The sequence below is a fragment of the Vibrio sp. M260121 genome (assembly GCF_036533715.1).
Classification (GTDB): domain Bacteria; phylum Pseudomonadota; class Gammaproteobacteria; order Enterobacterales; family Vibrionaceae; genus Vibrio.
Map to the genome: position 1 here is coordinate 1 of NZ_JATABF010000032.1, position 57,671 is coordinate 57,671.

Annotated in this window: 51 protein-coding genes and 8 tRNA genes; 37 read left to right on the forward strand and 22 right to left on the reverse strand. The window is 46.6% G+C overall.

The genetic code is table 11. The features are described from left to right. The first annotated feature begins 16 nt into the window (after positions 1–16). The 8 genes from QTO06_RS16590 to QTO06_RS16625 all read left to right on the forward strand — a co-directional run bounded on the left by QTO06_RS16590 (position 17) and on the right by QTO06_RS16625 (position 991). Positions 17–93 (forward strand) — tRNA-Met (locus QTO06_RS16590). 51 nt (positions 94–144) lie between these two features. Next, positions 145–229: transfer RNA gene (locus tag QTO06_RS16595), tRNA-Leu, on the forward strand. A 39-nt stretch (positions 230–268) separates the two neighbouring features. After that, positions 269–343 (forward strand) — tRNA-Gln (locus tag QTO06_RS16600). A 65-nt stretch (positions 344–408) separates the two neighbouring features. Beyond that, a tRNA-Leu gene (locus QTO06_RS16605) sits at positions 409–493 on the forward strand. Positions 494–515: 22 nt separating this feature from the next. Beyond that, positions 516–592: transfer RNA gene (locus QTO06_RS16610), tRNA-Met, on the forward strand. A 53-nt stretch (positions 593–645) separates the two neighbouring features. Then, positions 646–730, forward strand: a tRNA-Leu gene (locus QTO06_RS16615). Between the two features lie 47 nt (positions 731–777). Continuing rightward, positions 778–852: transfer RNA gene (locus QTO06_RS16620), tRNA-Gln, on the forward strand. Between the two features lie 54 nt (positions 853–906). Next, positions 907–991 (forward strand) — tRNA-Leu (locus QTO06_RS16625). A gap of 154 nt (positions 992–1,145) precedes the next feature. Here the strand turns inward: QTO06_RS16625 and QTO06_RS16630 are convergent. Next, positions 1,146–2,321 carry a 2-octaprenyl-3-methyl-6-methoxy-1,4-benzoquinol hydroxylase gene (locus QTO06_RS16630; protein WP_331409001.1) on the reverse strand — a complete coding sequence of 392 codons (1,176 nt, stop codon included), beginning with the start codon at positions 2,319–2,321 and terminating at the stop codon, positions 1,146–1,148. Positions 2,322–2,579: 258 nt separating this feature from the next. Between QTO06_RS16630 and miaB the strand changes: the two genes are divergently transcribed. The 5 genes from miaB to lnt all read left to right on the forward strand — a co-directional run bounded on the left by miaB (position 2,580) and on the right by lnt (position 8,206). Then, positions 2,580–4,004: a tRNA (N6-isopentenyl adenosine(37)-C2)-methylthiotransferase MiaB gene (gene miaB, locus QTO06_RS16635; protein ID WP_005438595.1), complete on the forward strand. Its 1,425-nt coding sequence runs from the start codon at positions 2,580–2,582 to the stop codon at positions 4,002–4,004. A 73-nt stretch (positions 4,005–4,077) separates the two neighbouring features. Continuing rightward, the gene (locus QTO06_RS16640; RefSeq protein ID WP_005438593.1) at positions 4,078–5,175 is read left to right on the forward strand and encodes a PhoH family protein; all 1,098 of its coding nucleotides are present in this window, start codon (positions 4,078–4,080) and stop codon (positions 5,173–5,175) included. Between the two features lie 2 nt (positions 5,176–5,177). After that, positions 5,178–5,642, forward strand: coding sequence for an rRNA maturation RNase YbeY (ybeY, locus tag QTO06_RS16645; RefSeq protein WP_005425552.1), 465 nt, complete (start codon positions 5,178–5,180; stop codon positions 5,640–5,642). Positions 5,643–5,748: 106 nt separating this feature from the next. Continuing rightward, complete coding sequence (gene corC, locus QTO06_RS16650; RefSeq protein WP_005438590.1) at positions 5,749–6,648, forward strand: CNNM family magnesium/cobalt transport protein CorC; 900 nt, start codon at positions 5,749–5,751, stop codon at positions 6,646–6,648. Between the two features lie 37 nt (positions 6,649–6,685). Then, positions 6,686–8,206: an apolipoprotein N-acyltransferase gene (lnt, locus tag QTO06_RS16655; protein WP_331409003.1), complete on the forward strand. Its 1,521-nt coding sequence runs from the start codon at positions 6,686–6,688 to the stop codon at positions 8,204–8,206. Positions 8,207–8,264: 58 nt separating this feature from the next. Here lnt and QTO06_RS16660 read toward each other — a convergent pair whose 3' ends face one another. Then, positions 8,265–8,735, reverse strand: coding sequence for a zinc ribbon-containing protein (locus QTO06_RS16660; RefSeq protein ID WP_005438586.1), 471 nt, complete (start codon positions 8,733–8,735; stop codon positions 8,265–8,267). Between the two features lie 155 nt (positions 8,736–8,890). Between QTO06_RS16660 and leuS the strand changes: the two genes are divergently transcribed. From leuS to lipA, 12 genes are all read left to right on the forward strand, one after another. Then, a complete protein-coding gene (gene leuS / locus QTO06_RS16665; RefSeq protein WP_331409004.1) occupies positions 8,891–11,464 on the forward strand; it encodes a leucine--tRNA ligase in 2,574 nt (857 codons plus the stop codon). A 172-nt stretch (positions 11,465–11,636) separates the two neighbouring features. After that, positions 11,637–12,194 carry an LPS-assembly lipoprotein LptE gene (locus QTO06_RS16670; protein ID WP_054824351.1) on the forward strand — a complete coding sequence of 186 codons (558 nt, stop codon included), beginning with the start codon at positions 11,637–11,639 and terminating at the stop codon, positions 12,192–12,194. A gap of 5 nt (positions 12,195–12,199) precedes the next feature. Beyond that, entirely contained in the window at positions 12,200–13,219 is a 1,020-nt protein-coding gene (holA, locus tag QTO06_RS16675) for a DNA polymerase III subunit delta (RefSeq protein ID WP_009705649.1), read from the forward strand. A gap of 90 nt (positions 13,220–13,309) precedes the next feature. Next, positions 13,310–13,627, forward strand: coding sequence for a ribosome silencing factor (gene rsfS, locus QTO06_RS16680; protein WP_005425840.1), 318 nt, complete (start codon positions 13,310–13,312; stop codon positions 13,625–13,627). A 4-nt stretch (positions 13,628–13,631) separates the two neighbouring features. After that, the gene (gene rlmH / locus QTO06_RS16685) at positions 13,632–14,102 is read left to right on the forward strand and encodes a 23S rRNA (pseudouridine(1915)-N(3))-methyltransferase RlmH (RefSeq protein WP_005447517.1); all 471 of its coding nucleotides are present in this window, start codon (positions 13,632–13,634) and stop codon (positions 14,100–14,102) included. Between the two features lie 29 nt (positions 14,103–14,131). Continuing rightward, positions 14,132–16,057 carry a penicillin-binding protein 2 gene (mrdA, locus tag QTO06_RS16690; RefSeq protein ID WP_020196476.1) on the forward strand — a complete coding sequence of 642 codons (1,926 nt, stop codon included), beginning with the start codon at positions 14,132–14,134 and terminating at the stop codon, positions 16,055–16,057. Next, positions 16,057–17,178 carry a rod shape-determining protein RodA gene (gene rodA / locus QTO06_RS16695; protein ID WP_020196475.1) on the forward strand — a complete coding sequence of 374 codons (1,122 nt, stop codon included), beginning with the start codon at positions 16,057–16,059 and terminating at the stop codon, positions 17,176–17,178. The genes mrdA and rodA overlap by 1 nt, the downstream gene beginning before the upstream one ends. Positions 17,179–17,181: 3 nt before the next feature. Beyond that, a complete protein-coding gene (locus tag QTO06_RS16700) occupies positions 17,182–17,985 on the forward strand; it encodes a septal ring lytic transglycosylase RlpA family protein (protein WP_009705646.1) in 804 nt (267 codons plus the stop codon). Between the two features lie 92 nt (positions 17,986–18,077). Continuing rightward, positions 18,078–19,256: a serine hydrolase gene (locus QTO06_RS16705; protein WP_005438576.1), complete on the forward strand. Its 1,179-nt coding sequence runs from the start codon at positions 18,078–18,080 to the stop codon at positions 19,254–19,256. A 126-nt stretch (positions 19,257–19,382) separates the two neighbouring features. Next, on the forward strand, positions 19,383–19,661 hold the full coding sequence (ybeD, locus tag QTO06_RS16710) for a DUF493 family protein YbeD (RefSeq protein ID WP_005384135.1): 279 nt from the start codon (positions 19,383–19,385) through the stop codon (positions 19,659–19,661). A gap of 176 nt (positions 19,662–19,837) precedes the next feature. Further along, positions 19,838–20,500, forward strand: coding sequence for a lipoyl(octanoyl) transferase LipB (gene lipB, locus QTO06_RS16715; RefSeq protein WP_005438575.1), 663 nt, complete (start codon positions 19,838–19,840; stop codon positions 20,498–20,500). After that, complete coding sequence (gene lipA, locus QTO06_RS16720; RefSeq protein ID WP_005438574.1) at positions 20,497–21,462, forward strand: lipoyl synthase; 966 nt, start codon at positions 20,497–20,499, stop codon at positions 21,460–21,462. The genes lipB and lipA overlap by 4 nt, the downstream gene beginning before the upstream one ends. Before the next feature lie 328 nt (positions 21,463–21,790). On the opposite strand, the gene glyA is transcribed toward lipA, so the two are convergent. Next, on the reverse strand, positions 21,791–23,041 hold the full coding sequence (glyA, locus tag QTO06_RS16725) for a serine hydroxymethyltransferase (protein WP_005440106.1): 1,251 nt from the start codon (positions 23,039–23,041) through the stop codon (positions 21,791–21,793). A 347-nt stretch (positions 23,042–23,388) separates the two neighbouring features. Between glyA and QTO06_RS16730 the strand changes: the two genes are divergently transcribed. Then, positions 23,389–23,991, forward strand: coding sequence for a YitT family protein (locus QTO06_RS16730; RefSeq protein WP_005447540.1), 603 nt, complete (start codon positions 23,389–23,391; stop codon positions 23,989–23,991). Positions 23,992–24,069: 78 nt separating this feature from the next. On the opposite strand, the gene treC is transcribed toward QTO06_RS16730, so the two are convergent. The 4 genes from treC to gmhB form a co-directional block, all read right to left on the reverse strand. After that, entirely contained in the window at positions 24,070–25,755 is a 1,686-nt protein-coding gene (gene treC, locus QTO06_RS16735; RefSeq protein ID WP_331409006.1) for an alpha,alpha-phosphotrehalase, read from the reverse strand. Positions 25,756–25,848: 93 nt separating this feature from the next. After that, positions 25,849–27,273 (reverse strand): PTS trehalose transporter subunit IIBC, encoded by a 1,425-nt coding sequence (treB, locus tag QTO06_RS16740; protein WP_331409007.1) that lies wholly within the window; start codon positions 27,271–27,273, stop codon positions 25,849–25,851. Between the two features lie 175 nt (positions 27,274–27,448). After that, positions 27,449–28,396 (reverse strand): trehalose operon repressor TreR, encoded by a 948-nt coding sequence (gene treR, locus QTO06_RS16745; protein ID WP_331409008.1) that lies wholly within the window; start codon positions 28,394–28,396, stop codon positions 27,449–27,451. Between the two features lie 74 nt (positions 28,397–28,470). Then, a complete protein-coding gene (gene gmhB, locus QTO06_RS16750; protein ID WP_005381961.1) occupies positions 28,471–29,022 on the reverse strand; it encodes a D-glycero-beta-D-manno-heptose 1,7-bisphosphate 7-phosphatase in 552 nt (183 codons plus the stop codon). Positions 29,023–29,365: 343 nt separating this feature from the next. Here gmhB and metN point away from each other — a divergent pair, with 343 nt between their 5' ends. The 3 genes from metN to QTO06_RS16765 are packed head-to-tail and all read left to right on the forward strand — an operon-like array spanning position 29,366 to position 31,909. Beyond that, a complete protein-coding gene (metN, locus tag QTO06_RS16755; protein ID WP_331409009.1) occupies positions 29,366–30,400 on the forward strand; it encodes a methionine ABC transporter ATP-binding protein MetN in 1,035 nt (344 codons plus the stop codon). After that, positions 30,390–31,067 carry a methionine ABC transporter permease gene (locus QTO06_RS16760; protein WP_009705638.1) on the forward strand — a complete coding sequence of 226 codons (678 nt, stop codon included), beginning with the start codon at positions 30,390–30,392 and terminating at the stop codon, positions 31,065–31,067. Before metN ends, QTO06_RS16760 begins: the two co-directional genes overlap by 11 nt. Positions 31,068–31,099: 32 nt before the next feature. Then, positions 31,100–31,909, forward strand: coding sequence for a MetQ/NlpA family lipoprotein (locus tag QTO06_RS16765; protein ID WP_005440125.1), 810 nt, complete (start codon positions 31,100–31,102; stop codon positions 31,907–31,909). Positions 31,910–31,996: 87 nt separating this feature from the next. Here QTO06_RS16765 and QTO06_RS16770 read toward each other — a convergent pair whose 3' ends face one another. The 4 genes from QTO06_RS16770 to syd form a co-directional block, all read right to left on the reverse strand. Then, positions 31,997–33,187 (reverse strand): YibE/F family protein, encoded by a 1,191-nt coding sequence (locus QTO06_RS16770; RefSeq protein ID WP_331409010.1) that lies wholly within the window; start codon positions 33,185–33,187, stop codon positions 31,997–31,999. A 91-nt stretch (positions 33,188–33,278) separates the two neighbouring features. Then, positions 33,279–35,474 (reverse strand): bifunctional metallophosphatase/5'-nucleotidase, encoded by a 2,196-nt coding sequence (locus QTO06_RS16775; protein WP_331409011.1) that lies wholly within the window; start codon positions 35,472–35,474, stop codon positions 33,279–33,281. A 317-nt stretch (positions 35,475–35,791) separates the two neighbouring features. After that, on the reverse strand, positions 35,792–36,568 hold the full coding sequence (locus tag QTO06_RS16780) for a Zn-ribbon-containing protein (RefSeq protein WP_331409013.1): 777 nt from the start codon (positions 36,566–36,568) through the stop codon (positions 35,792–35,794). Positions 36,569–36,570: 2 nt separating this feature from the next. Further along, a complete protein-coding gene (gene syd, locus QTO06_RS16785; protein ID WP_331409014.1) occupies positions 36,571–37,116 on the reverse strand; it encodes a SecY-interacting protein in 546 nt (181 codons plus the stop codon). A 107-nt stretch (positions 37,117–37,223) separates the two neighbouring features. Between syd and queF the strand changes: the two genes are divergently transcribed. The 5 genes from queF to xni all read left to right on the forward strand — a co-directional run bounded on the left by queF (position 37,224) and on the right by xni (position 44,612). Continuing rightward, positions 37,224–38,069, forward strand: a complete 846-nt coding sequence (gene queF, locus QTO06_RS16790; RefSeq protein WP_331409015.1) for an NADPH-dependent 7-cyano-7-deazaguanine reductase QueF — start codon at positions 37,224–37,226, stop codon at positions 38,067–38,069. A gap of 160 nt (positions 38,070–38,229) precedes the next feature. Further along, positions 38,230–40,512, forward strand: coding sequence for a tetratricopeptide repeat protein (locus tag QTO06_RS16795; protein WP_331409016.1), 2,283 nt, complete (start codon positions 38,230–38,232; stop codon positions 40,510–40,512). A gap of 98 nt (positions 40,513–40,610) precedes the next feature. Continuing rightward, entirely contained in the window at positions 40,611–42,176 is a 1,566-nt protein-coding gene (locus QTO06_RS16800) for a GGDEF domain-containing protein (RefSeq protein WP_331409017.1), read from the forward strand. Between the two features lie 218 nt (positions 42,177–42,394). After that, the gene (gene ppnN, locus QTO06_RS16805; RefSeq protein ID WP_331409018.1) at positions 42,395–43,771 is read left to right on the forward strand and encodes a nucleotide 5'-monophosphate nucleosidase PpnN; all 1,377 of its coding nucleotides are present in this window, start codon (positions 42,395–42,397) and stop codon (positions 43,769–43,771) included. A 58-nt stretch (positions 43,772–43,829) separates the two neighbouring features. Further along, positions 43,830–44,612: a flap endonuclease Xni gene (gene xni / locus QTO06_RS16810; protein ID WP_020196462.1), complete on the forward strand. Its 783-nt coding sequence runs from the start codon at positions 43,830–43,832 to the stop codon at positions 44,610–44,612. A 78-nt stretch (positions 44,613–44,690) separates the two neighbouring features. Here xni and rlmM read toward each other — a convergent pair whose 3' ends face one another. From rlmM to pomA, 7 genes are all read right to left on the reverse strand, one after another. Then, complete coding sequence (rlmM, locus tag QTO06_RS16815) at positions 44,691–45,782, reverse strand: 23S rRNA (cytidine(2498)-2'-O)-methyltransferase RlmM (protein ID WP_010648228.1); 1,092 nt, start codon at positions 45,780–45,782, stop codon at positions 44,691–44,693. Next, the gene (locus tag QTO06_RS16820; RefSeq protein ID WP_331409021.1) at positions 45,779–46,177 is read right to left on the reverse strand and encodes a DUF423 domain-containing protein; all 399 of its coding nucleotides are present in this window, start codon (positions 46,175–46,177) and stop codon (positions 45,779–45,781) included. Before QTO06_RS16820 ends, rlmM begins: the two co-directional genes overlap by 4 nt. Then, positions 46,167–46,790 carry an alpha/beta fold hydrolase gene (locus QTO06_RS16825; protein ID WP_331409022.1) on the reverse strand — a complete coding sequence of 208 codons (624 nt, stop codon included), beginning with the start codon at positions 46,788–46,790 and terminating at the stop codon, positions 46,167–46,169. The genes QTO06_RS16820 and QTO06_RS16825 overlap by 11 nt, the downstream gene beginning before the upstream one ends. Beyond that, positions 46,771–47,691 carry a transcriptional regulator GcvA gene (locus tag QTO06_RS16830; RefSeq protein ID WP_005447583.1) on the reverse strand — a complete coding sequence of 307 codons (921 nt, stop codon included), beginning with the start codon at positions 47,689–47,691 and terminating at the stop codon, positions 46,771–46,773. Before QTO06_RS16830 ends, QTO06_RS16825 begins: the two co-directional genes overlap by 20 nt. Before the next feature lie 536 nt (positions 47,692–48,227). Beyond that, entirely contained in the window at positions 48,228–49,676 is a 1,449-nt protein-coding gene (gene thiI / locus QTO06_RS16835; RefSeq protein ID WP_045397280.1) for a tRNA uracil 4-sulfurtransferase ThiI, read from the reverse strand. A gap of 198 nt (positions 49,677–49,874) precedes the next feature. Next, a complete protein-coding gene (locus QTO06_RS16840) occupies positions 49,875–50,819 on the reverse strand; it encodes a flagellar motor protein MotB (protein ID WP_331409026.1) in 945 nt (314 codons plus the stop codon). Positions 50,820–50,834: 15 nt separating this feature from the next. Then, complete coding sequence (pomA, locus tag QTO06_RS16845; protein ID WP_005427558.1) at positions 50,835–51,596, reverse strand: flagellar motor protein PomA; 762 nt, start codon at positions 51,594–51,596, stop codon at positions 50,835–50,837. Between the two features lie 265 nt (positions 51,597–51,861). On the opposite strand from pomA, the gene xseB reads away from it, so the two are divergent. From xseB to dxs, 3 genes are read left to right on the forward strand one after another with little or no spacing between them, the layout of a single operon-like run. Continuing rightward, positions 51,862–52,104, forward strand: coding sequence for an exodeoxyribonuclease VII small subunit (gene xseB / locus QTO06_RS16850; RefSeq protein WP_005427560.1), 243 nt, complete (start codon positions 51,862–51,864; stop codon positions 52,102–52,104). Positions 52,105–52,125: 21 nt separating this feature from the next. Beyond that, positions 52,126–53,010 carry a (2E,6E)-farnesyl diphosphate synthase gene (ispA, locus tag QTO06_RS16855; protein WP_331409027.1) on the forward strand — a complete coding sequence of 295 codons (885 nt, stop codon included), beginning with the start codon at positions 52,126–52,128 and terminating at the stop codon, positions 53,008–53,010. Positions 53,011–53,029: 19 nt separating this feature from the next. After that, complete coding sequence (gene dxs / locus QTO06_RS16860; protein WP_331409028.1) at positions 53,030–54,895, forward strand: 1-deoxy-D-xylulose-5-phosphate synthase; 1,866 nt, start codon at positions 53,030–53,032, stop codon at positions 54,893–54,895. 104 nt (positions 54,896–54,999) lie between these two features. Here dxs and pgpA read toward each other — a convergent pair whose 3' ends face one another. From pgpA to ribH, 4 genes are all read right to left on the reverse strand, one after another. Continuing rightward, entirely contained in the window at positions 55,000–55,503 is a 504-nt protein-coding gene (gene pgpA / locus QTO06_RS16865) for a phosphatidylglycerophosphatase A (protein ID WP_010648210.1), read from the reverse strand. A 57-nt stretch (positions 55,504–55,560) separates the two neighbouring features. Beyond that, positions 55,561–56,526, reverse strand: coding sequence for a thiamine-phosphate kinase (thiL, locus tag QTO06_RS16870; RefSeq protein ID WP_005530642.1), 966 nt, complete (start codon positions 56,524–56,526; stop codon positions 55,561–55,563). 78 nt (positions 56,527–56,604) lie between these two features. Beyond that, on the reverse strand, positions 56,605–57,072 hold the full coding sequence (gene nusB / locus QTO06_RS16875; protein ID WP_005440182.1) for a transcription antitermination factor NusB: 468 nt from the start codon (positions 57,070–57,072) through the stop codon (positions 56,605–56,607). Further along, positions 57,072–57,542: a 6,7-dimethyl-8-ribityllumazine synthase gene (gene ribH, locus QTO06_RS16880; protein WP_005440184.1), complete on the reverse strand. Its 471-nt coding sequence runs from the start codon at positions 57,540–57,542 to the stop codon at positions 57,072–57,074. Before ribH ends, nusB begins: the two co-directional genes overlap by 1 nt. Positions 57,543–57,671 lie beyond the last annotated feature (129 nt).

The window sequence follows — 57,671 nt, forward strand, 5'->3', positions numbered from 1 at the left end:
GTTAAAACATATTGTTGGCTACGTAGCTCAGCTGGTTAGAGCACATCACTCATAATGATGGGGTCACAGGTTCGAATCCCGTCGTAGCCACCATTTATTTTATTGTCTAGGTTTTACCAATTTCCTAGATGATTCAGAAAAGTCGCGGTCGTGGCGGAATTGGTAGACGCACCAGATTTAGGTTCTGGCGCCGCAAGGTGTGAGAGTTCAAGTCTCTCCGACCGCACCATACTTTTCTAATTTGATATGTCTTTTGACTATCGCCCGTAGGTCTATCGCCAAGCGGTAAGGCAGCGGCTTTTGATGCCGCCATTCCCTGGTTCGAATCCAGGTAGACCTGCCATTACTCTCCCTTTAAAGGGACGTTATTGAGGTTTTACCAATTTTCTCGATAACAACAATTAAGATGCGGTCGTGGCGGAATTGGTAGACGCACCAGATTTAGGTTCTGGCGCCGCGAGGTGTGAGAGTTCAAGTCTCTCCGACCGCACCATCTTAATTAAAAACATATTGTTGGCTACGTAGCTCAGCTGGTTAGAGCACATCACTCATAATGATGGGGTCACAGGTTCGAATCCCGTCGTAGCCACCATTTATTCCGATAAATAGTTTATACTTAAGACTATTGATAAGAAGCGTTAAAGCGCGGTCGTGGCGGAATTGGTAGACGCACCAGATTTAGGTTCTGGCGCCGCAAGGTGTGAGAGTTCAAGTCTCTCCGACCGCACCATAACTTTCCTTAAATGGAAAGCACTTAGTTGAAAGACTAAGACCTGTAGGGCTATCGCCAAGCGGTAAGGCAGCGGCTTTTGATGCCGCCATTCCCTGGTTCGAATCCAGGTAGCCCTGCCATTACAAAACGTTGTTAAGGTTATACCAATTACCTTAGTAACTAAAAAACACGATGCGGTCGTGGCGGAATTGGTAGACGCACCAGATTTAGGTTCTGGCGCCGCAAGGTGTGAGAGTTCAAGTCTCTCCGACCGCACCATGATTGAAAAACCCAGCATTAATTTGCTGGGTTTTTTCTTTTTTCCGATTCTGGACTCGGTAGATCTCTGATTTATCGAATTAAAAAAGCGAGCTCATGGCTCGCTTTTTTTCTATCTATTACTTTTCTACCTGACGCTTAGCGGTATCCAGACTTACATACCCAATGCGTACTTCAATACTTGTGCTTTAATCGGCCCTGAATTTTCCGCCAATTTTAATGCTGCATTACGAGCGAACTTCAATGGACCTAAATCATTACTAAAGCCTTTATAGAACACATCCATGCCCGTTTGCATTAACAAGTTATCTGGTCGACGCGCGCGCTCATACTTGGCAAGTAATGCTTCATTAAGTTGCTCTTGCTGATCCGTCACTGAAAGCAGGACATCAACATCTTTGAAGCCAAGGTTCACGCCTTGCCCAGCAAGTGGGTTAATTGTATGTGCAGAATCGCCCACTAACACGCAATTCTTGTTTGAATAACTTTGAGCATGACGGCGAGTGAGTGGGAATGAGCCAAACTGTAAAACGTCGATATCACCCAACTCAGCAGGGAAATGACGTAGGATCTCTTCTTTTAGCTGAGGTTTCGTCATCGTGCATAATTGTTTAATGCGTTTTGGCGAGTCATACCACACCAGCGAGCCCTGCCCTACTTCTTTGCCATCTTCAGTTAATGAGCATAGTGGCAAGAACGAGCGTGGACCTGACGGAGTAAATTGCTGCCAAGTGATGTCTTGTTGAGGAAGTTCGGTTTTCACGTTGATCAGCATACAATGTTGACGGTAATCCCATGCGGTTACGCCAATACCCGCCAATTGACGAACTTTTGAGTTCGCGCCATCGGCACCAACCACCCAACTCGCTTCAAACTGCTCGCCACTTTCTAGCGTTACACGGTTTACCTCGGTAAATTCAATGTCTTTTAGTCGCTCTGGACACATCACCGTTAAGTTGTCGTATTGTGCGAAAGCTTGCCAAAGGCCTAGTTGGATTAGGCGGTTTTCAACAATGTATCCTAACTGCTCCAATGACAGTTCATCAGAGTGAAAGCGAGTACGGCACTCTGGGTGTTCCCACGTTTCCAAACGGCGATAAGGACACACTCGCATACTCTCAATTGCTGACCATGCACCTAATGAATCAAGTAACTTCACTGACTGATGAGAAATCGCAGAAACGCGAATGTCCAACGCTTGAGAAGCCTCAAACGCCTTTGGCTCTGCACCTTCTACCACTACAACGCTTCTGCCTTGCTTGGCAAAGCCAACAGCCACCGCTGCCCCGACCATGCCGCCACCGATTACGGCGATGTCATACTTGTTCATTTTTTGCTCTTCATCATATTGATTAATTGGCGTTTTTTAATTGTACGTTCCGTGGCTATTTTTACAAAATTGTTTAACAAAAAACCTTGCTGTATATAGGGCAAAAAACTAGATTTCATCAGGGTTTGCAGAGAATTTGTCAGATCACTAGTCAGGTGCTTTTTAAAGCAGTACAATACGCCGCTTACCGCCGAGATGGCGGCTATAATTTGAGCAATAGCTCTCCGATTTAAGAACAACTGAACGAGCGAAAGTGAGATGAGTAAGAAACTGCTAATTAAAACCTGGGGCTGCCAGATGAACGAATACGATTCATCAAAAATGGCCGACCTGCTTAATGCTGCAAACGGCTATGAGCTGACCGAAGAGCCAGAGGAAGCAGACGTACTTCTACTTAACACCTGTTCGATCCGTGAAAAAGCGCAAGAGAAAGTTTTCCACCAGCTTGGCCGTTGGAAGACACTAAAAGATAAAAAGCCTGGCGTAGTTATCGGCGTAGGTGGTTGTGTAGCAACTCAAGAAGGTGACCACATCCGTCAGCGTGCTCCATACGTTGATGTAATTTTTGGTCCACAAACTCTTCACCGTCTTCCTGAGATGATTAAACAATCTCAATCGGATGAAGCACCAGTAATGGACATTTCATTCCCAGAAATCGAAAAATTTGACCGTCTACCTGAGCCTCGTGCTGAAGGTGCAACGGCATTCGTTTCTATCATGGAAGGCTGTTCTAAGTACTGCACTTACTGTGTAGTACCGTACACTCGTGGTGAAGAAGTAAGCCGTCCAATGGATGACGTACTGTTTGAAATCGCACAGCTAGCAGATCAAGGCGTACGTGAAGTAAACCTACTAGGTCAAAACGTAAACGCGTACCGTGGTCCTATGCACGACGGTGAAATCTGTTCATTTGCAGAACTGCTTCGTTTGGTTGCGTCTATCGATGGTATTGATCGTATCCGCTTTACAACAAGCCACCCATTAGAGTTTACTGATGACATCATCGCAGTATACGAAGACACACCTGAGCTAGTAAGCTTCCTTCACCTACCAGTACAAAGTGGTAGTGATCGAGTGCTGACTATGATGAAACGTCCTCACACTGGGATTGAGTACAAGTCGATCATCCGTAAACTTCGTAAAGCACGTCCTGATATCCAAATCAGTTCTGACTTTATCGTTGGTTTCCCTGGTGAAACAGACAAAGATTTCCAAGACACCATGAAGCTAATCAAAGACGTAGACTTTGACATGAGCTTCAGCTTCATCTTCTCTCCACGTCCAGGTACGCCAGCGGCAGATTACCCTTGTGACCTATCAGAGCAAGTGAAGAAAGAGCGTCTATACGAGCTACAACAAACCGTAAACGCACAAGCAATGCGCTACTCTCGCCTAATGCTAGGCACTGAGCAACGCGTTCTGGTTGAAGGTCCTTCTAAGAAGAACCTAATGGAGCTTCGTGCTCGTACAGAAAACAACCGTGTAGTAAACTTTGAAGGTAGCGCAGACCTAATCGGTCAGTTCGTTGACGTGAAGATTACGGATGTATTTGCTAACTCACTACGTGGTGAGCTAGTGCGCACAGAAAAAGACATGGACCTTCGTAGTGTGATTTCACCAACGCAAATGATGGCGAAAACGCGTCGCGAAGATGAGCTAGGTGTAGCTACTTTTACGCCATAAGCTCGTACAAATAGCCATTGAGAGCCTGGTCGTTATCAGGCTCTCGTTAAATGGCATAAAATGAGAGGCAACATTGAGCAATAAAATCGTAACGCTAGAAATCAATCTAGAACCTTCAGACAACCGCCGACTAGCAAGCCTGTGCGGTCCATTCGATGACAACATCAAGCATTTAGAACGTCGTCTAGGCGTTGAAATTAACCACCGTAGCGACCTTTTCACCATTGTCGGTAAACCTCATACCGCAGCAGCTGCGCTGGATATTCTGAAAACCCTTTATGTAGACACCGCTCCTGTCCGCGGCGAAACGCCTGATATCGAACCAGAGCAGATCCATCTGGCGATCAAAGAATCAGGTGTGCTGGAGCAAAATACCGAGTCAAACATCGAACACGGTAAAGAAGTCTTCGTAAAAACTAAGAAAGGCGTGATCAAGCCTCGTACACCAAATCAGGGTCAATACCTGATGAACATGGTGACGCACGATATCACTTTCGGTATCGGTCCTGCAGGTACAGGTAAAACTTACCTAGCAGTTGCAGCAGCCGTTGACGCACTAGAACGCCAAGAGATCCGTCGTATTCTACTTACTCGTCCTGCGGTTGAAGCAGGTGAGAAACTGGGTTTCCTACCTGGTGATTTGAGCCAGAAAGTCGACCCTTACCTACGTCCTCTGTACGATGCCCTATTTGAAATGTTGGGCTTTGAGCGCGTAGAAAAGCTGATTGAACGTAACGTGATTGAGGTAGCACCTCTTGCTTACATGCGTGGTCGTACTCTAAACGACGCCTTCATCATTCTTGATGAGAGCCAAAACACCACCGTTGAGCAGATGAAGATGTTCCTAACGCGTATCGGCTTCAACTCTCGTGCAGTTATCACCGGTGACGTTACACAGATTGACTTGCCTCGTGGTGCGAAATCAGGTCTTCGTCATGCAATTGAAGTACTGAGCGAAGTTGATGACATCAGCTTTAACTTCTTCCAAGCTGACGACGTAGTGCGCCACCCAGTGGTTGCTCGTATCGTTAATGCTTATGAGAAGTGGGAAGCGCAAGACCAGAAAGAACGTAAAGAGTTTGAAAAACGCCGTCGTGAAGAACGTGATGCCAAACTGCTAGAAGCAGCAAAAGCAGAACTGAGTGCACAAGTCGCGGCGACTAAGGAATAACCATGGCAATTGAACTTGATTTGCAACTGGCAGTCGAAAATGAAGAAGGCTTACCTTCTGAACAAGATTTCCAATTGTGGCTAGATAAGACTATTCCTCTTTTCCAACCACAAGCGGAACTGACGATTCGTATTGTCGACGAGCAAGAAAGTCACGAGCTAAACCACGAATACCGTGGTAAAGACAAGCCGACCAACGTGCTATCTTTCCCATTCGAAGTACCACCAGGTATGGAGATGGATCTACTGGGCGATTTGATTATCTGTCGCCAAGTCGTTGAAAAAGAGGCAGTAGAGCAGAACAAGCCTCTACTAGCACATTGGGCGCATATGGTTGTACATGGCAGCTTGCATCTGCTAGGTTATGACCATATCGAGGATGATGAAGCTGAAGAGATGGAATCCCTCGAGACAGAAATCATGCAAGGTATGGGTTACGAAGACCCGTATATTGCTGAAAAAGAGTAACTTTGGTTGCTCGACAGGGAAAGGCGAACCACCCAGATAGCCATCTCGTGCTCGTCTTTCTATGTGAGCTATCACACATCTGATAGCGTTACTTAATTGAGAAACAATGAACGAAGATAATTCTCCCTCTTCTAATGAAGGCAAGAAAGAAAAGGCAGAAGGTCCGAGTAGAAAGTCCTTCTTTGAACGTCTAGGTCAACTATTTCAAGGCGAACCAAAAGACCGCCAAGAGCTTGTAGATGTAATCCGCGACTCTGAAATTAATGACCTGATTGACCACGACACCCGCGACATGCTTGAAGGTGTTATGGAAATCTCCGAAATGCGCGTGCGTGACATCATGATCCCGCGTTCGCAAATGGTTACCGTTGAGCGCACAGACGATCTTGATACTTTGATCGCGCTAATTACTGATGCTCAACACTCTCGCTACCCTGTGATCAGCGAAGATAAAGACCATGTGGAAGGCATTCTACTAGCGAAGGACTTACTCAAATACTTGGGCTCAGGCAGTAACCCATTTGATATCGAAGAAGTAATTCGACAAGCAGTGGTTGTACCGGAAAGTAAACGTGTCGACCGTCTGTTAAAAGAGTTCCGTGAAGAACGTTATCACATGGCGATTGTTGTCGATGAATTCGGTGGCGTTTCTGGTCTCGTGACTATCGAAGATATCCTTGAAGAAATCGTAGGGGATATTGAAGATGAATTCGATGACGATGAAGAAACCGATATCCGTAAGCTAAGCAAACACACGTTTGCTGTCAGAGCTCTGACAACCATTGAAGAGTTTAATGAGACATTCGGTACCAACTTCAGCGATGAAGAAGTGGATACCGTTGGCGGCATGGTAATGACTGCTTTTGGTCACCTACCATCGCGTGGCGAAGTCGTAGAAATTGATGCATACAGCTTCAAAGTAACGGCTGCCGACAACCGTCGTGTCATTCAACTACAAGTGACGATTCCAGACGAAGAAACGCTGGTTGAAGCCACTCAAGAGTAACGCGATACCCTAACAACGGGAATATCAGAAAAATATAATGATGAATGTACTCTTTCATCGCCTCAAGCGGCCCTTAGTGGCCGCTTTTGTTGGCGCCTCCACTACCCTAGCATTTGCCCCTTACCAGTTATGGCCAATCGCCATACTCAGCCCTGCTATCCTACTTATTCTTCTTGCAAACCAGTCACCTAAGCGCGCGCTTTGGATCGGTTATGCATGGGGTTTAGGACAATTCGCCACGGGTGTAAGTTGGGTTTACGTCAGCATTGCTGGCTTTGGCGGTATGCCGCTGATTGCAAACGTCTTCCTAATGGGCCTACTGATCGCTTACCTGTCGGTTTACACTGGCCTGTTTGCTTGGCTCAGCAATAAGTTCTTCCCTGAATTCACGATAAGCAAAGCCCTCCTAGCAGCTCCTGCGTTATGGCTAGTTACTGATTGGCTGCGTGGCTGGGTGATGACAGGATTCCCTTGGCTATGGCTTGGCTACAGCCAAATCGACGCGCCTTTCGCAAGCTTCGCCCCTATTGGTGGCGTAGAGCTTCTAACGCTATTCATTATGATCAGCGCTGGTGCGCTCGCTTACGCTTGGGTTCACAAACAGTGGTTGATGATCGTCATCCCTGCGGTGCTATTAAGTGCGGGCTTCGGTATTCGCCAATATGACTGGGTAACCCCTCGTGTTGAAGACACCACCAAAGTGGCGCTGATCCAAGGTAACGTTGACCAAAATCTAAAATGGTTACCGAGCCAACGTTGGCCAACCATCATGAAGTACGCAGATCTGACTCGTGAAAACTGGGATGCGGACATCATTGTATGGCCAGAGGCTGCCATTCCTGCGTTTGAAATCGAAGTACCATCTTTCCTAAGAAACATCGATGCTGCCGCGAAGATGAACAACAGCGCCATCATTACCGGTGTCGTGAACCAAGGTGAAGACGGCCAGTTCTACAACAGCATTCTATCGCTGGGTGTGAATCCATACGGCGACTACAGCTTTGATATGGATAAGCGCTACCACAAACACCACCTATTACCATTTGGTGAGTTTGTTCCGTTTGAAGATGTACTGCGTCCACTAGCACCATTCTTCAACTTACCGATGTCATCGTTCAGTCGTGGTGATTTTGTTCAGCCAAATATCGTGGCTAACGGTAAGCATATGGACCCAGCACTGTGCTACGAGATAATCTTCAGTGAACAAGTACGCCAAAACGTCACTGACGATACTGATTTCATCCTAACGCTGTCTAACGACGCGTGGTTTGGTCATTCGATTGGTCCATTGCAACACATGGAAATCGCGCGTATGCGTGCCCTTGAGCTTGGTAAGCCACTTATTCGCTCCACCAACAATGGCGTAACCGCAGTAACAGACCACAAAGGCAAGGTGATTGAACAGCTCCCTCAGTTTGAGACGGCCGTACTTCGTGCAGAACTTGTTCCAACTGATGGACAAACACCATACCGTATTGTCGGCACTTGGCCGCTGTACATTTGGTCGGCGCTGAGCTTGCTACTTGCTTGGTGGTTACCAAGAAAGAAAAAGTCATAAACGCAAAAAAGAGGCTCTAGGGCCTCTTTTTTATTCTTTGCTCTTTCGACTACAAATGTTATGGCTTGAGTGACTGACGACTAAAGCCAGTATGATTGCACTTGATACATGGAATGATCACGGTCGGATGATTATACGTCGTCTTATGACCACACTCGTCACAGACTAAAGTACCAAGGCCAATCACCTCTCCCGCTTCATAAAGCCCTTGATGCTCCAAATCATCAAATAGCTCGACCCATTCCACTTTGGTTCGATCGGTAATATCGAGCAGACCTTGCCAAATTGAATCAGCAATCGTGAGATAGAAAGGCCCACTCTTACCTTCTTCATAGTTGTCGGAGAACTCTTTTAAATCGGCTTTTACATAGGCGGATATCAGTGAGAGTTCGTCTTTGGTCATGTCGTTGGCAGCATCCACCACTTTGCCCGACGTTTCGAATACTTTGTTAACTTCATCCGGGCTGTGCTTCAAGGTTTCAATCACATCCTCGAGCATTTCCTCATAACCTGCTTTACGTTTAGGCATAACTGACCTCCATCTTTCCACTACCAAGCGTCACTTCAAGGCGCATGGTTATAGATTGGCTATTGTTGTGATCCCTAGCTTTAGGTATTCTATGACGATCTATTTAAGTCTGTTCTAACCGAACTCACAAATTCCAAGATAACCGGATACCATCGATGCAAGAACAATACAATCCACAAGACCTTGAACAGAAAGTTCAAAAGCACTGGGATGACAACAAGACCTTTGTTGTAAGTGAAGACCCAAACAAAGAAAAATTCTACTGTCTATCCATGTTCCCATACCCAAGTGGCCGACTGCACATGGGTCACGTGCGCAACTACACCATCGGTGACGTAGTATCTCGTTTCCAACGCCTACAAGGCAAAAACGTAATGCAACCAATCGGTTGGGATGCGTTTGGTCTACCTGCAGAAAACGCAGCGGTTAAAAACAACACCGCGCCTGCACCTTGGACTTACGAAAACATCGAATACATGAAGAACCAACTTAAGCTTCTTGGCTTTGGTTACGATTGGAACCGTGAATTCGCAACATGTACACCTGAGTACTACCGTTGGGAACAAGAGTTCTTCACTAAGCTTTACGAGAAAGGTCTGGTTTACAAAAAGACTTCTTCTGTTAACTGGTGTCCAAACGACCAAACTGTTCTTGCAAACGAGCAGGTTGAAGACGGCTGCTGCTGGCGTTGTGACACTCCAGTAGAGCAAAAAGAAATTCCTCAGTGGTTCATCAAGATCACAGAATACGCTCAAGAGCTGCTAGACGATCTAGACAAACTTGAAGGTTGGCCAGAAATGGTGAAAACCATGCAGCGCAACTGGATCGGTCGTTCTGAAGGTGTTGAGCTTAAGTTTGAAGTGAAAGGTCAACAAGACCTAGAAGTTTACACAACACGTCCAGACACACTAATGGGTGTGACTTACGTTGGTATCGCAGCAGGTCACCCTCTAGCGGCTATCGCAGCAGAGAACAACCCAGAACTAGCAGCGTTCATCGAAGAGTGTAAGAACACTAAAGTAGCAGAAGCTGAATTGGCGACAATGGAGAAGAAAGGCATGGCAACAGGCCTTACTGCTATTCACCCATTGAACGGCCGTGAAGTTCCTGTTTACGTAGCAAACTTCGTACTGATGGACTACGGTACAGGCGCTGTAATGGCAGTACCTGCACACGACCAACGTGACTTCGAATTCGCAACTAAGTACGGTCTAGATATCGTGCCTGTTATCAAGCCACTTGATGGCAGCGAGTTAGACGTTTCTGAAGCAGCATACACAGAGAAAGGTGTACTGTTCGATTCAGGTGAATTTGACGGTCTAGAATTCCAAGCGGCATTCGATGCGATCGCAGCGAAACTAGAAGCAGAAGGCAAAGGCACGAAGACAGTAAACTTCCGTCTACGTGACTGGGGTGTATCTCGTCAACGTTACTGGGGTGCGCCAATCCCAATGGTAACCACTGAAGACGGTGAAGTTCACCCAGTACCAGCTGACCAACTACCAGTCATTCTTCCAGAAGACGTGGTAATGGACGGCGTAACGAGCCCAATCAAAGCAGACAAAGAATGGGCGAAGACAACTTTCAACGGCGAACCTGCTCTACGTGAGACAGATACGTTCGACACGTTCATGGAGTCTTCTTGGTACTACGCGCGTTACTGTTCACCACAAGCTGACGACATCCTAGATCCAGAAAAAGCAAACTACTGGCTACCAGTAGACCAGTACATCGGTGGTATCGAGCACGCTTGTATGCACCTATTGTACTCTCGCTTCTTCCACAAACTGCTACGTGATGCGGGCTACGTTACTTCTGACGAACCGTTCAAGCAACTACTGTGTCAAGGCATGGTACTAGCAGATGCGTTCTACTTTGAGAACGAGAAAGGCGGTAAAGAGTGGGTTGCTCCAACTGACGTTAAAGTTGAGCGTGACGGTAAAGGTCGCATCACTTCTGCTACTGACAACGAAGGTCGCAACGTTGAACACTCAGGCATGATTAAGATGTCTAAGTCGAAGAACAACGGCATCGACCCACAAGAGATGGTAGACAAGTACGGTGCTGACACAGTACGTCTATTCATGATGTTTGCTTCACCAGCGGACATGACACTTGAGTGGCAAGAGTCTGGCGTAGAAGGTGCTAACCGCTTCCTGAAACGTGTTTGGAAACTGGTTCGCACTCACGCTTCAAAAGGCGCTGCTGAGTCTGTTGATACAGCTGCACTTTCTGGTGACCAAAAAGCGCTACGTCGCGACGTTCATAAGACTATCGCAAAAGTGACTGACGATATCGCTCGTCGTCAAACATTCAACACTGCGATTGCCGCTATCATGGAACTGATGAACAAGCTTGCGAAAGCGCCTCAAGAGTCAGCACAAGATCGTGCGATCCTTGATGAAGCACTTAAAGCCGTAGTTGCAATGCTTTACCCAATCACTCCGCACATCTCATACGAGCTATGGACTGCGCTAGGTGAATCAGACATCGATAACGCAGTTTGGCCAACGTTTGACGAGAAAGCACTGGTTGAAGACGAGAAGACTATCGTTGTAATGATCAACGGTAAGCTACGTGCGAAACTAATTGTTGCTGCTGACGCTTCAGAAGAGCAAGTTCGTGAGCTTGGTCTAAACGATGAGAACGCGAAGAAGTTCCTAGATGGCCTAACTATCCGTAAAGTCATTTACGTACCAGGTAAACTATTGAACATCGTTGCAAACTAGCCGATCGCTATTAACGAAACGCAGCTTGCAAAAACTCAACGCCGAACGAACTTATTCGTTCGGCATGAGTCTTTTTAACAGGGTGAGTCATCACCCTGTTTATTTACCTCAAACCATTCACGTCGAGTGGTTTAAGGTAAATAACCCCTTCAATTTAGGATGAATACAATCAATGCGCTTTTTCTCTTTGATTAAACTACCAGTGGTATTGGTATTAGCGGGGCTTCTTTCTGCCTGTGGTTTTCACCTTCGTGGTGAGTACTCCGTTCCGGAAGAACTGCACACAATGTCTTTCACGAGCTACGACGAATACAGCCCACTTACGCGCTACATCCGCGATCAACTTGAATTGAATAAAGTCGACTTGGTTCAACCATCTTCGAACACACCAAACCTGCATCTCATTGAAGCAACCATCGACGAGCGCACGCTATCTCTGTACCAAAACAGCCGTGCGGCAGAAAAAGAACTGACTTACGTAGTGAAATACCGCGTGACTATTCCAGGCTTCGGCGCAAAAGACTTTACGACAACGGTAAACCGTAACTACCTAGACAACCCGCTAACTGCACTAGCAAAATCGGTAGAACGTGACGTTATCGAAGACGAAATGCGTCAACAAGCGGCGAGCCAAATGATGCGCCAGCTTGGTCGTGTTCGAGCGGAATACGAACAAGGCCACATTACTCCAGAAGCGACAAACGCTAACTCTACGAACACAAACTCTTAATCAGAATGCGAATTTTTGCCGACAAGCTGGCTGACCATCTAGCGAAACACATTAAGCAGGTTTACCTGATCTTTGGTAATGAACCTCTGTTGATTCAAGAAAGCCGTCAAACGATCCAAAACATGGCTCGTCAACAAGGCTTTGAAGAAAGACACCGTTTTGCTGTCGATGCCAGCTTAGATTGGAATCAAGTGTACGACTGCTTCCAAGCGCTAAGTCTATTCTCTAGCCGTCAACTCATTGAGCTGGAGCTGCCAGAGGCAGGAGCTAACGCAGCGATCAGTAAAGAGCTGGTCAACCTATGCGAAATGCTGCATGACGACATCATGCTTGTGGTTGTGGGTAGCAAGCTGACCAAAGCGCAAGAGAACGCAAAGTGGTTTAAAGCTCTGAGCGGCAAAGGCGATTGGGTAAGCTGCTTAACGCCGGATTTACAGCGTCTACCAATGTTCGTGCAAGCACGTTGCCGAGCTTTAGGGCTAAAAGCTGATCAACAATCGCTGCAAATGTTGGCACAGTGGCACGAAGGTAATTTGTTCGCGCTATCGCAAAGTTTAGAGAAACTTGCTCTACTCTACCCTGATGGTGAACTGACCGTTGTACGCTTAGAAGAGGCTCTGAGTCGCCATAACCACTTTACAACGTTCCACTGGATTGATGCTCTGCTTGCTGGCAAAGGCAACCGTGCCCAACGCATTCTGCGCCAACTGGAAGCAGAAGGCGTAGAAACCGTTATTCTGATCCGTAGTGTCCAAAAAGAGTTCAACCAACTACTGAATATGCACCGCGACTTGACCCAAATGGGCATGAGTCAGGTGTTTGAAAAGCATCGAGTGTGGCAAAACAAGCGCCCACTCTACAATGCTGCGCTGACTCGTCTGTCAGCCTCACGAATTTGCGCGCTTTTATCTCTTTTGGCGCACGCCGAGATAAAAGCCAAAACCCAATATGATGAATCTGTGTGGCCAACGATCCACCAGTTGAGCTTAGAAACCTGCTCTCCTGATATTAAGCTGGCAATTTAAAATTCAAAGCGTGATATAGTGCGCGACCAGTTTTGATAACCATTATTCAAAACGCCCACAGACAGAAAAGAAAATACCGAGGAAAACCGAGTGCTTCGCGAAGAACTTAAAGACTTTTTAGCCGATAAAGCCGACGACATGAAAGCGGAAGAGATTGTTATTCTAGATGTAGAAGGCAAATCAAGCGTGACAGATTACATGATCATTTGTACTGGTACGTCTAAGCGTCACGTTTCATCTATCGCTGATCACGTCGCATCTGAAGTGAAGAAAGCAGGTCTAGAGCCGCTAGGTATGGAAGGCGAAAATGAAGGCGAATGGGTTGTCCTAGATATGGGTGACGCAATGCTTCACGTGATGCAAGAAGAGCACCGCGAGCTATACCAACTAGAAAAACTCTGGGGTTAATCGTTTGAAAATTCAACTAATTGCCGTCGGCACAAAAATGCCAAAATGGGTCGAAGAAGGTTTTCAAGAATATCGTCGTCGTTTCCCACACGATATGCCACTCGAGTTGGTTGAAATCCCTGCGGGCAAACGCGGCAAAAATGCAGACATCGCGCGTATCTTGCAAAAAGAAGGCGAAGCGATGTTGGCAGCCGTGCCGAAAGGTGCACGTATCGTCACCCTAGATATCCCGGGCAAAAAGTGGGACACCCCACAACTGGCAGAGCAACTGGAAGCGTGGAAACTCGATGGGCGTGACGTATCGATTCTGATCGGTGGCCCTGAAGGTTTAGCTCCAGCATGTAAAGCCGCAGCAGACCAAAGTTGGTCACTGTCAGCCCTGACGCTACCGCACCCACTTGTGCGTATCGTGATGGCGGAAAGTTTATACCGAGCGTGGAGCATTACTGCTAACCACCCTTACCACCGCGAATAATCGCTACTAAGCTGTAGAGACAAGCGTTAATGATTCGTAAACGCCGCAGTCAAATTCGAGATTACCAAGCAGAAGCGCGCCTATTTTCTAGTCGCGCTATTTTTGCTTTTCTGGGTATCGTCATTTTGATGGGCTTGCTGGTCGCCAACATGTACAACATTCAGGTGAACCAGTTCCAAGACTACCAAACCCGCTCTAACGACAACCGCATCAAAGTGGTGCCAATTGCACCTAACCGTGGTCTTATCTATGACCGCAACGGTATTTTGCTCGCTGAAAACCGCCCTGTGTTCAACCTGGAACTGACTCCAGAAAAAATCAAAGACATTGACGGTACGATCAAAGAGCTACAAACCATTCTTGAGATCACACCAGAACAGGTCGAGCGCTTTCATCGTGAACGCAAGCGTACTCGCCGCTTCAAATCGGTACCATTGCTGACTCAATTAGATGAAAGCCAAGTGGCTATCTTCTCGGTAAATCAATACCGATTCCCAGGTGTGGAAATCAGCGCAACACTGAAACGCTATTACCCATTCAGTGAAGTTCTCACCCACGTTATTGGCTACGTATCGCGCATTAACGATCGTGATATGCAACGTCTGATTCGTGAAGAGAAAGATGCCAACTACCAAGCGACTCGTGACATCGGTAAGTTAGGTATTGAAAAATACTACGAGGATTTATTGCACGGAACGGCGGGCTATCAAGAAGTTGAAGTCAACAGTCGTGGCCGCGTGATCCGCACCTTAAAGTACGTACCACCGATCCCGGGTAAAGACATCGTATTGAACCTTGATATCAACCTACAGCTCTACGTACACCAGCTGCTTGATGGTCGACGTGGCAGTGCTGTCGTACTTGATCCAAGAGACAACGGCGTACTTGCGATGGTATCTAGCCCAAGTTACGACCCGAACGCGTTCGTTCACGGTATTTCTGGCAAAGCATACCGCGCTCTACTGAACGATAAGAATCGTCCGTTGGTCAACCGAACTACGCTAGGTATCTATCCACCCGCCTCAACCATCAAGCCATTTATGGCGGTAGCCGCGCTGGAAGAAGGGGTTATCACACCAAAAACAACGCGTAATGATCCAGGTTACTGGCGCATTCCAAATTCAGACACTCGTCCATTCCGTGACTGGTTACGTTGGGGCCATGGACGCGTTGATATCATTAAATCGATTGAAGAGTCCGTAGATACCTTCTTCTACCAAGTGGCTTATGACATGGGCATCGACCGCATCTCGAATTGGATGATGATGTTTGGTTTTGGTGACTACACGGGCATCGATATTTACGAAGAAAGTAAGGCCAACATGCCGACTCGTGAATGGAAGATGGCTCGTCATAAAACGCCTTGGTACAAGGGTGACACGATTCCGGTTGGTATCGGTCAGGGTTACTGGACAGCAACGCCTATGCAGATTGCCAAAGCAACCTCAGTACTGGTCAACGAAGGTGCTGTGACCGCTCCTCACTTATTGAAAGCCACCATCGATAACGGCGGTGATTTCGAAGAGCAAGAAAATTCAGAATACGTCACCTATCCGCCAATTCAAAATGTGCCAGACAAGTACTGGAATATGGCGAAAGAAGGCATGCGTTTAGTAAACCATGGCACGAAAGGCACCGCTCGTCGCTCTTTCTACAACATGGATTATCAAACCGCAGGTAAGTCTGGTACGGCTCAGGTATTTGGCCTTGGCGAAGACGAAGAGTACAACGCAGATGAAGTCGCCGAACACTTACGCGACCACGCCTTGTTCACTGGCTTTGCCCCATTTGAAGACCCTGAAGTTGTGGTATCAGTCGTACTAGAAAACGCCGGTGGTGGCTCGAGTAACGGTGCACCAGTCGCGAGAAAGATCTTCGACCGAGTCATTATCGGCCCTGAAAAAATAGAACCTGATGAAGAGCAAAACAACGCGAAAGAAGAGGTAACGCAGTAATGAAAATGGATCCCTCTACAGGTAAAAACCGCGCCCTGTTTGAACGCTTCCATATCGACTTGCCGTTATTGCTCGGCATCTTCGCATTGATGGGCTTTGGCCTAGTTATTATGTACAGCGCAAGTGGTCAAAGCTTGGCGATGATGGATCGCCAAGCGATGCGTATGGTGCTGTCTTTGGTTGTGATGATCGTTCTGGCGCAAATCTCACCCAGAACCTATGAGAGCCTTGCCCCATTGATGTTTGTTGGTGGTGTGGTGCTGCTGTTTGGCGTATTGTTCTTTGGTGAAGCCTCCAAAGGTGCTCAGCGCTGGCTAAACCTTGGCTTCGTCCGATTCCAACCTTCCGAACTTCTCAAACTCGCGGTGCCATTAATGGTCGCGCGTTACATCGGCCGCCAACCACTTCCACCGACATTCAAAACACTCATCGTCGCGCTAATTATGGTCTGCTTACCGACCATTCTTATCGCAAAACAGCCTGATTTAGGTACGTCGATTCTGATTGCCGCTTCCGGTATTTTCGTTATTTTCTTGGCAGGTATCAGCTGGAAGATCATTGCGGGCGCTGCAATCGCACTCGGTGGTTTCATTCCTATTCTGTGGTTCTTCTTGATGCGCGAATACCAAAAAGTTCGCGTACGTACTTTGTTTAACCCAGAGTCAGATCCGCTTGGCGCAGGCTACCACATTATCCAAAGTAAGATCGCGATTGGCTCTGGTGGTATTTCAGGCAAAGGTTGGTTGCAAGGTACTCAATCACAACTGGAATTCCTTCCAGAGCGACACACTGACTTTATCTTTGCAGTAATTGCAGAAGAATGGGGTATGATTGGATTTCTTTGCCTACTAACCATCTATCTATTTATTATTGGCCGAGGTCTCTACCTCGCTAGCCAAGCGCAAACTGCGTTTGGTCGAATGATGGCAGGCAGTATTGTACTCAGCTTCTTTGTGTATATTTTTGTAAATATCGGCATGGTGAGTGGCATCCTACCTGTAGTAGGCGTACCTTTACCGTTGATCAGTTATGGTGGTACCTCGATGGTGACGCTTATGGCTGGTTTTGGCATTCTGATGTCGATCCATACGCATCGAAAAGCATTCTCTAAGGCAACCTAGACCATGCAAAAACGCGCTTTATATTCCTTAGTCTTCTCTGCTGTGATTTTGGCCGGCTGTTCTTCTACCGACCAAAAAAAGCAAGACGGCCGTTATGAGCTTGAATCCGATGTGGCTCCAGACAAACCACTTTCGGTCGAGCACATTGAGGATGCGCATCCTAAATATGAGCCGTACAGCTTAGGCGGTAACAGCGATTACAACCTACGCGGTTCGGATTACAAAATCGTTCGTGATGCGAAAGGCTTTACAGAAAAAGGCCGTGCCTCATGGTACGGCAAGAAATTCCAAGGCCACTTAACATCGAACGGTGAAATCTACGACATGTATTCGATGACAGCAGCGCACAAAACGCTGCCACTGCCAAGCTACGTGAAAGTAACTAATACCGACAATGGCAAATCAACCGTTGTACGTGTTAATGACCGTGGCCCTTTCCACGAAGGTCGCATCATTGATTTGAGCTACGCTGCGGCACATAAGCTAGATGTCGTAAAAACCGGTACTGCGAACGTAGAGATTGAAGTCATCACGGTAGATAAGCCGACCGATGAAAAGTCACTCGCTGCGCACCCGAGATATGTCATCCAAGTTGCTTCTTCAAAATATGAAGATCGAGCGCGAACTTTAGGCCAAGAGCTTGGTCAAAAGCTGGATACGGAAACTTTCTTGGAATCAACGAAAGATACGTATCGCTTGTTGTTGGGTCCATATACTGACTATTCCCTGACGCAAGCCACTCTGGATAAAGTAAAGTTGCTCGGCTATTCGTCCGCATTTATTAAAAAACATAAAACTGGCAAATGACCTTGGTGTCATGATTTTCTATGCAGAGCCCCTCTTACATAAGTGGGGATTCTGGTAAGATGTCGACAGTTAACCAAAAAATTTGAATTACCATGAATAAAAATAAGTTTGTGAAATCTATTCTCGTTTCTTCGGTTGCCCTATCTGCAACCATCGCTCAATCTGCTTTTGCTTCACCAGTTGTTGTCCCAGATGCGCCTCAGATCGCAGCTAAAGGCTATGTCCTTATGGATTACAACTCAGGTAAAGTTCTGGCTGAGAAAGAGATGAACACAAAATTGTCTCCTGCTAGTCTGACAAAAATGATGACCAGCTACGTAATTGGCCAAGAGCTAGCGCGTGGTAATATTTCAGAAGACGATGATGTGACCATCAGCAAGAATGCTTGGGCGAAAAACTTCCCTGATTCTTCAAAAATGTTCATCGAAGTAGGCACAACGGTTAAGGTTCACGACCTAAACCGCGGCATCATCATCCAATCGGGTAACGATGCTTGTGTAGCAATGGCAGAACACATTGCTGGCTCAGAAGACGCATTCGTTGATCTAATGAACGCATGGGCAAACACACTAGGCATGAAGAACACGCACTTCGCAAACGTTCACGGTCTAGACAACCCGAACCTATACTCAACGCCTTACGATATGGCGCTACTTGGTAAAGCACTGATCCGTGACGTGCCAGACGAGTACCGTATCTACTCTGATAAGAAATTCACTTACAACGGCATCACTCAGTACAACCGTAACGGTCTACTGTGGGATAAGAGCATGAACGTTGACGGTATCAAAACGGGTCACACGAGCAATGCAGGTTACAGCCTAGTAAGTTCTGCAACAGAAGGTCAGATGCGTCTGGTTGCTGTTGTAATGGGTACAAAAGATGCAAACGCACGTAAATCAGAAAGCAAAAAGCTACTGAGCTACGGTTTCCGCTTCTTCGAAACAGTGGCACCACACAAAGCGGGTGAAACCTTCGTAGAAGAAAAAGTATGGATGGGTAACAAAGACACAGTAGCACTGGGTCTTGACCAAGATACATACGTGACGCTGCCTCGCGGCGAAGCGAAGAACCTTAAAGCAAGCTTCGTACTTGAAAAAGAGCTAGAAGCCCCAATTAAGAAAGGTGATGTAGTTGGTAAGCTATACTATCAGATTGATGGTGAAGATATTGCTGAGTACCCACTAATGGCACTGGAAACAGTAGACCAAGGCAGCCTATTTAGCCGCATGTGGGACTACATCGTATTGTTGTTTAAGAGCTTCTTCTAACAGTCGCTTCTGACCAACAAACAAGTCTGCAAAGCCGCCAACTAGGGCGGCTTTGTTAATCTTGAGTTCACCCTAATTTGACTGTACTATTTCGCACCGCAACGAATACCAACTGGAGTTACCGATATGCTAACCATCAACTCTGATGCAAAATTGAAAGACCTGCTTGAGTTCCCTTGTTCATTTACATACAAGGTAATGGGTCATGCAAAGCCTGAGCTTCCAGAGCTAGTTCTAGAAGTTATCCAGCGCCATGCTCCAGGTGACTACAGCCCAACTGTAAAACCAAGTGCTAAGGGCAACTACCACTCGGTGTCTATCAACATCACTGCAACGTCTATCGAGCAGGTTGAAACCCTTTACAAAGAACTGGGTGAAATCGACATCGTACGCATGGTTCTATAATTTTTTGACAAATTAAATTTTTTTTGAAAGCAGCTTCGGCTGCTTTCTTTTTATTTATCATATAGATAATGCAAGCTAACATATCTTTCAGTTAAAAATCTGTTACTCAGCTGTAGAGCATCGGGTTCATCCGGTTTATAATCCAAAAACTTTATTTATTAGCGACAGGAATTCCCATGCAACACCAACTTGTTGTGAAACGACTTGGACGCCAAGATTATGAGCCTGTATGGAAGGCGATGCATGAGTTCACTGACCAGCGCACAGACGACACGCCTGATGAAGTTTGGTTGGTAGAACACAACCCAGTATTCACGCAAGGTCAGGCGGGTAAAGCCGAGCACCTGATTAATACGGGTGATATTCCTGTCGTTCAAAGCGATCGTGGTGGTCAGGTGACTTATCATGGCCCAGGTCAATTAGTCGCGTACTTCTTGATCAACCTACGTCGCAAGAAATTAGGAGTGCGAGATCTCGTTACGCACATCGAGAACCTCGTTATTAACACTCTTAAGGCATACAATATCGATTCTGCTGCGCGACCTGACGCCCCAGGCGTTTATGTCGACGGTAAAAAAATATGTTCTCTCGGACTTCGCATTCGAAAAGGGTGCTCATTCCATGGTCTAGCGTTGAACGTCAATATGGACTTAGGTCCGTTTTTACGTATAAACCCATGTGGCTATGAAGGAATGGAGATGGTTCAGGTTAGCCAAGTTGGTGGGCCAGAAGACATCGAAGCCGTGGAAAAACAACTAATACAAGAACTCGTTACTTTGCTTGATTACGAGCAAGTAGAATTCAGCACAGAAGCACCTTCTCAAGGTAACAAAGCATGAGCAAACCAATCCAGATGGAAAAAGGCGTTAAATACCGCGACGCCGACAAGATGGCATTGATTCCCGTAAAGAACATGCCTACAGAGCAGAAAGAAGTGCTACGTAAGCCTGATTGGATGAAAATCAAGCTACCAGCCGACAGCCAACGTATTCAAGACATCAAATCAGCAATGCGTAAGAACAACCTTCACTCAGTATGTGAAGAAGCGTCTTGCCCTAACCTAGCTGAATGTTTTAACCACGGTACGGCTACTTTCATGATCCTAGGCGCGATCTGTACCCGCCGCTGTCCATTCTGTGACGTTGCCCATGGCCGTCCGCTTGCTGTTGAAGCTGAAGAGCCGAAGAAACTAGCGAAAACCATCGCAGACATGAAGTTGAAGTACGTAGTAATCACTTCTGTTGACCGTGATGATTTGCGTGACGGCGGTGCGGAGCACTTTGCTAACTGTAACCGCGAAATCCGCGAACTGAACCCGCACATCAAGATTGAAACGCTGGTTCCTGACTTCCGTGGTCGTATGGATGTGGCACTTGATCTTATGAAAGACAACCCGCCAGATGTCTTCAACCACAACCTAGAAACGGCACCTCGTCTGTATCGTAAAGCTCGCCCAGGCGCGAACTACAAATGGTCACTACAATTGCTGCAAAAATTCAAAGAGCAGCATCCAAATGTACCGACGAAATCAGGTCTAATGATGGGCCTTGGTGAAACCAAAGAAGAGATCGTCGAAGTACTGAAAGACCTTCGTGCACATGGCGTAACTATGCTGACTCTTGGTCAGTACCTAGCGCCAAGCCGTCACCACTTGCCAGTAGAACGTTACGTTCCACCTTCAGAGTTTGACGAGCTAAAAGAAATCGCACTAGAACTCGGCTTCACCCACGCGGCGTGTGGTCCATTTGTTCGCTCTTCTTACCATGCCGATATGCAGGCTCAAGGTATTGAGATTAAATAAGCACTCGCTTGTTTTGAAAAGAAAGGTTGGCTCAATGCCAACCTTTCTTGTATCTGCTGAATCTAAACCACTGCCATTCGGATAACGAACCTATAACCTTAAACTAATAGCGCGTCATTCAGAGCCTAAGCGATATCAGGAATCTGCTTTCAACGTACTCTGAGCTGATACTTCCATACGCTAGAAAAACAAAAAGGCCCTCAAATGAGGACCTTTAAATTGGGTGAACTTTCGAAATAGATGGGTCGAGTTCTAGGAGAACACACGGAGTTTGCTTCTAGCAAATGAGTATGTTCGACAACGAAATCGGCTCAGTCTATGAAGAAGGTTACGCGTAAACTGGTAGACGCTTACAAATCTCTAGAACTTTCTGTTTTGTTGCTTCGATAACTTCTTCGTTGCCGATGTTATCTAGAACGTCACACATCCAGTTTGCTAGCTCTTTCGCGTCATCTTCAGTGAAGCCGCGACGAGTAATTGCTGGCGTACCAACACGGATACCAGACGTTACGAATGGGCTGCGTGGGTCGTTTGGAACAGAGTTCTTGTTTACTGTGATGTTTGCTGCACCTAGTGCTGCATCTGCATCTTTACCAGTGATGTCTTTGTCGATTAGGTCAACTAGGAATAGGTGGTTCTCAGTACCGTTAGATACGATCTTGTAGCCACGCTCTTGGAATTGACCAACCATTGCTTTCGCGTTTTTCACTACGTTAGCTTGGTAAGCTTTGAATTCAGGCTCCATCGCTTCTTTGAACGCCACAGCTTTACCAGCGATAACGTGCATTAGAGGACCACCTTGACCGCCCGGGAATACTGCTGAGTTCAGCTTCTTGTACAGCTCTTCACCTTCATTAGAAAGGATAAGACCGCCACGAGGACCCGCTAGCGTTTTGTGTGTAGTCGTTGTTACTACGTGAGCGTGTGGAACTGGTGTTGGGTACTCGCCTGCTGCGATTAGACCAGCAACGTGCGCCATGTCTACGAATAGGTAAGCATCAACTTTGTCTGCGATTTCACGCATGCGTTTCCAATCAACGATTTGCGAGTAAGCAGAAAAACCACCGATGATCATCTTAGGCTTGTGCTCAAGCGCTAGCTGTTCCATCTCGTCGTAGTTGATTTGACCTGCTTCGTCGATACCGTAAGGAATAACGTTGTAGTGCTTACCAGAGAAGTTTACTGGTGAACCGTGAGTTAGGTGACCACCGTGCGCTAGGCTCATACCAAGAACTGTGTCGCCTGGGTTTAGAAGCGCCATGTAAACTGCGCTGTTTGCTTGAGAACCTGAGTGAGGCTGTACGTTCGCGTACTCACAACCAAATAGTTGGCATGCACGATCGATTGCTAGTGCTTCAGCTTTATCTACGTACTCACAACCGCCGTAGTAACGCTTGCCTGGGTAGCCTTCAGCGTATTTGTTCGTTAGCTGAGAACCTTGAGCTTCCATTACACGTGGACTTGTGTAGTTTTCAGAAGCGATAAGTTCAATGTGTTCTTCCTGGCGAAGAGTCTCTTCCTGGATAGCTGCGAACAGTTCCGCATCGTAATCTGCGATGTTCATATCACGCTTAAGCATCTGTATCTCCTGACTCAGATTGGTACTGAAAGTTGCAAAAAAACTGAATAACGACCTAACGCAAACGTTTACGTCGAGCTAATGGCGCGCATTTTACATAATTTGATCTAGGTCATAAAGAGAAATTTGTAATTTTTCTCATGCAGTTTTTTCATGATGACAAGTAAGAACTATCATGACGATATCGCAATCGTTTGACCATGAACCACTGACTGTCAAATTTGTGCTTTACACCCTGTAAAACAACAATTACATAGGTTTACCGTAAATTTTACCCTCTAGCTACCGAAAAGATCATCTTTTTACTACTATGCATGCCCGATTTATCATCAACGACTGCATATTAGATGGAAAAACACTCAAGAAAAGAAGACTGGATGGCAATTCTTACGGGGACCTTTTTGGTCGCTCAAGGCGTTTTCTTTCTCCAATCCGCGAACCTCTTAACCGGAGGCACCACAGGATTGGCTCTGCTTATTAGCCAATTTACACCTTTTACGTTTGGTGTGCTGTACTTTTTAGCCAACTGCCCTTTTTACTTGCTAGCATGGAAACGCTTCGGCCGTCATTTTGCGATTAATAGTGCAATTTCTGGCGCTTTGGTCTCTATCTTTGCTGATCACCTGTATTTACTGATTTCATTGGAATCAATCAACGAAATTTACTGCGCGGTAGCGGGTGGCTTGCTGATGGGCTTGGGTATGTTGATCCTATTCCGTCATCGTTCAAGCTTGGGTGGCTTCAACGTGCTGTGCTTGTTCATTCAGGACAAATTCGGTATTTCGGTCGGGAAATCTCAGATGGCGATCGACGCGTGTATCTTGTTTGCGTCTTTCTTCTTCGTCACACCTTGGGTGATCGGCTTATCGATTCTTGGCGCCTTCGCACTGAACCTTGTACTTGCAATGAATCACAAACCACATCGTTATTCTGTAAGCTACGGGTCATAGGATGAAAAAATAAAAGGCTTTGGGGAGCACTCCAAAGCCTTTTGTTTAGGACCGAAATCCTTAGGGGAAGCTTAATTTTTACTCTTCAATCAGCAAGATGCGAGTTTCGTAAGGACGCAATACCTGATGACTAGAAGCAATCGCGCTGGTCGCATTTTGATAGTTGGAAAGCAGGTTCTTGGCTTTACTCATATCAAAACGATCTGGTAGTACGCACTCCACTTCTTCACCGTAGTAGTTGTTGATACATAGCAGCGTTTGCTTATCGTTCTGACGTGCGTAAGCAAAAATACGTTTGTGCTCTGGCAGAAAGTCCTCGTAACGACCATCAGTGATTACTTGAACCTGTTTACGCAGTTCAATCAGACGTTTGTAGAAGTAGAACACCGAGTTCAAATCAGCAATCGCGGCTTCCGCGTTGATTGCAGAATAGTTCTGAGCCACCTCTAGCCACGGCGTGCCTTCAGTAAAACCCGCATGTTTCGCGCTGTTCCATTGCATTGGGGTACGTGAATTATCACGCGACTTCTGCGCCAAAATCGCCATCATATCGTCGTGAGATACACCATCGCGATTAACCATGATTTCGTACATGTTCGTGCTTTCAACATCGCGATATTGGCTGATTTCGGTGTAGCCCGGGTTGGTCATGCCGATCTCTTCACCTTGATAAACATAAGGTGTGCCTTGCATCATGTGTACCGATGCCGCAAGCATTTTGGCAGATTCAACACGGTATTGTTCGTCGTTACCTAATCGGCTCACAACGCGTGGTTGGTCGTGGTTACACCAAAATAGCGCGCCCCACCCTTTGCCATTTAAGCCAGTTTGCCAATGGTTGAAGATCTGTTTTAGTTGGATGAAATCAAACGGCGCTTTCGTCCACTTATCACCATTCGGGTAATCGACTTTAAGATGGTGGAAATTGAACACCATTGACAGCTCTTTGCCATCTTGCGCTGAATACTGCTGACAATGCTCTAGCGTGGTGGACGACATTTCACCCACCGTCACGCTGCCATATTTTTGGAACACGGCTTCACTGATCTCTTGAAGGTATTCGTGCACACGTGGTCCATCCGTGTAGAAACGGCGACCATCACCAATATCGTCACTTGGGAAGTCTTGTTGCTTGGAAATCAGGTTGATAACGTCAAGACGGAAGCCATCGACACCTTTTTCTGCCCAAAAGCTGATGACTTCTTTCACTTCTTCACGCACTACCGGGTTTTCCCAGTTTAGGTCCGCTTGCTCTTTAGCAAAAAGGTGCAAATAGTACTGACCCGTTTTTTCATCCAGCGCCCAAGCGTTGCCACCAAACTTAGATTGCCAGTTGTTTGGCTCTGCACCATCTACCGGATCTTTCCAGATGTAGTAATCACGGTACGGGCTGTTTTTATCACCCAGTGCTGATTGGAACCACTTGTGTTCTGTCGAAGTATGATTCACCACGATATCCATGATGATTCGAATACCCAGCTGGTGAGCCTCAGCCAACAGGGTATCGAAATCTTGCATGGTGCCGAAATCTGGGTTGATCGCATAGTAATCGGAAATGTCATAACCGTTGTCGATCATTGGTGATTGATAAACCGGCGTCAGCCAAATCGCATCCACACCAAGGTGTTTTAGATAATCCAGCTTAGAAATGATCCCTTTGATATCGCCCGTGCCTTTACTTCCACTGTCACAAAAGCTTTTTGGGTAAATTTGGTAGATGGTTGCGGTTTTCCACCAGCTCTCATCATGCTTGGTCATTGCCATTTCTAACGCTCACTTACCATTAAACGGAAACTTAAAAATCTTAAAAAAATAGAGGAGATAAACGAGGCAGCCAAATCACTGCCTCAGTTTGAATTACGCGTTAGCGGTTTCTAACTCGCCTTTCATCTGTGCGCGCTTATACAACACAAGCGTCAGCGCGACTGGGACGACAATCGCCACCAACATCGCCAGAGCAAATACGCCCCAGAACTGCGGTTGGATAGACAAGATGCCCGGCAAACCGCCCACACCGATGCCGTTCGCCATCACACCTGCACTACCACAGATAGCAGCGGCAATCGCACTACCGATCATCGCGCTCAGCATTGGGAATTTGTATTTCAAGTTGATGCCGTACATCGCTGGCTCAGTCACACCAAGGTAAGCAGAGATAGCCGCAGGCACCGAGATATCACGCTCACCGTGTTTTTTACTGATGATAATGATGCCGACTACTGCAGACGCTTGAGCAATATTTGAAAGTGCAATCAAAGGCCAAATTGGCGTGCCACCTAGCTCTTGCATCAGTTGAAGATCAACCGCGTTGGTGGTGTGGTGAATACCGGTAATTACCAATGGCGCATATAGGAAACCGAAGATGGTTGAGCCAATCATTGCGAAGTCACCCGTCATGGCTGCTTTTGCTGCGAAAGCAACGCCGTCCCCCAACATACGACCAAATGGACCAATGATAGAGTGCGCAAGAATCACAGACACGATGATAGAGACAAACGGCACGACCACTAGGTAGAGGTAAGAAGGAATGATGCGTTTTAAGTTGGTTTCAATAAACGCCAGTGCTATACCAGCAAGCATTGCCGGAATCACTTGTGCTTGGTAGCCCACTTTCTCGATGGCAAATAAGCCAAAGTCCCATACTTCCGGCACTTGCTTACCAATTAGGTAGGCGTTCATTAACTGTGGCGAAACCAGCGTGACACCCAGTGTGATACCCAAAATCGGAGTACCACCGAGTTTTTTCACTGTCGACCAACACACGCCAACCGGTAGGAAGAAGAAGATTGCCTCACCAATCAGCCATAAGAAAGAGTGTACCGTTGCCCAAAACTGGCTGATTTCCGTTAGCGTTTGACCATCAAACATCTTGATGTCGCCAATCACGTTACGGAAACCAAGAATCAAACCACCGGTGATGATCGCTGGTAGCAGTGGTACAAAGATTTCAGCAAGGTGGGAAATACCACGCTCAACGATGTTCATATTTTGACGAGCAGCGTTCTTAGATTCATCTTTGCTCGATTCACTTTTGCCGCTAAGCTCGATCAGTACTTTGTAAACCTCATCAACTTCAGTGCCGATAACGACCTGAAATTGACCGGCATTGGTAAAGCAGCCCTTCACCATAGGCAGTGCATCTAACTGTTTTGTATCGGCTTTGTCAGTGTCATTCAACACGAAACGCAAGCGAGTTAAGCAGTGGCTTACACTGGCAATATTGTCCGATCCCCCGACCAGCTCAATAAGACGCTGTACATCTTGACGCGCAATCTTACTCATAACTTTGTCCACCCTGTATTGGATACATTCAATTCATCGTTTTATTTTTATAATGGGAACATTCCCATCTGATGATTTTAATAGTGCCATTTCGCATTCAAAAACAAAATGGGAACAGTCCCATTAATTGAGAATGATCACAGTATAATTTTAGAGCAGATCATCGAAGGGTGGATTAATGACGGATAGGCTGCTGGGTAAAATGCACCACAGACTCATCACCATTTAATTGATTAATCAGCATGTTAGCGGCTTTTTCACCAGCATGAGAGTAGCCTGGATCCACGCTGAAGACATTAGGAAAGAGAAAAGAAAGTAATTCGTTACCACCGACACCGGTAACCACCACGTCTTCACGTCCCACTTCTTGCAGACGTTTAATTACACCGAGAGCGATAGTGTCACTGGCACAAGCGATGGCTTGTGTATCGGATTGAAGGACTTGATCCACCAACTGATAAGCACTTTCGTGGTTGAGCTTGCCAGTTTGAAAGCAAGGCTCGATGCGCTTTTTCTCACACCAAGATTGGTAAGCATTAAGGCGTGCAAGACCTGTGGTGCGATCTTCTGGATCAACACCAATGTAGGCAATACGAGAAATAGATTGTTGTTCCAGGTGAGAGAGCGCCATATCGATAACGCCATGGTTGTCGTAATTGATCGAGGAAACCATTTGCGTGTCCATCGCGATCACGACAATGCGATTGCCCCACTCCGCCAAAGCTTGCTCATCACATCCAGTAAAGCCAAACACGATCACTCCATCGACATTACGACGTTTAAGCACATCCAAATGCTCATTGGTTTTATCGCGATCGAACTGGCTCTCCATGATCACGACATCGTACCCAGCTGAGTACAAAGCGTTGAGCATGGTCCCAACAGCGCGGTTTTCTGATGGTGAATCCAAACGAGAGATGATCACGCCGATCACCTTTTGACTGCCACCACGCATCGACTGCGCCGACTTTGATGGGACGTAGCCTGATTCACGAATGATTTGCTCTACCTTCTCACGCGTTTGCGGTTTTACCTTGGGATCATTGGTAAGCACACGGCTGACCGTCGACTTGCCCACGCCAGCCAATTTCGCGATATCAAGAATGGTGAGTTTTTTGCTCATAAGTGTTCAGACTAAAAGAAGGAATCAAACAAAAGGGAAGCAGCGGCTTCCCTTATCTCAGTCAGTAATGGCGATTACTTGTTTAGGTAAGCAGGCACATCTGCAATGCTATCCAATACTACTGTTGCAATGGCTTCGCCTTGTTCTGTTACTGGCTTACCAGTGCGAACCAAAATCTTAGTGCCAACGCCTGCTGCTTCTGCTGCCATCATGTCTTCGGCTTTGTCGCCGATCATCACAGATTTCTCCATGTCGATCTTCAAGAAGTCACGTGCAGAAATAAACATGCCTGGCTTTGGCTTACGGCACTCACAATCTTGCTTGTACTCACCAATGCCATGTTCTGGATGGTGTGGGCAGTAATAGATGCCGTCGAACTCAACGCCATTGTCAGCGAAATTCCAGTCCATCCACTGAGTCAGAGATAAGAAACGGTCTTCGCTGAATTTACCACGTGCAATGCCAGATTGATTGGTCACAAGCACCAACAGGTAGCCTTTATCTTTCAGCGCTTTTGTCGCTTCAAAGACACCGTCAATGTACTCAAAATCATGTTCGTCATGAACGTAGCCGTGGTCAACGTTGATCACGCCGTCACGATCGATAAAAACAGCAGGTTTTGCCAAAACGTATTTCTCTATTTACTCGGTTTCATCAGATTATTACATACCTTATAAGCACTCACACTATCTAATTGGCGTGAGTGAGCGACAAAACAGTTGATTTGTCGCCCGAGAATCGGTAAATCTTGAATATCCCTCTTTTATATTCCTTTCCGCCAAACATCCTCTGTTTTATTTTCCCAACAGAACATCCATACATTTAGACGTCTAGACGTAAAAATATCTATTGACTTACTACTGCTTAACCCATAGCATCAACTGAGAATTGAGATAGAGTTCAAAATTTACTCCTGTTAAAAGCCGTTTTTAACAGCGAAGTTCCCAGTATCTCTGTGCAGGTTGAAACATGATAGAAATAAAAGACGTCAATAAAGTGTTCTACCAAGGCAGTAAGGAAATTCTTGCCCTTAAGGACATTAATCTAGATATCGCGAAGGGCACCATCTTTGGTGTTATCGGCTCATCGGGCGCGGGTAAAAGTACCCTGATCCGTTGTGTGAACATGCTGGAAGCCCCGACATCGGGTTCCATCATCGTAGATGGCGTTGATCTAACCAAGTTAAGCAAAAAGCAATTGGGAGAAACTCGCCGTAACATCGGGATGATCTTCCAACACTTTAACCTGCTGTCGTCTCGCACCGTTTTCGACAATGTCGCACTCCCTCTTGAGCTAGCAGGCAAAGACAAAGCGCAAATAACAACAAAAGTGACTGAGCTACTTAAACTCGTTGGTCTTTCAGACAAGCATGAAAGCTACCCAGCAAACCTAAGTGGTGGTCAAAAGCAACGCGTAGCGATTGCACGTGCACTGGCATCAGACCCTAGCGTTTTGCTGTGTGACGAAGCAACCAGTGCACTGGATCCAGCAACGACTCAATCCATCTTAGAACTACTAAAAGAAATCAACCGCAAGCTAGAAATCACCATTCTACTGATCACTCACGAAATGGAAGTGGTTAAGAGCATCTGTCACGAAGTGGCGATCATCGGTGATGGTGAACTAGTGGAAAAAGGCACCGTTGGTGAAATCTTCGCGCATCCGAAGACTGCACTGGCGCACGAGTTCATTCGCTCTACTTTGGATCTTTCTATCCCAGAAGATTACCAAGCACGCTTACAAACTACGCGCGTAGAAAGCAGCTACCCATTGGTTCGCCTAGAGTTTACTGGCGCAACTGTGGATGCCCCTCTGATGACACAAATCGCTCGTAAGTACAACATCGACGTGAGCATCCTAAGTTCTGATCTCGATTACGCCGGCGGCGTGAAGTTCGGCATGATGGTCGCGGAACTGTTTGGTAGTGAAGAAGACGATAACGCAGCGATTGAATTCCTGCGTGAGCACAACGTGAAAGTAGAGGTACTTGGCTATGTCCTTTAATACGATTTCTGAATGGCTGAGCTTAAACAGCAACCTACTTTTGGGCGCAACGTGGGAAACCTTCTACATGGTGGCGGTTGCGGGCATCGTTGGTTTCGCGGTTGGCATTCCTCTTGGTGTGATTCTGCATACCACTAAAAAAGGTGGCCTACTGGAAAACACCAAACTCAACGGCATTCTTGGCGCGATCGTCAACGTGGGTCGTTCAGTTCCTTTCCTAGTATTGATGGTTGCAATTATCCCAGTAACCAAACTGTTGGTTGGTACTTTTATCGGTACAACAGCAGCAATCGTACCTTTGACCATAGGTGCAATCCCATTTGTGGCGCGTCTAATTGAAGGCGCACTACTGGAAGTTCCATCAGGTTTGGTTGAAGCTGCGCAATCTATGGGTGCGACACCAACACAAATCATCACAAAAGTTCTGCTTCCTGAAGCAATGCCGACTATTGTTAACTCAGTGACGATTACCCTAGTAACACTAGTAAGCTATTCAGCAATGGCAGGAACAGTAGGCGGCGGCGGTCTTGGTGACGTAGCCATCCGTTATGGCTTCCACCGTTATGATGTTGTCATCATGGCCGTAACTGTCGTGATGCTGATTGTTCTAGTACAAATTATTCAGTCTATCGGTGATGCAATCGTACGCCGCGTAGACCACAGATAAGAATTGAAAATATCAATTATAAGGAGATAAAGATGAAATTTAGCCTTAAGAGTCTTTTGACTGTTGCAACTGCCGCTTCTGCACTGGTTCTTGCTGGTTGTGGCGAAAAAGAAGTTGACGTGAACAAAGTAAAAGTTGGCGTGATGGCAGGTGCGGAGGCACAAGTTGCTGAAGTTGCAGCAAAAGTTGCTAAAGAGAAATACAACCTGGACGTTGAGCTTGTTACCTTTACTGATTACGTAACACCAAACGCAGCGCTAGATGATGGCTCAATCGACGCAAACGCGTTCCAACACAAGCCATACCTAGACCAGCAAGTAACTGACCGTGGCTACAAGCTAGTAACGGCTGGTAATTCTTTCGTATACCCAATTGCTGGTTACTCTAAGCAAGTAAAATCAGTGGATGAGATCGAAGATGGTGCTCGTATCGCAGTACCAAACGATCCAACCAACCTTGGTCGTTCTCTTCTACTGCTTGAGCAACAAGGTCTGATCGAACTGCGTGATGGCGTTGGTCTACAAGCAACAGTACGTGACATCGTTGGTAACCCGAAAAACATCACTATCGTGGAGCTAGATGCAGCACAACTTCCACGTTCTCTTGATGACGTAGCGGTTTCTATCATCAACACAACTTACGCAAGCTCAATCGACCTAACACCTGAGCGTGACGGTATCTTCGTAGAAGACAAAGAGTCTCCATACGTAAACCTAATCGTTGCTCGTGAAGACAACGTTCAAGCAGCTAACGTACAAAACTTCGTGAAAGCATACCAAACTGATGAAGTTTACGAAGCAGCGAAAGACATCTTCAAAGGTGGCGTAGTTAAAGGTTGGTAATCCCCTCTTTCTACAACACTTGAAACTTAAAAAGGGCGCTCATCAGAGCGCCCTTTTTGCATTTGTTTTCATTGTGACTTTATATTGCTAGAACAGCTGAACTTCGTCTTGCTCAACCTTCTTTTGCTCCTGCTCTGGCTGCGAATCCACTTGAGGATGTTTAAACACATAAGGCGCTAAAAACGCAGTAAAAGGGATAGTAAGCACAATGCCTACACTGCCCGCTAACGCATTCACCACGGCGAGTCCTACCAACGGCATGTTCATAAACTGGCTTGCTGGCATGTTAAGTCCCCACACCATCATGATGGTCGTCAATGAGCCACCAGCAAACGCCAAGATCAAGGTGTTAGTCATGGTACCCATGATGTCTCGACCAATGTTCATCGACGCTCTAACCAACTGCTTTGGTTTGAGTTTCGGGTCGGTTTGTTGCAGCTCCGCGTACGCAGATGCAATCGAAATCGCAACGTCCATAACAGCGCCAAGTGCCGCAACGACAATCGTCACGAACATCAACCAACGAATGCCCATCTGCACCGACGTTAGGTAAATCACGTCTTCGCCTTTGTCGAGGTAAATGCCCGACAAGTGTGCCATTTCACCAAACCACTGCGCCATGACACCCGCAGCAATCACACCCAATAGTGTGCCGCCCATGGCACATAAACTCTTACGGTTATAGCCAGAAACGAGAATAAAGCTGACCACGATGATCACCACCATCAATAAGATGCTGACCAACATCGGATTCCAACCCGCAAAAATACTCGGCACTAACACGCCAACGATCAAGGCCGCTGTAAAATAGAGCGCGACCATTGAGTTGATGCCCTCTTTCTTGCCAAAGCTCAACAACAGCGCGCAAAACAGTGCAAGCATCAGGTAAATAGCGTCTGATCGTTTGTGGTTATACGCCCAATAAACGGTGCCATTGGTGGTTTCGCGGATCATCATAATGAAAGTATCGCCCTCACTGACATACACGTTGTGCTGACGACTAAGAGGGTTGGTGACTTCCACCTCTAAGCCTTCGCTCTCTCCCTCAAGGATTTTTGCCATGAAGACTTGTTTGCCTGTCATCACATCTGGCACGAGCGGATCTGGCGCAACATGGTTTGAGATAGAACGCGTGACAGTCGCTTCAACAAACTCTTGTTGCTGACGAGATTTAGGACGGAAATCTTCACTCCACGAAGAAGAAAACTGAAAGATAAGCGTGGAGATAATGGTAATCAGTAGGGTGAAACCCCATCGGTTATAGATTCTTTTGATCATGAAGCACTCTTCTACATCACTCACTTAAACAGGCTTTGTCTCTGGTGAGTAAAATTAGGCGCGGTAAAGATTACCGCGCCCACATGCAGGATTAATGAGTTGGGTTACAACCTGCGACTTTCTCATCAAGGGTCGCCGCGTCTTTGTTAGGGTTAACAAAGTAGCTAGACGAATCATTGATGTTCACAGACTTAACAATCGCTGGGTATTTCGGGTTTTCCAAGTCAATCGAGACACAGATTTCCATGTTCTTCAATTGCTCCCAAAGCACTTTGCCTTCGCCCTCACGCAGTGTCGTAATGTCACCGCTTGGTAGGTATTGAGTGAATGACCAGTTACCCACGCTGCCACTGAAATCAGCCACGTTGATACCTTTGTTCTCTTCAACATACGCCGTCAGCATGTCGCGAATTGCGTAGACTTGTTCATTCACTGAGTCATAGAACACGTCGTCTTTGCTAGCCCAACCAAACTTCTGGATTTGCGAACCAAAGCGGTAGCTGTTCATCGCTACTTTGTAAGTTGCGTTTGGATCGAACTGCTCGCCACCAATGCTGGTGATGTTTACGCGGCTACCTTCATTTGTCACCATGTTGTTTTCATCCAACTCTAGAGACGGTTTACTTAAATCCACAGTGAACTCGATGTCACCATCGAATTGATCGTACAGGTAAGCTGGCGCGCCTTTCTTAAACGACACCGTAATGTCACCCGGTTGATACTGGTTGAAGTAAGAGTATGACCACTCAATGAAGCGTTTTAGGTTCGCACCTGTCATCTCAACGCCAAGCAAAGTGTTATCGTACTTGTACAAGTTGGTCGATTTACCTTTGGTGTACACTTCACCATCGATAAGGTTAGATTGATCAGAGAATAGCGACGCAGCAGACACTACCGCACCATTACCTTTACCGACAGCATCTTCGATTTTCTGCATTTGGATTTGGTTAATCACGTCCATTAATGGCGTATCAATCACTTTCGCAAGGTGAATCGTCGAGTACAAACGTTCTGCCGTGTAGTTGTAATCCGTCGCAGTCGCTTCATCAGGGAAACCCGTTGCGCTTGGTGTGAAGTCGCCCGTGACACGACCAAGCTCGCGAGTGGCGTCTTCAACCGAGATATCGTGCACGTATTGGAATTTCGCTTGCAGTGCTTGCTCTTGTTCCACTTTCTTCGTGCCAATGTTGGTCAATGTAGTGTCTTCCATCGTCCACTTACCATCGACTTTCTTCAATTGAATTTCAGCTTTCGCTAGGTAAGCACCCCACTTGCCTGGTTCAATGATTTTCACGCTTTGCGCGCGATTGTCTTGGTTGTATTCGCCAGACTTCGCTTTATCTTCAATCAGCGTATTTTCACCGCCAATCTCTGATGTGGATTTGCTGATTGGTGTAACAGTGCCGTCTGCGTTCACTTGTTCGATGTAGTTCGCGTGTTCGTGACCCGCTAAGATGACATCGAATTTATCCGCCATTGCTGACGCGATTTCGTAAACACCCACACCACCGTCTTCTTGGCGACCAAGGTGAAGCGCACCAACAATCACATCTGGATTGTATTCAGACACCAGTTGATCAACCGCTTCTTTGGTTGCATCCAATTCGTTCTCAAACTTCAAGCCTTTGAAGTGATCCGGTGCAGATGCCTCCCAGTTCGGCACGTTCGATGGCGTTAGACCAACGATCGCCACTTTCACGCCTTCCACTTCAAACATTTGGAACGCGCGAATGTAGTTCACATCGTTGCTTTCCCATTTGATGTTTGAAGACAGTACCGCACCATTAAAATGATCGAGGTTGCGATCGACAAACGAACGCTCAAAGTTGAATTCATGGTTGCCTGGTACCCAAACGTCAAAGCCAAGAGAGTTCATGCTCTCAACCACTGGGTGAGTTGGATCGTCGTTGAATAGCTGCGCGGAGTTGCCTTGAACCGTATCACCGATATCAATCAGGATCATGTTTGGATGTGCCGCTTTTTGGTCAGCAAGCAAAGTGGCCACACGAGTAATACCAGCATCATCGTCTTCTGCGTTCAACGCGTAGTCAAAACCAAACAAACGACCGTGTAAATCCGATGTTGCGGCGATAGCAATGGTTACTTCATCCGCTTGTGTTGCTTCACCTTTCACAACCACATCTGGCGTGTTGGTTAGTGTTTTACCTTCTGCGACTACAGGGCTGTAATCCGATGGTACCTCTACGTACTTGGTGTCATCGTCGTTACAACCAGCCATTAAGCCGACAACAGCAATGTAGACTAGGCTTCGTTTAAATAAAGTCATCTCAATTCCTTCCAGATTATTTTTTTATATATATTTTCGGAAGGGGCCCTCTTCCCAAAACCTCAAAAAGGATATGGATATTATTTGAAATTTTTGAGAAGCAAACGTTTCAATGCTTATAAACCATGCAACTGAGTTACATTTTTCTTTAAAAATGAACAAAGATCACAATCAAGGGGATGAGAGGAATGGTCAGTGAAAATGCTTTTTGAATCAATATATTGATAAAATCAATAATAGACAATTTGACTAAGCAGCTTCGATCCATTTATCGCGATAGAAAAAAGCTGGCATAGACGCCAGCTTTAAAAAATAGACTACTTGATGTGGTCCCAAGAGATGTTGGAAACGATTCGGCAATCGTCGCACTTAAAGTAGAAGATGTCGTGCAGCGGTTCATCGAGTAACCACTCACCACCACACTTTGGACACTTGCGCGCTTTTTCCGCTTCAAGTGACTCACCACCAACTCGGTATTGGTAGTAATACGTCGGGATCTTAGTGAGGTATTCAATACGGCCTCGCAAATCCCAACCTCGACGGAACAACACACTGTCAGCATCACAAATTTCGTGCAATGCCGCGTGTTCTGCACGACACCCGCCTGCCATTTGGATTTCATCACACGCTTGCCATTCGGTTTGCCATTTCACCACTGCCTTGTGGTCACCATTCAGTGTTGCCCCATTGCGGTAAAGTGGAATTGGCAACAGCGTCTCACCGCTGCGCAGTGGAGAACAAGTATGAACGTACGTGGTGTAGAGCACTTGCCAGCTTGGTATTTCTTCTTCCGCCGCTTCTTCTGAATTCAAATCACGACCTAGCATGCGCATTTTCGGCGCAAGCAACGACGCTTCCGACAAACGATTCATGCACACTTTGACGAAATCAGAATGGTAGCGAGGGTGTAAACTGTCTTGCTCTGGGCAAACGACGCGAACATAAAACTCGCCATCACCCATTACGATAGGAAATTCACGGCCAAGCACCTGACCGTTGTAACGCAGCGCGTCCATCAGACCATTAATCGCTTTATCTACGGCGCTTACGGTGGTGTTATCAAAACACTCAAACTGCAACTCAACAACGTACATGCTTACACTGCAGCCTCAAGTTTGCTTAGAAACTCGGTCAGTGTTTCAGCCAGTACGTCACGTTTATCAGAACCCAAGCGCTCAAGAATGACATTACCGGTTAAGTTACAGATTGAAATCACATCCAGCTCGGCATCAGTCGCTGCAATAAATACCGTCGGCTTTAGTTTTAGACGACGCTGAGTCACAAGGTGGCCAAGAATGTTCTCTTGCAGACGAGTAAAGTCATCGTCACTCCATACTTGCAGCAGTGTCAGTTCATTGCCTTGCCAAGTCGCGTCCATATCCGCGCTGTATTGCGAACCGTAGAAAAGCTTAATGTCTTCATGCAACGTCAGCTCAATTGCGTTCTCAACGTTGGTGAAATCTGCCATCTCTTCACGTGGAACCGATTTCCACAAAACGACCTCATCACGCTTCTCTTCTACGCATGGAGAAACAAGATCAGCAAGCTCTTCACTGCGTGGCAGTTCGTTGTGTTTGTCTTGCCAAGCTTGTTGGTAGCGCAGGCTAAAGTCATGTAGAGCCTGAGGAACGGTTTGGGTCATGAAGGTCTCCTGGTTTGTTTTTATCAGGTTGCGGTATCTGCCGGATGGCAATTAATCAGCGGATTCAGTAAAATTCTCGCCATTCTAATCGAAAATGACCACAAAGTATGAGCAAATATTCTGACGCTAAAGAGCTTGCTGGCCTGACTCTGGGTAAAAAGACCGAGTACGCAAACCAATACGACGCGAGCTTGCTGCAACCAGTACCTCGCAGCCTAAACCGTGATGACCTTGAACTTGGCGACAGCCTGCCGTTTATGGGCCACGACATTTGGACGCTGTACGAGCTATCTTGGCTAAACAAAAAAGGCTTGCCTCAAGTGGCGGTTGGCGAAGTGTACATCCCAGCAACCAGCGCAAACTTAATTGAGTCTAAGTCGTTCAAACTGTACTTAAACAGCTACAACCAAACGCGTTTCGCTACTTGGGAAGAAGTGACTGAACGTTTGACGCAAGACCTATCGGCATGCGCAGGTGAGCAAGTACTTGTGGAAGTAAACCCAGTAACGCATTACACCAACCAACCTATCGTGACGATGGAAGGTGAATGCATTGACGATCAAGACATCGAAATCACCAGCTACGATTTTGACGCTGCACTGCTTGAAGGTGCGGCTGGTGATGAGCAAGTAGAAGAAATTCTTCACAGCCATCTACTGAAATCTAACTGTCTGATCACCAACCAGCCAGACTGGGGCAGCGTAGAAATTCGCTACCAAGGCGCTAAACTTGATCGTGAGAAGTTACTTCGTTATCTCGTTTCATTCCGTGAGCACAACGAGTTCCACGAGCAATGTGTGGAGCGTATTTTCACTGATCTAGTGAAGTACTGCCAGCCAACGAAACTTACAGTATTTGCTCGTTACACACGTCGTGGTGGTTTGGATATCAACCCTTACCGCTCAACGGAACAAGACAAGCCCGCTCACAATAACCGCATGGCGCGCCAGTAATCTGAGTTGAGAATCAAAAGTGCTTGAGTTCCTCACTCAAAAACTAATTGCTTAAATACTCAAAAACGCTCAGCTATCTGTTGGATTGCTGGGCGTTTTTCTCTACTATTGTTTATTCAAAAACACGTAAATTACGACACAGTTCGAGGGAACGAAAAGGATGTTTTGGGACAGTTCGCGTCTATTTAGGCTGATTGGCTTTCTTTGCTTATTGTTAGCACAGCCACTTCACGCGACCATTTTATCTTCCGCTTTGCTTAATGAAGCTCAGCAACTGGCTGAGATCGACCCTGTACAGGCAAAGCAAGCGGCCAAAAACTACCTTTTGCAACGCGAACTGACAGAACGTCAAGACAACGGCAGCCCTTCTTCAATGTCTCGTGAAGAGACCGACCGAAGCATCCGCACGCCAAGCAGTACGATTGAAGCACACAAAATCATCGCGCAAGCCGACTACACAATGGGCAATATTCGCTCTGCCATCAACAACCTTGATGAAGCAGAACGCCTCACCAACGAATATCAATTGCCGTACATGAATCTTGATGTGCAACTGATGCGCAACCAAATGATTTGGATGTACGACAAAAACTATGCAGCCGCAGAAGAAAAGCTCGACCAAATCGAAAAGCAGATTGAAGAAGCCAATCCAGTATTACAACGCACCGATAGTGTTCGTTATCGTTTGGTCATGCAACGAGCACTATTAGCAGCCAACAGTGGTGACAGCGTTAATGCCGATCGCTTGTACACAAAAGCGAAGACCATGCTGGAAGACAACCGTTCTGATCTGACTCTGATTGATTACCACACCGCCGTTGGCGAGTTTTATCTGAACGACAAGAAATACAACCTTGCTCTTTCTGAGCTGCTCTACGGTTACTGGCAATCCATTGAGAGCGATAGCGGCGCACGCCTTGCGAAAGTAAATCGCTTGTTGGCTCGCTTGTTCCAAGAACGCCGAGTGTATGACAAAGCGATTGAATACCTCTCTCAGGCGGCAGATTATTACGACAGCTACCCAAGTTCACCGATTTTGGCCGACGTGCTAGAGCAGATGGGTGACATCTATTTCTACCAAGGCAAATTTAATCTGGCTTTGGTGCATTACTTCAACGTACTGGACCATGACAGCACCAGTAAAAACATCAACCGCATCATTAAGATTCGTCTGAGCCTAGCTGCTACTTACCTACAGCTCTACAACTATGCATTAGCAGAACAATACCTAGACCGCTCAACTGATCTGTTGGAGTACGCGGACCTACCTCAACTAGAAGCCAAAGCCGCCTTGTTGCAGTCTGGCTTGGCGTACCATCAAAACGACAGTAAAGACGTCATTGAAAACGCTAAACGAGCGCTCGATTTAATTGAAAAAGCCCCAGGTGATACTGGCTTTATCAAGCAACAATCTTACCGCTTATTGGGTCTAGGCTATGAGCAAGCCGGCGAGTACCAACTGTCATTACAAGCGTATAAGAAATACGCCAGCCTAGTGCGTCTAGAACAAAAGCAGCTTAACCAAATCAGTGAAGATGCGTTCCGCCAACAAAAAGAATTTGCCGAGCAAAGTATTCATCACGTTGGCCAAGCAGAGAAATTGGCACAAGTCGAAATAGAGCATCGCAAATTCCAAAAAATCTCGTTTGCGTTGTTCATTACTGTCTTGGTCATGTTCCTGTTCATCATGCGCCGTGGCGTCATCAATCAACGCCAAACCGCTGAGATTGAAAAACTGCGCAATGATCTGTTCACCCATTCCCGCTCTCGCTTGCGTAACCTACGCATGTTGAATGTGAAGTTGTCCCGCTCATTGAAGAAATCGAGCGACACCTTCGAGCTGTGGCAAATGGGTGAATTGATTCACGAGCCTTTGAACGACCGTTTGCGCTTCGTGATGATCGATCTGCCATTCCTACGCAGCATGTACGTTCAGCATGGTTACAAAGCCGGCTTAGAGCTAGAGCGTGCTTTTGGTGAGTTCCTAGCAGAACGTATTCAGAAGCCGACACGTTTGTACCATTTCTCCGATGCAAACTTACTATACATCGAGCCAAATGCCGATCGTGACGCATCAGCAGAAGCGACGTTCGAAAAATTCCAAAGCTGGGTAGATGAGTTCGCGGCCAAGCACAACGTCAACCGCATAATCCGAATGGGCATCAGTGACTACCCATTCTTACCACGTGCATACACGGCAATTAACGATGAAGAATTGCTCGATCTATTGCTGCTCGCCACACACATTGCGCGTGAAGTCAGCTTAAAAGATAAACACAGTCATTGGGTGTTCTTGAAAGCCATTGATAATGCCCCGGCAGCGAGCTTTGCAACCGGTGACATAAGGACTGCGTGCCAACACGCCATCAACCAAGGGCTAATTAAAATTCATTCTTCGTACAAGAATGAGGACGACATCAAAAAAATATTAAAAAACGGATAATTAACCAACGGTTGAGCGTGATCAGTGATGACGCTATAAAGTTTTTTGTTATTATCAAATAATCGTCAGTAGTACATGGACTTAACCGTAGTCACTTCATGGGAATCTTGGAATCCGATATTCAGTCGCAGCTTCATCAGCTGAGTTGTCAACTTGACCAACTCAGGCTGACTCATCGTGATACTTCGCTCAAATTTCAACGTGAGCAGCAAGTTCTTAAGCGAGTTGTGGCATCATTGTCTTCTGCTTGTCAGGGTTCAAACTCTCAAGTAACCAACTACCTGCGCGAAATTCAGCAAGAACTGGAACATCAAAAAGATGTCAGTACGCTAATCCCTCGCTTAGCAGTGCTAGAAAGAATGCTCAAACAGCAGTCCAAGGCGATGGAAAAACAAAACGGTTATCTCGACGAACAAATCAAACACAGTGGTGAAACGCTTCAACGTATCACCGGATTGCCTGCGCAGCTAAAACGTGAATTACGCAATCTGATGAGCTTTTCTGAAGTTCATGCAGGTAAGAAAGTTGACCAAGCCACCAAGCTACTGAGCATCTACGAGCGCGCGCTCAAGATCATCACTTCCAATTCTCGCCTTAACCTTGGTGAATTAGAACACGGCCCAGATAAATCCCAATTAGAGTGTCTCGCAAGCGACTTGCAGCACACCATCACCGAACTCGATTTCGAAGGTGAGTCTGGCGACCAACTGTTGGATATCCGAGCGAAGTTGCTGTTGGGGGTTAACGCAGAATATCTGATCGAACTGACTTTAAACACCCTCAAATTGGTCGTAGAAGCGACTAAGTACGAGCGCAAATCATCAGAGCAGTTCTTGGAGCAGTTGAATACCTCACTGTCTAGCAATCTAAAGACGGTTCATCAGAACGTCGACCAACACCAAACCTACTTCGAACATCGCCAAGAGTTAAACTCTGAGATGACCTCCTTGGTGGAACGCAGCCAGGAGTCGGTCGAACAAGCACAAGATTTAGAAGAATTGAAAGGGGAAGTGTCACCACTTCTGGCCAAAATGGCGTCACTGACCGAACGCTTAAGAATGACGGAAGAGCGTGAACAAGCCCTTCAGGAGCGTTTGAGTTACAGCAAGAATCAACTGGAAGCCGTATTCGAAAGCACACAAGACTATCGTCGACGTTTGGAAGACCAAGCTCAGCGAATGCTGCTTGATCCGCTCACCAAGGTATACAACCGTGCAGCATTCAACGACCGATTGGAACTGGAATACCGTCGCTGGATCCGTTCACAACAGAACCTACGCGTGGTGCTGTTTGATGTTGATAACTTCAAAGCAGTCAATGACAGCTATGGCTACACCGCTGGCGACAAAGCACTGAAGATCATCGCTCGTACCATGAATAAGCGTATCGCCGATACAGAAACCGTAGCTCGCTTTGGTGGTGAAGAGTTCATCTTACTGATCCCAGAACAATCAGAAGAGTACACGCTAGAACTGATGAAAAATATTCAGCGTGATATCAGCAAGCTGCCATTTAAATTCCGTGAACAGAACATCATGATCACGTTGACCGCCGTTTCGACTTCATTCAGAGAAGCAGACAACCCAGAATACGTCCTAGATCGCCTCGGTAATATGCTAAAAGATGCCAAACAGCGCGGTAACAACCAAGTCAACTGGACCTAAAAGCGTTTAAAAAACAACCAAACGAACCGCTTTCACCCTCTCTTTTGTCATATTGCCTCAAAATTTCAACGAGTTATCACATTTCTCCCCTTCCAACCTGCTAAGCTGTTTAAACGCTATAAAACAAAGTCTGCCAACCACTTGAGTAGAACGACACGTATAAGCTAAGTAGGTGAGTTGGTTTCTACCCAATAAAAATGCATTAGCAAGGAGGCCTTATGATTACCCATATAAGCCCCGCAGGTAGCATGGATCTGCTATCACAACTGGAAGTTGAACGTCTTAAAAAAACCGCATCAAGTGAGCTTTATCTGCTCTACCGTAACTGTACACTTGCGGTTCTCAACTCCGGCAGCCACACCGATAACTCAAAAGAGCTATTAGACAAATACCTTTCGTTCGACGTTAACGTCGTACGTCGTGAGCGCGGTATCAAACTTGAACTAGCGAACCCACCTGAGCACGCATTTGTCGATGGTGAGATCATCAAAGGCATTCAAGAGCACTTGTTCTCGGTTCTCCGTGACATCGTGTATGTCAACATGCACCTCGCGGATAACCAGCGTCTAAACCTCACCAATGCCACTCATATTACCAACCTCGTGTTCGGCATTTTACGCAATGCTGGTGCACTAACGCCGGGCATTGAACCGAACCTAGTGGTGTGTTGGGGTGGTCACTCAATCAACGCGACCGAATACCAATACACACGCGAGGTAGGTAACGAGCTTGGCCTGCGTGAACTGAACATCTGTACTGGCTGTGGTCCGGGTGCGATGGAAGGCCCAATGAAAGGGGCGGCGATTGGTCACGCTAAACAGCGTTACACAGAACAGCGCTACCTCGGCCTAACAGAGCCTTCAATCATTGCGGCTGAGCCACCAAACCCAATCGTGAACGAACTGGTGATCATGCCAGATATCGAGAAACGTCTCGAAGCCTTCGTTCGTATGGCGCACGGCATCGTTATCTTCCCGGGTGGCCCTGGTACTGCCGAAGAGCTGCTGTACATCTTGGGTATCATGATGCATCCAGAGAATGCTGATCAACCTATGCCGATCGTCTTAACCGGCCCGAAAGAGAGTGAAGCTTACTTCCGCTCAATCGATGCCTTTATTGCCGATACATTGGGTGAAGAAGGTCAGAAGCATTATCAAATCGTGATTGATGATCCTGCAGAAGTTGCCCGCATCATGAAACGCTCAATGGACGAAGTGCGTCAACACCGAAAAGAGAAAGGCGACGCATACAGCTTTAACTGGTCTTTAAAAATTGAACCAGAATTCCAGCTTCCGTTTGAGCCTACTCACGACGCAATGGCAAGCTTAAACTTGAACATCAATCAGCAACCTCAAGTGTTAGCCGCCAGCCTTCGACAAGCGTTTTCAGGCATTGTGGCAGGTAATGTCAAGGCTGAAGGAATTAGAGAAATCGAACGGAAAGGCCCGTTTACCATCAACGGTGACCCAGTATTGATGACTAAACTCGACAAGCTATTGAAAGACTTCGTAGAGCAACACCGCATGAAGCTACCCGGCGGTACCGCTTACGAGCCATGTTACCGTATTGCCCATAAGGAAAATGGTAGTCGATAGATAACTCAGCTTTGGTTACACTAGGGGCATTACGCCCCTTTTTTATTGCTAAGTCATTATGTCTATTCATCTTGTTATCATTGATGCCCTAAACCTGATTCGCCGCGTGCACTCAGCGCAACCTGATCCAACTGACATAGCAAGAACCATCACCACTACTGGTAGAACCCTGACTCGCATTCTGTCTGAAGCGCAGCCGACGCACATCATCGCGGTATTCGATCATCACGAACAAGACCGCGGTTGGCGTGCAGAGATTCTTCCAGATTACAAACAGAACCGTAAACCTATGCCAGAACCATTGATGCAAGGCTTAGACGCGATTCAACAAGCGTGGTGGGAACAAGGCATTGATTCACTGTTGTCTGAAGGTGATGAGGCAGATGATCTCGTTGCAACCCTCGCAACCAAAGTCGCGAGTCACGGCGAAAAAGTCACGATTGTCTCGACCGACAAAGGCTATTGCCAGCTGCTCTCCCCGACTCTGCAGATCCGAGATTACTTCCAGCACCGCTGGCTAGATGAACCGTTCATCGAAAAAGAGTTTGGCGTAAAACCATCTCAGCTTGCGGATTATTGGGGTTTGACGGGAATCAGCTCAAGCCAAGTTCCGGGCATTCCGGGTGTTGGCCCTAAAGCAGCCAAAGAAATCTTAACTCAATTCGAAGACATTGAAGCCGCTTACGCGAGCGAAGAACTGGTACCGAAATATCGTAAGAAGTTTGATGAACATATTGAGTCAGCCCGCTTATGTAAAAAAGTCGCGGCGTTGAAATGCGATATCGAACTCGGCTTTAACCTACAAGACATTCGCTTTACCGGACCAAACAAAGCGCAATAGCAGCCAACTTCAGACACTAAAAAAGCGCCTATTACAGGCGCTTTTTTGATTCCGCTCTATCGCATAGTAACGCGTAGATTAGTGTGGAGAGATGTTAGACAAACACTGAATGTGAATCGTGATCTCTTCGCGGTCATGGTACAAGTGCTTCGCTTGCAGCTTGAATTTCACCTTGTTCTCAATCAGGAACGTTTTTAGGTTTTCAAGATCTTGTAGCACTTCGTCGTAGCGACCTTTCATTGGTAGCTTAAGGTTGAAAATCGCTTCTTTCGCCCAACCTTTTAGCAGCCACTGACCCATAAGGTGTGCAACGCGTGCTGGCTTCTCAACCATGTCACACACAATCCAAGTCACGTTTTTACGGTCTGGTTCGAATTTAAAGCCATCCACCATGTGGTGTTTAATTTGACCCGTTTCCATTAGGCTATCCGCCATCATGCCGTTATCCACACAGTGAACAAACATCGAACGTTTCACCAATTGGTAAGTCCAACCGCCCGGACATGCACCTAGGTCAACACCCCACATACCAGGAGCCAAACGCTCATCCCACTCCTCACGAGGAATAAAGACGTGGAACGCTTCTTCCAATTTCAGCGTAGAACGGCTTGGCGCGTCTGCAGGGAACTTAAGGCGAGGAATGCCCATAAAGAACTGCGAGTTGTTGCCAGGGTAAGAGTACCCCACGTAACAATGACCTGGCGCCACAAAACAAATATGCAGCACAGGCTTCTTCGCGTTGTCTTTGTTCCACATCAGACCTTTACCACGCATCGCTTGACGCATTGGTACTGTGAACTTTCGGCAGAACTTCAGTAGTTCTTTCGCTTCGTTAGTGTCTGGGGTTTCAATACGCAGATCACCACAACGCGGGAATGCTTCAATTTCAGACAGTTCAGCCAAAATAGGGCTGATACGGTCATCGCTTGGTAGCGCTTCAAACTCAGCAGCCACAGCAAACATCTGACGTGCAAAAATCAGTGCGCTAAAGTCGATGCCTTTTGCTAGTTTGTCTGCGTCTCCATCTTGGTAACACTCGAAGACAACATAACCTGAGTTTTTCTTCACACGAGGGAAGCCATACACTTCCAGCTGTGTTGCTTTGTCCTGAATTTCACCAGCACACTCTTTCTCAAAGCCAGAACGGCAATAGAGCATTAGTTGTTTCACTTGGAGACCTCTTTGATATTAAACGCAGCAAAAAAGAACAGACACCAGCCGATCATGAACAACAATCCTCCCATTGGAGTAATTGGTCCAAACCACTTAATGCCCGTCAGCGCCAGCGCGTAAAGACTGCCGCTAAAACAAAAGATGCCGATGATAAAGCAAATCGCCGCGATGAAAAAATACTTTTGTGCTTTTTGTCCCAAATTCAACAGCAGTAAGATGGTACACAATGCGATAGCTAAAGTATGGATGAATTGGTACAAAACGCCGGTTTCGAACACGCCCAACAAATAAGGGGATAACTTAGCTTTCAAACCGTGCGCTGCAAATGCACCTAACGCCACCGAGGTTAAGCCAGAAAGACCAGTAAACGAGAGTAACCACTTACTTTTCACGGTACACCTCTTTAATAAATACCGCTAACTGCTCCACCGTCGAGGCAATGTTGCCTGCTTCTGTGTAACCCGAACTCTTACGAGGCTTAAAGCTGTGGTCACCATCTGGCAAAAAGCGCACTTGCACTTGATCTGACAGAGCAAAGCCGTCGAATTCTTCACGCTTGCCGAATGTATCGCGCTCACCTTGTAAAATTAAGGTTGGCTTTTCAATGTTGGCCAGATGCTCGCCTTTGAATTTCTCTGGCTTGCCCGGAGGGTGAAAAGGAAAACCTAAACAGGCGATACCCGCCACCAGCTCATTATCGGCAAGCAAGCTCGACATACGTCCGCCCATCGATTTGCCACCAATAACAATAGGTTGAGAAGTAAAGTGAGTGATCACTTCTTCATAAGCTTCCAGAAGCTTTGGCGCACGATCTGGCGGACGATTCTTGCCATCTTCCGCTCGCTTAACCATATAAGGGAAATTAAAACGCACCACGCGTATACCCTGCTCAACTAATCCTTTGGCAACAGCAGTCATGAAGTCGTGCTCCATACCTGCCCCTGCGCCGTGAGCAAAAATAAACAGCGGCCCGTTTTCAGGTCCCTCAGCTATCCAATGGCTCATCCAATACTTCCTCTTGTTCTTTTCTCGCAGTAGCTAGCATCCAGTCTCTAAACGTCGCGATACGGCCCATGTCCGCTTGCTGTTCGTGGCACACTACGTAGAAGGCATTCTTCGACACCAACACTTCATCAAATGGCGCGATTAAGCGTCCCGCTTCCATTTCAGGTTTGGCGAGCACGTTGTTTCCTAAGGCAACACCTTGTCCGTGCGCAGCAGCTTGTAACACCATGGTCGAGTGGCTAAAAATCGGTCCATGATTCACATTGATGCCTTCGATATTCTGCTGGCGAGCAAACTGCTTCCAATCTTTACGAGAAGTATCATGTAACAAGGTGTGTAATTTGAGGTCACTTAGAGATTCTAATGGTTTGTTACCCAAAAGTAACGAAGGTGAACAAAGTGGGATCAAAAACTCTTGGTAGAGTTTATCGGCACGCAAACCAGGCCAGTTACCTCGACCATAATAGATAGCCACATCAACATCATCAGTCAGTGAACCTTCATCCATATCAACCGCTTTGATACGCACGTCAATGTCTGGTTCTTGGGCATTAAAATCGGCCAAACGCGGCACCAACCACTGGATAGCAAAACTTGGTGGCAAACTGATGGTCAGCGCCCCTTTTTCGCTACGTTCCAATACCTTATCGGTCGCTTCGGCTATCGAAGTGAAGATATCTTTGATGTCCAGAAAGTAACTTTGCCCCTCTTCTGTCAGCAACAATGAACGATTGCGACGACGGAAGAGTTTCAACGATAGGAACTCTTCAAGAGCCTTAATCTGATGACTTACAGCCGCTTGAGTAACAAACAACTCTTCAGCGGCACGGGTAAAACTAAGATGGCGAGCAGCCGCTTCAAAAACGCGAAGTGAATTCAACGGAGGCAATCTGCGAGACATTATGGGACCTCAAGTAGGATTAGTTTTTTTTATCTGAAACATTATAAAATGTCCGTTGCCGAACAGCCAGATAAATTCTATATTTCACCCCGCAACACGAGCCTGAACGGCTTGATTCCATTTGTGAATCAATTGGCTTCGTTGTTGCGATGTTGTGTTTGCAAACTCGTATTTCGAGTTAGGTAGATTTCTACCATATGTTTTGTCCACACTCCCTGTGACAAAACAGATACTTCCTGTATTTATTTTGACCTGTCTGTCAAATTTCTTGCACCGCCTTATTAGGCGGTGTTTTTTTATCTGAAAAATCCCACCGTCCCTCTTCTCCAGGAATTGGTATCCACATCACCTTTTCAGCCGAATTTCGGATTAATTATCGTTATATCAATACCAATTACGAAGTGTGAGATTGAGTTCAATATTATCACTTTATAAAACAAAATTTTGCACGAGTTAAAACAAAAAAAAAGCGCAAACTGATTTCTCAGTCTGCGCTTTGTGATTCTCTGCTTTACTACGCGATTAAGGGCGCGCAATTAAGGGCGGTAAACCTTCACGTTGTTGAAGCCTTGCTCTTGCAAGTAAAGTGCTTGCAGACGGCTCATCACGCCACGGTCACAGTACAGTAGGTATGTCTTCGCTTGGTCTAGATCGCCAAACTGAGTACCCAGCTTGTAGAACGGGATGTGTTTTACTTCAACGCCATCGATTTCTAGTGGGTTATCGTCTTCCTCTTCAGGGCTACGAATATCCAGTACGATTGCGTGCTCTTCTACAGCTTGTACTTGCTCAACTTCTGGAGCCGCTTGCTCAGACTCTTTCGCGATATCACGGATGTCCATCATGCGAGCGTCTTGAACCACTTGCTCAAGGATGCTGAAGTCGAATTTCTGCTCTTCTGCTTCTAGCTTGCCTTTCACCGCTTTCACAGTTGGCTTCTTAGAGATAACACCACAGTATTCTGGCATTGTCTTCGCGAAGTCTTCAGTGCCGATTTCACGCGCTAGGTTGATGATGTCTTCTTTGTCCCAGTTGATTAGCGGGCGAAGAATCAGCGTGTCTGTCACGTTGTCGATATGGCGTAGGTTCGTTAACGTCTGGCTTGATACCTGACCTAGCGCTTCACCTGTCACCAATGCTTCGATCTTCATCTTCTGAGCAATCATGCCTGCTGCACGCATGAACATACGCTTGAGGATCACACCCATTTGGCCGTCATCAACTTTCTCTAGGATTTCAGCCACTACTGGTTCGAAATCAACTGAGATGAAACGTACTTTTGCTGAAGAACCGTATTTGTTCCATAGGTAGTGAGAAACCTGCTTAACGCCGATTTCGTGCGCTGGACCACCTAGGTTAAAGAAACAGTAATGTACTTTAGAGCCACGTTTGATGTGTAGGTAGCTTGAAACACCAGAGTCGAAACCACCTGAGATAAGGCTCAGTACGTCTTCTTGTGTACCTAATGGGAAACCACCTAGACCTTTATGACGCGCCAACACTTGGTTTAGCTTGTCGTTAGTCACTTCAACGTTGATCGTTACGTCTGGCTTGCTTAGCTTAACTCGAGCGCTTTCTACCGCTTGGTTAAGACCGCCACCTACGTAACGCTCCAGTTCAATAGAAGTAAAATCGTGCTTACCGCGACGTTTAGCGCGCACAACGAAGGTCTTGCCTTCGATCAGTGAACCGCTCAGTTCCAACACTTGCTCGTAGATGTCGTGCAAGTCTTTGAATTCGGTTTGCTTTACTTCAAGAACGTGGTGAATACCTGGCGTGTGTGTCAGGATTTCTAAAACTTCAGCGTGGAACTCGTCACTCTCAGAGGTCACTTCAATGTGATCACGACGGTTGAATACCGCGACAGATTCCGTACGGCTCTTAACGATGTTACGAATGTTGCACTCTAAAATCTTTGTGAAGCGCTTACGCACAGATTCACTTTTTACAAAAATTTCTGGATGGGGCTTTACAATAAATTTCATAGTCTAGTTCGCAGGTTAGTTTCGCAATCAACAATGAGTGATACTCCACCTCGATGCTTCATACGCAGGAAAAACGCGTCTTGGTCACAAAAGGTAGCCTGAGCTCACTTCAAAGGCGCAAGATTATACACCTAAGCGAAATGGAATGACAAAAAAAGCGAGCTAACGCTCGCTTTTAGTATAAGAACAAATATCCGCTTATTGAATTACGGGCACTTCTTCGCTGTAAAGTGGCTCACCTTGCATGATGCTGATTTCAACACGGCGGTTAAGTGCACGATTCGCATCAGAATCGTTTGGTGCTAGCGGTTCGGTATCTGCCATGCCTCTTACGCGCAAGCGTTGATGCGAGAAGCCTCGTACCTTCTCCATTTCTTGAGCAACCGACACCGCACGCTGCGACGACAGATCCCAATTAGAGCGGTACAGTTCAGAATCCAGCGGTTGGTTATCCGTATGACCGGATACTCGAACAATGCCCGGTACGTCTTTGACCAACTCCGCTATCTGACGCACTAAAGGTCTAAACTTCGGTTGTAAGAACGCTGAGCCCTCAGGGAAAGCGCCTTTCTCTCGCATTCGAATCACGATCTGCTGACCAAGATTTTCGACTTCTATGGCCCCTTGCTCAATCTCACGCTCCAACGCTTTCTTGATGCTTTCCATCAAGGTTTCCATCTCTTGCGATGTTTGTTCAGACTGCTGTTGCTGCATGTCTGACTCCGCCGATTGGTTGTTTTGCGTTGACGTTTCTGGTGATTGACCACCAGTTAACTTGCCTTGGTCTCGCTTAGTACCACCCGCTCGGTCAGATTCTCCTTCATGGAACTCCAACGTCTGCTGAGTGATGTCCATGGTTTGCTGCATGATGACATCAATCGGTGTTGGCTCTGGTCGGCCCGGTCGAAACTCTTGCGCAATGATGCTGGTGCCCTTTGGAATGTCCTTCACTTCAAGTTGGTTCTGAACACCAAAAGCAAACTTCATCGAACCCGCAATCTGTTTGAACTTCAGTACATCCATTTCCGAGAACGAAAGCAGCAGTACGAAGAAACACATCAGCAGTGACATTAAGTCAGCGAATGTCCCCATCCACAGCGGGAGGCCGGGTGGTGGACAATCACATTTGTTATCTTCATCCATCAGATGACCTCCGGATTACTCATCGATCTCGAGAGCGCGCTTACCCTCGTTGAGGTAGTTCTTCAGGTAACTGTCGATAACACGTGGGTTCTGACCATCTTGGATTGCCAAAACGCCATCCATAATCAAACGACGGTTTAAGGTTTCTTGATCGCGGCGCAGCGAAAGCTTGTCGGCAATTGGGAAAAACACCATGTTAGATAGCACCGCACCGTATAAGGTAGTCAAAAGCGCTACCGCCATCGCAGGACCGATCGCTTTTGGGTCATCCATGTTTGAAAGCATGGCTACCAGACCAACCAGTGTACCGATCATGCCCATCGCAGGAGCTACGTCACCAAACGCACGGAATACACCGGTACCTTGAGTATGACGCTCGTCGGTAAGTGCAATGTCTTTCTGTAGTGCCGCACGTACCACATCTGCATCGTGACCATCGACTAGTAAGTCGATGCCTTTCTGCATAAAGCTGTTGTTGATTTCCATCTCTTCAAGAGCAAGGAAGCCACCTTTACGTGCCGCGTCTGCCATTTCAACAATCTTAGCGATCAGGTCTTCTGGCTCATCCGCTTTAAACATGAACGCTTTACCAGCGATCTTAGTCGCGCCGAAGAACTGCCCCATGGTAAACTTCATCAGCACAACAAATGCCGAACCACCAACTACGATTAGGATTGAGGTGACGTCTACGAACATGCCAATGCTGCCACCTAGCACCATCGCCATAATGACGAATGCAAAACCACCGATCAAACCTATTAGGGTTGCTAAATCCACAAAGCACTCCTCTCGCTATACTTAAATATTGCCTAGTCAGGCGAATTATTACTTGTATCGACAACTAGAACAGTTTTTTTAGAAAAATCTTGGTCAATACGTCACAAAAAGATCGTTTAGCTCCGAAGTCTATGATCAATATCGTCTTATCAGACCTGTCTAACGCTAATTTTGTGACAATTATATAAGGTTAAATTTGACCAACTTAGTAGGCTAAGGTAACTTGCGTGCATTCTATTAGAGGCTCTATTAAGGCAGATAAAAGATGGCGGTCAAGAAACCAGAAAATATGACCTTCGAAGCAACCATTGAAGAGCTAGATAGCTTAGTTGATCAATTAGAGAATGGCGATCTTGCCCTTGATGATGCCCTACGTAAATTTGAACGTGGCATTGCACTGGCTCGTGCTGGTCAAACAAAACTGAGCGACGCCGAACAGCGCGTAAGCATTCTTCTTAGCGAAGATGATGAAGCACCACTGAGTGACTTCAACCCTGAGTCAGAATAATAATCAGTAGTGAGCAATGTGATGCAAGAGACATTGACGTCTTATCAACAACGAAACAACCAACAACTCAATCTGTGGCTTGAGCAATTGCCTCACCAAGAACAGCCGCTGATTCAAGCGATGAAATATGGTCTGCTGCTTGGCGGAAAACGTGTTCGTCCTTTCCTTGTTTACATCACTGGTCAAATGCTGGGTTGTAAGCCAGAAGATCTCGACACGCCAGCGTCTGCTATTGAGTGTATTCACGCCTACTCTCTGATTCACGATGATCTACCTGCAATGGACGACGATGCGCTGCGTCGCGGTCAACCGACTTGCCACATTAAGTTTGATGAAGCCACAGCAATCTTGACTGGTGATGCTCTACAAACATTGGCATTCACGATTCTTGCTGAAGGTAAACTGAATCCGAACGCGGAAAGCCAGCGTATAAAGATGGTACAAGCACTAGCGCAAGCCTCTGGTGCTGGCGGTATGTGTCTTGGCCAAGCGTTGGATTTAGGTGCAGAAAATCGTCGTGTATCCCTCGCAGATTTGGAAGAAATTCATCGCAATAAAACCGGAGCGCTGATTAACTGTGCGGTAAAATTAGGTGCTTTAGCCGCTGGTGATAAAGGCCTAGAAGTTTTGCCACACTTAGAACGTTATTCAAAAGCGATCGGTCTGGCGTTTCAGGTTCAAGACGATATTCTTGATATCATCAGTGACACTGAAACACTGGGTAAGCCTCAAGGTTCAGACCAAGAGCTGAACAAGAGTACTTATCCATCTCTACTGGGTTTGGAGGGAGCAATGGAGAAAGCTCACACTCTGCTACAGGAAGCTCTTCAAGCATTGGAAGCAATCCCATACAATACTCAGTTACTCGAAGAGTTCGCCCGATATGTCATCGAGCGCAAGAACTAAACTATAAGCGCGCATTTATATGACTCTTGATATTTCAAAGTACCCAACACTGGCGTTAGCAAATACACCGGAGGAGTTGCGTCTTCTTCCGAAAGAAACATTGCCAACATTGTGCGATGAACTACGCACGTATCTGCTAAATTCAGTGAGTCAGTCTAGCGGACACTTAGCGTCTGGCTTAGGCACGGTAGAGCTAACCGTAGCTCTGCATTATGTATACAACACCCCCGTAGATCAGTTGATCTGGGACGTAGGCCATCAGGCTTACCCACACAAGATTCTCACTGGTCGTCGTGATCAGATGCCAACTATCCGTCAAAAAGACGGGCTTCACCCATTCCCTTGGCGCGAAGAGAGCGAGTACGACACCTTATCTGTTGGCCACTCATCGACTTCTATCAGTGCTGGTCTCGGTATGGCCATTAGCGCAGAAAAAGAAGGTCAAGGTCGTAAAGTGGTCAGCGTAATCGGTGATGGTGCCATTACGGCTGGTATGGCTTTTGAAGCAATGAACCACGCTGGTGACGTTCACCCTGACATGCTAGTGATTCTAAACGACAACGAAATGTCGATTTCAGAGAACGTAGGCGCGCTGAACAATCACCTTGCGAAAGTCCTTTCTGGCAGCCTATACACCTCTATCCGTGAAGGCGGTAAGAAAGTGTTGTCTGGCGTTCCACCAATTAAAGAGCTGGTTCGTCGTACAGAAGAACACCTAAAAGGCATGGTTGTTCCTGGCACGTTATTCGAAGAGCTAGGCTTCAACTACATCGGCCCTATTGATGGACACGATGTGAATGAGCTAGTCAAAACGCTGAAAAACATGCGTGAGCTGAAAGGCCCTCAATTCCTGCACATCATGACCAAGAAAGGCAAAGGTTATGAGCCAGCAGAAAAAGATCCGATTGGTTACCACGGTGTACCAAAGTTCGACCCATCACATAATAGTTTGCCGAAGAGTAGCGGTGGCAAGCCGACCTTCTCAAAGATCTTTGGTGACTTCCTATGTGACATGGCAGCGCAAGATCCTAAGCTGATGGCGATTACGCCAGCGATGCGTGAAGGCTCTGGTATGGTTCGCTTCTCGAAAGAGTACCCAGATCAGTACTTTGACGTCGCGATTGCAGAACAGCACGCTGTGACTCTCGCGACGGGTATGGCAATTGCGGGCGATCATCCGATTGTAGCAATCTACTCTACCTTCCTACAGCGTGGTTACGATCAGTTGATTCACGACGTTGCGATCATGGACTTGCCGGTGATGTTCGCTATCGACCGTGCTGGTCTGGTTGGTGCAGATGGTCAAACTCACCAAGGTGCGTTCGACTTAAGCTTCATGCGTTGTATCCCGAACATGGTGATCATGGCTCCAAGTGACGAAAACGAATGTCGTCAAATGCTGTACACGGGTCATAAGCACACAGGTCCAAGCGCGGTTCGTTACCCACGCGGTAGCGGTATGGGCACTGAAATCGAAAAAGACTTCACTGCACTTGAAATCGGTAAAGGTCGTATCGTGCGTAAAGGCGAGAAAGTGGCAATTCTTAGCTTCGGTACCTTCTTAGGTAACGCACTGGAGGCGGCTGAAAACCTCAACGCAACAGTTGCTGATATGCGCTTTGTTAAGCCTCTTGATGAAGCCTTGATCCATCAGCTCGCCGCTGAGCATGATGTTCTGGTTACACTAGAAGAGAATGCGATTGCAGGTGGCGCTGGTGCAGGTGTAATTGAGTTTATGATGCAAGATAAGATCATCAAGCCAGTACTAAATCTTGGCTTGCCAGATCGCTTCGTTCCTCAAGGCACACAAGACGAGCTACACGAAGATCTTGGCTTAGATGCTAAAGGCATCGAGAAGTCGATCAACGATTACTTAGCTAAGTAAGCGTACGTAATACAACGAAGTAAACACAGAAAAGGGATGCCGTAGCATCCCTTTTGTTTATTTGTCGATTGTCAGTACGATGCCATAAGTACTACGCGAAAGTACTACATCCAGCCTGCGTATTTCGCCACTAAAAACAGTGCGATACCCGCCATAATGCCTGCCACGATATCATCAATCATGATACCTAAGCCGCCGTGAACACGTTTATCCAACCAACCGATTGGCCATGGTTTTACCATGTCAAAGAAGCGGAACAAGATAAAGCCAGTTAATAGCCACTTCCATTCCGTCACTGGAATATTCAATGCTGGCACAAGGCTCATGGTGATCCAAAAGCCCGCAAACTCATCCCACACGATAGAGCCATGATCGTGAACGCCCATGTCATCTGATGTCACTTGGCAAATCTTAATGCCAATCACACAAGAGAAAAGCACGACAACCACATAAAGTGGAAAAGGCAGTTGTGCTAACAAGAGGAACAAAGGCACCGCCGCAAGCGTCCCCATTGTCCCAGGCACCACTGGTGATAAGCCGCTACCAAAACCTGTCGCCAAAAGATGCCACGGGTTCTTTAATGAAATCAGAGAGAGAGGGTTGGTCATTTCCTTAAACCTATACTGCAAGTTTGGTATCAATCTTAGGCTAACGCCTAGCTCAGATTATTTAAAGTGGTCAAAGCCGCTGAGATCCCAATCAAGAGGTTGATTGTTATCGTGCAGCTCAAACGTGCCTCTTGGTCGAATCTGGCCAATACACGTGACTTTACATCCCGTGTGCGACAGTGCACTTTGCAATGAGCCGTGGTTCTGCTCTGGCACAGTAAAACACAGCTCGTACTCTTCACCACTTGATAAAGCATACTGCTGAGCGCTGACCTTATCATCTAAAAACTGAACTAATTCTGAAGATATTGGGAGCTGGGAGACATCTAGGCTAACACCCACATCAGAACGTTTGAGAATGTGCTTGATATCAGAGATCAAACCATCAGAGATATCAATCGCCGACGAAGCCAACCCAATGAGTGCTTGTCCGGCTAATACGCGAGGTGTACTGAGATAATGTGCTTTTTCAAGCTCTGGCGCTGCAATACGTGAGCGCAGTGAATCATCCAAAATCACATCCAGACCAGCTTTGGCATCACCAAGGTTACCTGTCACATACACCCAGTCACCGACTTTTGCTCCAGAGCGAGTCAAAGCTTTGCCCTCTGGTACAAAGCCTTGCACCGTAAGCGTCAGGCTTAGTGGACCTTTGGTGGTATCACCGCCAATGAGTTGAATACCAAAGTAGTCTGCCAGCTCAAAAAATGCATCACAGAAAGGCGCAAGCCAAGCTTCATCTGGCTCAGGCATGGTCAATGCAAAGCTCACCCAAGCTGGGGTTGCACCCATTGCAGCGAGATCGCTAATATTCGATGCCAGCGCCTTATGTGCTACCCATGCAGGATTAGCATCGGCAAGGAAGTGGGTACCAGCCACCAGCGTATCGGTGCTAATGGCAATTTGTACGTTGTCTGGCGCTTTCACTAACGCACAATCGTCACCTGCCGCTAGGTGTACGTCTTTGCGCTGGTTTTGGCGTCCAACAAAGTACTTGTCGATCAGATTAAATTCACCAGACATTGTTCACTTACTGTTTGATGTAAAAGCTTTTGATACAAAAAAGGTCAGCATCTGCTGACCTTTTTAATGAAGAAATCGTTATTTCTTACGTACGTGTGGCGCCGCTTTATCTAGCACACCATTCACAAATTTGTGGCTGTCTTCTGCCGCGAATACTTTTGCAAGTTCAATCGCTTCGTTGATTACCACTTTGTAAGGAACATCTTCGCGACGAGTCATCTCGTACATAGCAAGGCGAAGAAGAGCAAGTTCCATCATGTCTAGGTCCTGCATTGGACGTGACACGTATGGACGGATTTTGCTATCTAGCTCAGAGTGGCTAAGTACAACACCGCTTAGTAGTTCACGGAAGTAAGCTACGTCTGTTTCTGGAGCAGCTAGTGCAGGCTCAGATGCGTGAAGTTCTTCTTCATCGTATTTGTCGCCAGACAAAAACTGTTCTTCGATCGTGGCAACATTGTCTTTAGTAATTTGCCATGAGTAGATCGCTTGTAGCGCGAATTGACGTGCGTTACGACGTGCGGCTGGTTTCACACTGGCCCCCATTAGGAATCAATTTCAGATAGTACGTTAATCATTTCAAGTGCGCTTAGTGCAGCCTCTGCACCTTTATTACCAGCCTTGGTTCCTGCGCGTTCAATCGCTTGATCGATAGTATCAACAGTCAGTACGCCAAACGCCACTGGAAGACTGTATTCCAGAGAAACTTGTGCAAGACCCTTGTTACACTCACTACAAACATAGTCAAAGTGTGGTGTACCGCCACGGATTACTGTACCTAGAGATACGATTGCATCGTACTTACCAGTCTTAGCAACACGTTGAGCTACTAGAGGTAGTTCTACGGCACCTGGACAACGAACAACAGTGATGTTGTCTTCGCTTACTTGTCCGTGACGCTTTAGTGTATCGATCGCACCAGATAGTAGGCTTTCGTTAATAAAACTGTTGAAACGAGAAATAACGATAGCAATTTTTGCATTTGGCGCTGGGAAGCCACCCTCGATCACTTTCATAAGCTTTCCTTTAACTCTATTTATAAGTGAAAATTGTTCATCAAGTGAGAATCGCCGGATTCTATCACAAATTTGTGAGCAATATCTAATGGAAATTGGAGACGAATCACGAGTTCCTAGCCTTAACGA

Bases quoted from the DNA above. Each gene is read 5' to 3' on its own strand.
- corC (WP_005438590.1), top strand. From the start codon at position 5,749: ATGAACGAAGATAATTCTCCCTCTTCTAATGAAGGCAAGAAAGAAAAG.
- lipB (WP_005438575.1), top strand. From the start codon at position 19,838: ATGCAACACCAACTTGTTGTGAAACGACTTGGACGCCAAGATTATGAG.
- lipA (WP_005438574.1), top strand. From the start codon at position 20,497: ATGAGCAAACCAATCCAGATGGAAAAAGGCGTTAAATACCGCGACGCC.
- queF (WP_331409015.1), top strand. From the start codon at position 37,224: ATGAGCAAATATTCTGACGCTAAAGAGCTTGCTGGCCTGACTCTGGGT.
- thiI (WP_045397280.1), bottom strand. From the start codon at position 49,676: ATGAAATTTATTGTAAAGCCCCATCCAGAAATTTTTGTAAAAAGTGAA.
- QTO06_RS16730 (WP_005447540.1), top strand. From the start codon at position 23,389: ATGGAAAAACACTCAAGAAAAGAAGACTGGATGGCAATTCTTACGGGG.
- pgpA (WP_010648210.1), bottom strand. From the start codon at position 55,503: ATGACCAACCCTCTCTCTCTGATTTCATTAAAGAACCCGTGGCATCTT.
- QTO06_RS16630 (WP_331409001.1), bottom strand. From the start codon at position 2,321: ATGAACAAGTATGACATCGCCGTAATCGGTGGCGGCATGGTCGGGGCA.
- xni (WP_020196462.1), top strand. From the start codon at position 43,830: ATGTCTATTCATCTTGTTATCATTGATGCCCTAAACCTGATTCGCCGC.
- QTO06_RS16670 (WP_054824351.1), top strand. From the start codon at position 11,637: ATGCGCTTTTTCTCTTTGATTAAACTACCAGTGGTATTGGTATTAGCG.
- QTO06_RS16775 (WP_331409011.1), bottom strand. From the start codon at position 35,474: ATGACTTTATTTAAACGAAGCCTAGTCTACATTGCTGTTGTCGGCTTA.
- QTO06_RS16660 (WP_005438586.1), bottom strand. From the start codon at position 8,735: ATGCCTAAACGTAAAGCAGGTTATGAGGAAATGCTCGAGGATGTGATT.
- QTO06_RS16780 (WP_331409013.1), bottom strand. From the start codon at position 36,568: ATGTACGTTGTTGAGTTGCAGTTTGAGTGTTTTGATAACACCACCGTA.
- thiL (WP_005530642.1), bottom strand. From the start codon at position 56,526: ATGTCTGGTGAATTTAATCTGATCGACAAGTACTTTGTTGGACGCCAA.
- rodA (WP_020196475.1), top strand. From the start codon at position 16,057: ATGAAAATGGATCCCTCTACAGGTAAAAACCGCGCCCTGTTTGAACGC.
- ybeY (WP_005425552.1), top strand. From the start codon at position 5,178: ATGGCAATTGAACTTGATTTGCAACTGGCAGTCGAAAATGAAGAAGGC.
- miaB (WP_005438595.1), top strand. From the start codon at position 2,580: ATGAGTAAGAAACTGCTAATTAAAACCTGGGGCTGCCAGATGAACGAA.
- QTO06_RS16800 (WP_331409017.1), top strand. From the start codon at position 40,611: ATGGGAATCTTGGAATCCGATATTCAGTCGCAGCTTCATCAGCTGAGT.
- QTO06_RS16770 (WP_331409010.1), bottom strand. From the start codon at position 33,187: ATGATCAAAAGAATCTATAACCGATGGGGTTTCACCCTACTGATTACC.
- holA (WP_009705649.1), top strand. From the start codon at position 12,200: ATGCGAATTTTTGCCGACAAGCTGGCTGACCATCTAGCGAAACACATT.
- treR (WP_331409008.1), bottom strand. From the start codon at position 28,396: ATGAGCAAAAAACTCACCATTCTTGATATCGCGAAATTGGCTGGCGTG.
- QTO06_RS16705 (WP_005438576.1), top strand. From the start codon at position 18,078: ATGAATAAAAATAAGTTTGTGAAATCTATTCTCGTTTCTTCGGTTGCC.
- dxs (WP_331409028.1), top strand. From the start codon at position 53,030: ATGACTCTTGATATTTCAAAGTACCCAACACTGGCGTTAGCAAATACA.
- syd (WP_331409014.1), bottom strand. From the start codon at position 37,116: ATGACCCAAACCGTTCCTCAGGCTCTACATGACTTTAGCCTGCGCTAC.
- lnt (WP_331409003.1), top strand. From the start codon at position 6,686: ATGATGAATGTACTCTTTCATCGCCTCAAGCGGCCCTTAGTGGCCGCT.
- QTO06_RS16830 (WP_005447583.1), bottom strand. From the start codon at position 47,691: ATGTCTCGCAGATTGCCTCCGTTGAATTCACTTCGCGTTTTTGAAGCG.
- mrdA (WP_020196476.1), top strand. From the start codon at position 14,132: ATGATTCGTAAACGCCGCAGTCAAATTCGAGATTACCAAGCAGAAGCG.
- QTO06_RS16825 (WP_331409022.1), bottom strand. From the start codon at position 46,790: ATGAGCCATTGGATAGCTGAGGGACCTGAAAACGGGCCGCTGTTTATT.
- treB (WP_331409007.1), bottom strand. From the start codon at position 27,273: ATGAGTAAGATTGCGCGTCAAGATGTACAGCGTCTTATTGAGCTGGTC.
- treC (WP_331409006.1), bottom strand. From the start codon at position 25,755: ATGGCAATGACCAAGCATGATGAGAGCTGGTGGAAAACCGCAACCATC.
- QTO06_RS16700 (WP_009705646.1), top strand. From the start codon at position 17,182: ATGCAAAAACGCGCTTTATATTCCTTAGTCTTCTCTGCTGTGATTTTG.
- ispA (WP_331409027.1), top strand. From the start codon at position 52,126: ATGCAAGAGACATTGACGTCTTATCAACAACGAAACAACCAACAACTC.
- leuS (WP_331409004.1), top strand. From the start codon at position 8,891: ATGCAAGAACAATACAATCCACAAGACCTTGAACAGAAAGTTCAAAAG.
- QTO06_RS16840 (WP_331409026.1), bottom strand. From the start codon at position 50,819: ATGGATGAAGATAACAAATGTGATTGTCCACCACCCGGCCTCCCGCTG.
- ybeD (WP_005384135.1), top strand. From the start codon at position 19,383: ATGCTAACCATCAACTCTGATGCAAAATTGAAAGACCTGCTTGAGTTC.
- QTO06_RS16795 (WP_331409016.1), top strand. From the start codon at position 38,230: ATGTTTTGGGACAGTTCGCGTCTATTTAGGCTGATTGGCTTTCTTTGC.
- ribH (WP_005440184.1), bottom strand. From the start codon at position 57,542: ATGAAAGTGATCGAGGGTGGCTTCCCAGCGCCAAATGCAAAAATTGCT.
- nusB (WP_005440182.1), bottom strand. From the start codon at position 57,072: ATGGGGGCCAGTGTGAAACCAGCCGCACGTCGTAACGCACGTCAATTC.
- metN (WP_331409009.1), top strand. From the start codon at position 29,366: ATGATAGAAATAAAAGACGTCAATAAAGTGTTCTACCAAGGCAGTAAG.
- QTO06_RS16760 (WP_009705638.1), top strand. From the start codon at position 30,390: ATGTCCTTTAATACGATTTCTGAATGGCTGAGCTTAAACAGCAACCTA.
- ppnN (WP_331409018.1), top strand. From the start codon at position 42,395: ATGATTACCCATATAAGCCCCGCAGGTAGCATGGATCTGCTATCACAA.
- QTO06_RS16765 (WP_005440125.1), top strand. From the start codon at position 31,100: ATGAAATTTAGCCTTAAGAGTCTTTTGACTGTTGCAACTGCCGCTTCT.
- glyA (WP_005440106.1), bottom strand. From the start codon at position 23,041: ATGCTTAAGCGTGATATGAACATCGCAGATTACGATGCGGAACTGTTC.
- xseB (WP_005427560.1), top strand. From the start codon at position 51,862: ATGGCGGTCAAGAAACCAGAAAATATGACCTTCGAAGCAACCATTGAA.